Raw genomic sequence first — 44,290 nt, 5'->3', positions numbered from 1 at the left:
AGCTTCCAAAAGGGGGCGGGGGGGCCCCAGGCCCGCCAGCGACACCCTCACCCGGCAACGATGTACTGCTGCAGTTGATCCAGCTCCCGCCGCTGCGCATCGATCACCGACTTCACCAGGTCGCCGATGGAGATCACCCCCAGCACCTGCGCGCCCTCCACGACCGGCAGATGGCGGATGCGATAATCGGTCACCAACTGCAGGCAATGCTCCACCTGCTCGCCCGGCGACACCGTCACCACCTGCGACGTCATGATCTCTGCCACCGCCGTATCGCGCGAAGAGCGATCACGCAACACGATCTTGCGCGCGTAATCACGCTCGGACAGGATTCCCACCAGCCGCGGGCCGTCCATCACCAGCACCGCACCGATGCCCTTTTCCGCCATCAACCGGATCGCATCGATCACCGCCGCATCCGGCGCGACCGCATGTACTTCAGGAGACTTGCCGTCCAACAGTTGCCGTACCGTGGTCATCTGCCTGCCCTCCCAGGGTGGGTTGCGGGACCGAGTCTGCCACGGACGATGCTAGCCAGGCGTCAACCAGGTACAACGGCCGCTGCTTGGACTCCTCGTACAGCCGCCCCAGGTACTCGCCGATCAGGCCAAGCGCGATCAGCTGCACGCCGCCCAGGAACAGGATCACCGCCATCATCGTCGGCCAGCCCGCCACCCGGTCGCCATACAGCGCCGCCTTCACGATCACCCACAGGCCGAACACGAAAGCGACGGCCGCGGTTGCCAGCCCGAGGTAGGTCGCCGCCCGCAACGGCACGGTCGAGAACCCGGTGATGCCTTCGAGGGCGAAATTCCACAGCCGCCACAGGCTGAACTTGCTGCTGCCGGCCACACGCGCGTGGCGGTGGTAGGGCACGGCGATCCGCTTGAATCCCACCCAGCTGAAAAGTCCCTTCATGAAGCGGTGGCGCTCGCGCATCCCGCGCAGGGCGTTCAGCGCGCGCGGTGACAGCAGGCGGAAGTCCCCGGTATCGGCCGGAATCGGTGTCCGCGACAGGCGGCCCATCACTCGATAGAACATCGCTGCCGTGGCCCGCTTGATCCAGGCCTCGCCATCGCGGGCCATGCGCGTGCCGTAGACGTTGTCATGCCCTTCGCGCCAGCGCGCGACGAATTGCGGCACCAGCTCCGGCGGGTCCTGGCCGTCGGCATCGAGGATCATCGCCGCACCCTCGTGCACCAGATCCAGGCCGGCGGTCAGCGCCGCTTCCTTGCCGAAGTTGCGCGACAGCTTCAGCGCCGATACGCGTGCATCGGCCTGGGCCAGCCCGGCGATCACGTCCCAGGTGCGGTCATGGCTGCCGTCGTCCACATAGAGGATGTGACCGTCGATGTCGGGCATGCCGTCGAGCACCGCGCACAGCCGTGGATGCAGCAGCGGCAGTGCCAGGGCCTCGTTGTAGGCGGCGATGACGAAGGTAAGCCGTTCGCGGGTCATGGCCGGATTGTACGTTGCCGGCACGTGCCCGGCCCGTCGCCTGCCAATTGCAGCGCCGGGCTCAGTCCTCCGACAGATAGGACGCACCACCCAGCTGGCGCGCCTGGCGTTGGATCCACGCGGCCCGCCGCTGCACATACGGCCCAGGCTTTGCCGCGTTGTAGCGACGCGGTGCCGGCAACACCGCGGCCAGGCGCGCGCTCTCGGCCGGACTCAGCCGGGCCGCGTCCTTGCCCCAGAATTTCTGCGCTGCCGCTTGCGCGCCATACACACCATCACCGAATTCGGCAATGTTGGCGTACATCTCCAGGATCCGCTCCTTTGGCCACAGCGCCTCGATCAGCACCGTGTACCAGACTTCCAGGCCCTTGCGGATCCAGCTGCGGCCCTGCCACAGGAACAGGTTCTTGGCCACCTGCTGGCTGATCGTGCTGGCGCCGCGCAGGCGCCCGCCCCTGGCGTTGTGGTCGCGCGCCTTTTCGATGGCCTGCAGGTCGAAGCCGTTGTGGTCGGGGAAGCGCTGGTCCTCGGCCGCCACCAGCGAGATCGGCAGGCTCGGTGCCATCTGGTCGAGGTCGCGCCACTGGTAATGCAGCCGATAGGACCAGTCGGCCTCGCCCAGCGCCTCGCCATAGCGCCACAGCATCACCATGGACACCGGCGGGTCGATGAACCGCAGCACCAGCACCTGCAGACAGCTGAAGGCGGCCAGCAGCACCGGCAGCCACAGCAGCCGCTTCCAGCGCCAGCGCCGCCGGCGCGGCGCGGCGACCACGGCCTCTACCTTGTGCTGCTCTCCCGCTGCCCCCATTACTGGTGCATCCTTCTTCTGTTTGGTTGTCGGCGCATTATCCGGCAACCGCCCCCGTTTACGCGCGATGTGAGCCGATGACCGCCAACCCCGATTCCCTGATCCGTTTCCTGCTCCCCGACGCCGGCGTGCGTGGCGTGCATGTGCACCTGCAGGCCACCTGGCAGGAAATCCTGTCCCATGCCGCCTACCCGGACGCCGCTGCCGAACTGCTTGGCGAGGCCTGCGTCGCCTCGGCGCTGTTCACCGGCCACACCAAGATCGACGGGCGCCTGTCGGTGCAGCTGCGCAGCAGCACCGCGCTGCGCACCCTGTTCGCCGAATGCACCGCCGCCGGCACCCTGCGCGGTATCGCCCAGCTCAGCGAGGGTGGCGACGCACCGCGTGACCTGTCCCGCCTCGGTGATGACGCAATCCTCGCCATCACCATCGAGAACCCCGGCCTGGACCCGCGCGAGCCGCAGCGCTACCAGAGCCTGGTCGCGCTGACTGCGCCGGAACTGGACGAGGCCTTCGAGGACTACTTCCGCCAGTCGGAGCAGCTGCCGACCCGCCTGCTGCTGGCGGCCGACCGCAACGGTGCCGCCGGCCTGCTGCTGCAGAAGCTGCCGGGCGACGAAGGCGACGAGGATGGCTGGGCCCGCGCCAGCGCCCTGTTCGAAACCCTGGGCAAGGCCGAACTGCTGGCGACCCCGGCCGAGCAGCTGCTGCACCGCCTGTTCCACGAGGAGCGGCCGGAACTGCTGGGCGACAAGCCGCTGTCCTTCGCCTGCTCCTGCTCGCGCGAGCGGGTGGCTGGCATGCTGCAGTCATTGGGCGAGGACGAAGCCCGCGCGGCCGCCGAAGCCACCGGCGCCGTCGAGGTGCGTTGCGAATTCTGCGGGCGTGAGTATCACTTTCCATTGACGGAGTTCGGCATACTGTTCCACGGCGCCCAGGGGGCTGTAGCGGCGCCTGAACGACTTCAGTAAACGGCAGTCTTGTACCTGGGGAGGATCAAGGCTTGTTAAGAATTCATAAACACCCTAGGATCGAGTTCCCGTCCCCACGGGAACTTCCGTTGTCCGTCCCTGTCTGAACTGGTCCGATGCGTACCTTCCTGCGTCTACCGCTGGCCCTGCTGATCGCCCTTGGCGCGATCACGGGCGTGCATGCGCAGAGCAAGGACACCCGCACCGTGTTGCCGGTATGGAACAAGGGCAGCGGCAAGGTCGAGGCGCTGCTGTACCTGGAGCCGACCGGCGAACAGGCAGCCGGCGCCCGCTGGCATTTCGGCCGCAATTCGCTGGACGCGGCCTTTGGCCTGTCCTCCGGCGATTCGCTGGGCCTGCTCTGCAACAGCAGCAGCGGCACCAGCATCAGCGGCCTGGCCAGCCATTGCATGCTGGCCAGCCTGGGCGACGAGGATGATCTGAACAGCCGTCGTTTCAGTGGTACCGCCGCGTTGAACCGGGGCAACAGCCGCTTGGGCATCACCGCCGGCACCGGCCGTGAAACCCTGCCCGCCTGGTTGTCGGGCCCGAACAAGACGCCCTCGCTGCGCGCCGAGCAGAACGATCTGACCGTGTTCGCGCAGAAGAACATTGGCCGCGAAGGCTTCGTCTCCATCGCCGGTACCTACGCCAAGGCACGCCTGGTACCGCTGGCCGACGCTTCGCCGGCCATCGTCGATCGCTGGGACAGCAAGAGCCTGAGCATCGGTGCCGGTTACGGCAACTTCACCGGCAGCATCATCGGCCGCGTGGTTGACGTGCCGGGCAAGCCCGGCAAGTTCGAAGGCCTGGGCATCGGCCTGACCTGGCGTACCCCGTGGTCCGGCCAGCTGACCGTCGGCGCCGAGAACGTGATCAGCCGCGGCAAGAATCCGTTCTCCCCGCGCAACGAAAGCAACGACGACGGCACCGTGCCGTACGTGCGTTACGAACAGGATCTCTGATCCCCTCAGTCAGGTTCAGCAACGATATTCCCGAAGGCGCCGAGAGGCGCCTTTTTGCATCTGCGTGCCAGCCTCGCACTCGCATGACCGGTATCGACCGCAGAGCGTATCGACATATTGGGATACATATCAGTCGAAACTTTTTTCATCATTCTGCGTTAACAAACGAGGCAGATCAGCATGACCATACCAGCAACCCGTTGATTGGGCTGGAAAAAGCGTTTTTTTACCAAAATCACAGACTTCATTAACACAGCTTTAATTCTTGGCGAACGCCCGTTACTATCGGGTCAGCCTCGCGATTTGGGAGCGCTTTTTCGCTCCCCCGCCGGGCACTAACCCCAGCCAAGATTTCTTGGAGAGAGAGAGAGCCAATGAAACTCAAGTCCAGCCAGCTGCGTGACGCAGTTGTGATCGCGCTTGTCGCCGGTGCCACCACCGCGACGGCCCACGCCCAGGAAGCGACCAACCTCGACCGCATCGAGGTCACCGGTTCGCGCATCCGTCAGGTCGATACCGAAACCGCCCAGCCGGTGTTGAGCCTGAGCCGCGCCACCATCGAAAAGAGCGGCTTCAAGACGGTTGCTGACGTGCTGCAGAACATTTCTGCCGCCGGCAGCCCGGCCATCAGCCGTTCCGAACCGCTGTCCTCTGGTGAAATGGTCGGCGGCTACTACATCGACCTGCGCAACCTGGGTGCACAGCGCACCCTGATCCTGGTCGACGGCAAGCGCCTCGGCGCCAGCGTCAGCGGTTATCAGGACGTGTCGCAGATCCCGTCGGCGATCGTCGAGCGCATCGACGTGCTGAAGGACGGTGCTTCCTCGGTGTACGGTTCCGATGCCATGGCCGGCGTGATCAACATCATCACCCGCAAGAATTTCGAAGGCCTGGAAGTCAACGCCTACACCGGGCAGTACAGTGAAGGCGACGGCCAAAAGCAGAGCGCCGATTTCGTTGCCGGCTTCACCGGCGATCGCGGCTCGATCACCATCGGTGCCGAGTACTCCAACGAAAAGGCGGTGTGGGCAAAGGACCGCTGGTTCTCCGAATCGTCGCGCACCAATCGCCATCCGACCGCCGGCTGGACCTCGGTCAGCCAGTGGGGCTCGGTGTTCGACCCGACCGATCCGGACGCACCGTCGCTCACCCTCAATCGCGGCGGCAATCCTTACAACGCGGCGGACTTCCACGAAACCGACCTGACCCCGATCACCGGTGACGTAAGCAACTCCAACCAGCAGATGCAGCTGCTGACCCCGACAAAGCGTCGCAGCGTGTTCGCCAACCTGCAGTACGACCTTACCGACAATGTCCGTTTCAGCGGTGACCTGCTGTACACCCGCCGCGAATCGGAAGCGCAGGTGGCCGGTTACCCGCTGCAGTCCGAAGCCTACGCCAACCTCGGTTCCATCTGGTCGGCCAACAGCTACTACAACCCGTTCGGCCAGGATATGGCGTATGTCCGCCGTGGCTGGGAAGTGCCGCGCGTTTCCAACAACAAGCTGACGACGTTCCGCTTCAGCGGCGCGCTGCAGGGCTCGTTCCAGTTCAATGACAAGTACTTCGACTGGGAAGCCGGCTACCTCTACCAGAACTCCGAAAACAACCAGAGCCAGACCGGCAACTACAACGTCCTGGCTGCCAACGCCGCCACCGGGGCCTCGTTCTACAACCCGGCAACCGGCCGCGTGGAGTGCGGAACCGCAGCGGGCCTGGCTGCGGGCACCAACCCGGCCTACGGCCCCGGCGCCGGTGGCTGCATCCCGTGGAACCCGGCCATTCCGTTCGGCCGCACCGGTGATGGCGGCTTGACCGGCAATCCGGACCTGCAGCAGTTCCTGTTCCCGACGACGCACAACGTCGGCGAAACCACGATGACGTCCTACTACGCCAACATTGCGGGTAGCATCCTGACCCTGCCGGCAGGCGACCTGGGCTTCGCACTGGGTTACGAGTACCGCGAGGAGAAGGGCAACTTCAATCCGGACGCGCTGTCGCAGTCGGGTTACTCCACCGACCTGGCGGCTGGCCCGACCGGTGGCAAGTACGACGTCAATGAAGTGTACCTGGAGCTGAACGTACCGATCCTGGCCGACCTGCCCGGTGCCAAGGAACTGAGCCTGAGCGCAGCCACCCGCTTCTCCGACTTCAGCACCTTCGGCAACACGACCAACAGCAAGTTCGGCCTGAAGTGGCGCCCGATCGATCAGCTGCTGGTTCGTGCGACCTACTCCGAAGGCTTCCGCGCGCCGACCATCGCCGACCTGTACGGCGGCAGCTCGCAGTCCTTCGAGTACTTCACCGATCCGTGCGATACCTCGTTCGGTCTGGCCGCAACCGATGCCGCGACGGCCCAGCGATGCGCTGCCGCCCTGGGTGCCCTGGCCCCGAACTTCCGCCAGCTGAAGCAGGGTTACGTCCCGGCTGAAGGCCCGGATGAGCAGAGCCCGGTGCCGTTCACCTCCGGCTCCAATCCGAACCTGACTCCGGAAACGTCCAAGTCCAAGACCGTTGGCCTGGTCTGGAGCCCGACCTTCGCCCCGGGCCTGAACCTGAGCCTGGACTGGTTCAACATCAAGATCGAGAACACGATCGTTTCCGATACCCCGACGGATCAGCTGAACGACTGCTACGTTCTGGGCATTGCTGAGCGCTGCAGCACCTTCACCCGTGACGCCACGCTCGGCTACGTCAACAACCTGACCTACGGCAGCCGCAATGCCGGCTTCATCGAAACCGAAGGCTTCGACTTCGATGCAAGCTACCGCTATGCGACCGACACCTGGGGCAGCTTCAACTTCAACCTGCAGAACACCTACGTCACCAAGAACGTTCTGAAGACGGCCAATGATGACTCCCCGGTGCAGATCTACAATGGCTTCGGCAGCAACTTCCGCCTGCGTTCGAACCTGACCGTTGGCTGGGAATTCGGCGACTTCGGCATCACCTGGGGCACCCGCTACTTCTCCAGCGTGAAGGAGCGTTGCTACTACGCCACCGAGTGCTCGCTGCCTGACTACGGCTCGCCGGATCCGGCTCGCAACCAGGCGCAGAACAAGCGCGGCGCCACCACCTTCCACGACGTCCAGTTCTCCTGGAACGCGCCGTGGAATGCGACCATCGCGGTCGGTGCACGCAATGTGTTCGACCACTACGGCCCGCAGATGTACTCGGCGCCGAACTCGCAGTACTCCTACTACGGCGGCTACGACATCGGTCGCCTGATCTACATGCAGTACAAGCAGAAGTTCTGATCGGGAACCTGATCAGCTGATGCAGCAACGGCCCCGAAAGGGGCCGTTGTTCTTTGTGCGCCATGGACGGGCGCTGGCCAGCGCACAACAAAAAAGGCCGCAGCATCGCTGCGGCCTTCCTTCGAGATCATGTCCGGGCGCTCATCCGTTCGGAATCAGCGTCTCGATCAGATGCTCGACGTACGCTTCGAAATCCTCGCGCGCCTGCTTGGGCTGCTGCAGCTGCAGCGACAACTGCAGGAAGCCGACATAAGCGGCGTACGCAAGGCGTGCGCGATGACGCGCATCGGTCGAGCTGAGGCCGGCCTGGCGGAACGAGGCGACCAGATAGTCGAGGCGACGCTGCGAGACCCGGTCGATCACCGGCCGCACCATCGGATGATCCAGTGCCTTCAGCAGCTCGCTGTAGATGATGTGCGGCTGCACTTCATGCGCCACCATCTGGAACAGCTGGCGCAGGCGCACGCGCGGATCCGGTACGTCTTCCAGGCTGCCGAACACCTGTTCCTGTTCGAACAGTTCCCAGCGTTCCAGCGCCGCCTGCAGCAATGCATCGCGTGAAGGGAAATGCCAGTAGAAACTGCCCTTGGTAACGCCGAGCCGCCGTGCCAGCGGTTCTACCGCGACGGCGCCGACACCTTGTTCAGCAATCAGATCGAGGGCCGCCTGGGCCCAGTCTTCGGCACTCAGGCGGCTGTTGCGGCCGGCGCGCGGTTCGCCGGCGGAAGCGTCAGGTTGATTCATGGACTGATTTAACCATACGCCGGGGTTCGTTGCAGTACGCGGTTGCGGTCGAAACCGTCGCAGGCCCGTCGGAAGGGTCCCTCCACGCGCGTTCTGCAACGCACCATACCGTGCAGTATTGACTTCCCCTCGAAGCTCTCCATACTAGCAAGTATGGTTATGTCCCCCACTCCCGCTGCGTTCCATGACCTGCGCCTGGACGCCGCCCATGGCGCCCGCCTGGCGGTGACCGCCAGCGAGCATGGCCGGCGCGGCCGGGTCCTGTTCGCCCATGGCTTCGGCCAAACCCGCCACGCCTGGAATGCCACTGCCCGCGCACTGAACGCGGCCGGCCTGCAGACGCTGGCCTACGACGCCCGCGGCCATGGCGATTCCGACTGGAATGCCGCCGACCTGCCCTACCACGGCGAACAGTTCGCCGATGACCTGATCGTGCTGGCCGGCGAACAGCCGCGCCCGCCGGTGCTGGTCGCAGCCTCGATGGGCGGCCTGTTTGGCCTGCTGGCCGAATCGCGCTGGCCGGGCCTGTTCTCGGCGATGGTGCTGGTGGACATCACCCCGCGCTGGGATACCGCCGGTGTTGAACGCATCCTGGCCTTCATGACCGCCCATCCCGACGGCTTCGCCTCGCTCACCCAGGCCGCCGACGTGATCTCGGCCTACATGCCGCACCGCCCGCGCAAATCCGAGCAGTCGCTGCGCGCCCTGCTGCGCGAGGACGGCCATGGCCGCTGGCGCTGGCACTGGGATCCGCGACTGGTGGCCGAACTGGCCCGCGACAGCGAGCAGCACCAGGATGCACTGGTCGAGGCCGCGCGGCAGGTGAAGTGCCCGCTGCTGCTGGTCAGCGGCGGCCGCAGCGACCTGGTCACGCCGCAGACCGTGGCCGAATTCCTGGCGTTGGCGCCGCACGCGCGCCATGTACAGCTGCCGCAGGCCACGCACATGGTCGCCGGCGATGACAACGACGCCTTTACCGCTACTGTGTTGGACTATCTGGACGTGTTGCCCGCAGCAGACGCTGCGGCTTCGTCCGCCACAAACGAGCACGTCACCGGAGCACGCTCATGAGCATCGTTCTTCCCTTCCTCGCCCTGCTGCTGGCAGGCGCGTTCGTCGCCTACCACCGCATGCGGCTGGTTACCTGGACGCTGATCAGCGTGGCCCTGCTGGCCGCCTGCTGGTTCATTCCCTACGTCAACCAGACCGCCACGATCGTCGCGGCCGCCGTGCTTGCCGTCATCGCCGTGCCGCTGCTGCTGCCGTTCATCCGCAAGCCGCTGCTGACCGGCCCGATGATGAAGGTGTTCCGCAAGGTGCTGCCGCCGCTGTCGCAGACCGAGCGCATCGCGCTGGAAACCGGCTCGGTCGGCTTCGAGGGCGAACTGTTCACCGGTGATCCGGACTGGAACATCCTGCTCAACTATCCCAAGCCGCAGCTGACCGCCGAAGAACAGGCCTTCCTCGATGGCCCGGTGGAAGAGCTGTGCACCATGGTCAACGACTGGGAAATCACCCACGTCCATGCCGACCTGCCGCCAGAGCTGTGGGCCTTCATCAAGAAGAACAAGTTCTTCGGCATGATCATCCCGAAGGAATACGGCGGCCTGGGCTTCTCCGCACTGGCCCACCACAAGGTGATCCAGAAGCTGGCCTCGGTGTCTTCGGTGGTCAGCTCCACCGTCGGCGTGCCGAACTCGCTGGGCCCGGGTGAACTGCTGGTGCATTACGGCACCCAGGAACAGAAGGACCAGTATCTGCCGCGCCTGGCCGATGGTCGCGAGGTGCCCTGCTTCGGCCTGACCGGTCCGTTCGCCGGTTCCGACGCCACCTCCATTCCGGACTACGGCATCGTCTGCAAGGGCGAGTGGAACGGCGAGCAGGTGCTCGGCGTCAAGCTGACCTTCGACAAGCGCTACATCACCCTGGCTCCGGTCGCTTCGCTGATCGGCCTGGCCTTCCGCATGTACGACCCGGATGGTCTGATGGGCGACACCCGCGACATCGGCATCACCCTGGGCCTGCTGCCGCGCGACACCGCCGGCGTCGAGATCGGCCGTCGCCATTTCCCGTTGAACTCGACGTTCCAGAACGGCCCGATCCGCGGCAAGGACGTGTTCATTCCGCTGACCCAGCTGATCGGCGGCGCAGCCATGGCCGGCAAGGGCTGGAACATGCTCAACGAGTGCCTGGCCGTGGGCCGCTCGATCACCCTGCCGTCCACCGCCAGCGGCGGTGCCAAGGCCGGTGCCGCCGTGACCGGCGCCTATGCGCGCATCCGCAAGCAGTTCGGCCTGTCGGTCGGCCGCTTCGAAGGCGTGGAAGAAGCGCTGGCCCGCATCGGCGGCAAGGCCTACAAGATCAGCGCGCTGTCACAGGCTACCGCCGCGGCGGTCGATCGTGGTGACGTGCCGTCGGTGCCGTCGGCGATCGCCAAGTACCACTGCACCACCATGAGCCGCGAAGTGATCTCGGACATGATGGACGTGATCGGCGGCAAGGGCATCATCCTGGGGCCGCGCAACTTCGCCGGCCGCAGCTGGCAGGCCGCGCCGATCGCGATCACCGTGGAAGGCGCCAACATCATGACCCGCAGCCTGCTGATCTTCGGCCAGGGTGCGATCCTCTGCCACCCGTGGGTGCTCAAGGAAATGAAGGCCGCGCAGGATCCGGATACCCGTGCCGGCCTGCAGGAGTTCGACCGCAGCCTGTTCGGCCACATCCGCTTCGGCATCTCCAATGCCGTGCGTTCGTTCTGGTTCGGCCTGACCGGCGCGCGCTTCGGCGCCGCCCCGGGCGACGCCTACACCCGCCGCTACTTCCGCAAGCTGGACCGTTACTCGGCCAACCTGGCGCTGATGGCCGACATCTCGATGATGACCCTGGGCGGCAAGCTGAAGTTCAAGGAATCGCTGTCCGGCCGCCTGGGCGACGTGCTGAGCCATGTCTACATGACCAGCGCCATGCTCAAGCGCTACCACGACGAAGGTGCACCGCAGGCCGACCAGCCGCTGCTGGCCTGGGCCTTCCATGACAGCGTGCACAAGATCGAAGAGTCGCTGTCGGCCGCGCTGCGCAACTTCCCGATCCGTCCGATCGGCTGGCTGATGTGGGCGCTCATCTTCCCGTTGGGCCGTCGTGCCGAGGCTCCGGGTGATCGCCTGAGCCGCCGCGTCGCCGCCCTGCTGATGGCGCCGAATGAAGCCCGCGACCGTCTCGCCAATGGCGTGTTCCTGACCCCGTGCGAGAACAACCCCGGTGGCCGCATCAACAGTTACCTGAGCAAGGCGATCATGGCCGAGCCGGTGGAGCGCAAGTTCCTCAAGGCGCTGAAGAGCAAGGGCATCGAGGCGCTGGACTTCAAGGCGCAGCTGGACGAAGCCGTGGCCGAGGGCGTGATCACCCAGGACGAGCGCAGCCTGCTGGAAGAGCTGCGCACGCTGACCCTGGACACCATCACCGTGGACGACTTCGACACCCACGAACTGCGCGCGGCCAGCTACTACGACCGCCAGCACAAGGATCCGCATTCGCAGGCGGCCTGATCGCCCGCGACACGCGTTGCCTTCGACGGCGGGCCTCGGCCCGCCGTCGCGTTATCCGCCGACCGGAATACCCCTCATGTCCACGCCCCTGCTCTCGCTTTACCAACGCCTGCAGCGCTGGCCCGCTGGCGCCTGGCTGTTCTCGCGCGCGGTGTGCCTCAAGGCCCCCTACTTCGCCAGCATCGCGCCACGCATCACCCGCCTGGAACACGGCCACTGCGAAGGCACGCTGGCCGACCGCCGCAGGGTACGCAACCACATCGGCACGGTGCACGCGATCGCGATGTGCAACCTGGCCGAACTGACCGCCGGGTTGATGGTCGACGCATCGCTGCCGAAGGGCATGCGCTGGATCCCGAAGGGGATGCAGGTGCAGTACCTGGCCAAGGCGCGTGGCACGCTGCAGGCGGTGGCGCTGCCGGCACAGCCGATTGTGGTCGCGGCCGAGGGCTATGCGCTGCCGGTGACGGTCAGCGTGCGCGACCGTGCAGGGACGGAGGTGTTCAGCGCGGTCATCGACATGTGGATGTCGCCGGCGAAGTAGTGTTCCGGCGAACGGCGCAGCCCCTCGTGGATGGACGCGGGATGCGGTTTATCGGTTGGGCCGGAGGGGCGGGGCCGGGCGGGGACGCCGCAAGTACGTCCCTGTAGGCTTAGCCGCGCCATCCATGGCGCGGATACCCCGCCCGGCCCCACCCCTCCGGCCTCGGACAGATCTTTGCGGCGTCCACCCACGCAAGAGAAAAAAGAAGAGCAGAAGCAGAAGCGGCCCAATGGCCGCTTTTCTCATGCGCACAGAACCCAACGAGCGCAGCGACCCGCTGTTGCTCTTGATCTTCTTTTTTCTTCTCCGTGGGCTGGCCGCGCACGGAACCTGTCTGAGGCCGGGCGGGTTGGGTTCGCGGGGGTGTCCGCGGCATGGATGCCGCGGCCAAGCCTACACGGACGTACTTGCGGCGTCCCCCGCGAACCCAACCCGCCCGGCCACCCCCATGACAAGCTCTACGCGACCACCCCACGAGGGGCTGCGCCGTTGGCTGGAATCACACCATCGCGCGAAGAACCAACGCCAGGATCGCAGGCACCGCCTGGATCATGAAAATGCGGCGGCTCACGCTGTAGGCGCCATAGCACCCGGCCACCACCACGCAGGCCAGCGAGAACGTCACCAGCACCGGCTGATTGATCACCAGCCCCACCACGATGCCCGCCGCCAGGAAGCCGTTGTACAGGCCCTGGTTGGCCGCCAGCACGCGCGTGATCTCTGCCTTCTCCGGCGTGTTGCGGAAGGTCTTCAGGCCCAGCGGGCGGGTCCACAGGAACATCTCAAGCGCCAGGAAATAGACGTGCAGCAGTGCGACCAGCAAGGTCAGGGCGAGTGCGATCCAGTACATGGGCGGTTCCTTGGACAGGGATGGGGGTCGGAGCCCGGGAAATCATCGGTCGCGCGGCAGCTTCTTTTCTTCGCGCAGCACGCCAAACGCAGCCAGGGTCATGCACGCGGCCACCAGCATGCCGCCGATGAACACTACGTGCGAGCCGAACAATGACAGGCCCTTGTGCACCCAGGCAAAGCTCAGGTCCGCACCGCGGTAGACCACGGTGTCGATCGCTGCGCCGGCCTTGTAGCGCCACTGCCGGTCCACGCGCGTGTAGATTGTCTCGCGCGCCGGCTTGGCCAGTGCGAATTCGCTGGCCCGGGTCATCACCTGCACTACCGCGACCATCAGCGGCATCGGCGAGGCCGCCAGCACCGAAAAGCCGATCAGGATCGCGAAACCGGGAATCAGCAGCGCCGGGGCGATTCCGTGCCGGGACAGCAACCAGCGGGTCAGGCCCAGCTGCATCAACAGCGCCAGCGCATTCACTGCCAAGTCGATGCGCGAGAAAAACGCGGTGCTGGCTGCGGGGTCAGTGAACGCCGCACGCACGATCGCAGCCTGCTCGTTGTAGAGCAGCGTCCCCACGCCCACCCCGAACACCACCATGATCGCCAGCCAGCGCAGCAGCGGCTCGCGCACGATCAACTTCAGGCCGTCCAGCACACTGCCGCCCATCGGCTGCTCGCCGGACACCAGCTGCTGCTCGCGTTCGCGCAGCACCGCCCAGTGCCGCAGCCGCCAGATGCACAACAGGCACACGACCAGGAAAGCTGCGGAGACCAGCATCAGGTTGGCGATGCCCACGCTCTGCACCAGCGCACTGGTGATGATCGGACCAAGGAAGGCACCGACGGTGCCCGCCGCGCCAATGTATCCATAGAAGGCCCGGGCCTGCACATTGGAGAACACATCGGCCATGAAGCTCCAGAACACCGCCACCGCGAACAGGTTGAAGACGGTGATCCAGAAGAAGAAGGCCATGCCGCGGCCAGGCACGCCGCTGTCGAACATCATGTAGAAGCCCAGCAGGGTCACGATGAAGAACCCATACACCGCCGGCAGGAACACCCGTCGCGGGAAGCGGCTGACCAGCCAGCCGTACACCGGCTGCAGCACCAGCATGATCACGAACACGCAGGAGAACAGGAACTGCAGCACGAAGTCCTTCAACGCAATGCCGTGGCTGGCGAACCAGGCGATCAGCACGGGGGGGAACACCGTTTCCAGGTCTGCCGAGGCGGCCATGGCCTCACGCACCGGGCGCAGCACGTAGTAGCCGCTGAGCAGGCAGAAGAAGTACAGGAACGACCACCACAGCGCCGGCGACTCGCGCAGTGCCGACGCCAGGCCCTGCAGCGGCCCCTTCTTCCGTACCGCACTCACGCGGTGTCCCTCGCCTGAAGACGGCGGTTGGACAGCGGCATGGCAGGCTCCGGGGCGATGAAACGCGTACGTTAGCCAATGCACCGCAACATCGCCAGCGCGACGCGCCTTCCTGCGGGCGGATCGGCGCCGCTGATCGGCCCCGGATGACACGTTCCGATACATGCTTTCAGCACCTCAAATTCCAAATTTTTCAACGAGATGCGCATTCATCTTCGCTTTGTTTGTGCACAAGGGAAAAGCGGCGCTAGAATCGCCATCAGCAGTCGCGCACGGGTCCAACCGATGAAAAAGAACAGCCTGCGTCGCCCGATCCGTTCGGCGGCCACCGGTTTGCTGGGCATGCTGATGCCCGTTGCCTTGTCCACCACCGCGCAGACACCGCCGGCATTGCCGCCGATGCCGACCAACATCGAATCCGCTGCCGGTCCCACTGTCGCCCACACCCAGCCGGCGGCCTACCGCACCGGCTTGGTGCCGCGCGTGCAGGCCCCGGCGCCCGGCTTCAACGTCGCCAACATCGAATCGATGGCGCAGCAGCTCACCTATGGCGAACGCGTGCCGGGCATGGCCGTGGCGATCGTGCAGGGCGGTCGTATCCTCAGCGCGCGCGGCTATGGCGTCACCGACGTCAACAATCCGCTGCCGGTCGATGCGCACACCGTGTTCCGCCTGGCCTCGCTGTCCAAGGCCTTCGCCGGCACCATGGCCGGCCTGCTGGTCAACGACGGCACGCTGCGCTGGGACAGCAAGGTCACCGACTACGTGCCGGGCTTCCGCCTGAACTCGCCGGAAGCCACTGATCGCCTGACCGTGGCCGACGTGCTCAGCCATCGCGTCGGCCTGCCGTACAACGCCTACGACCGCGACATCGAGGGCAACGCCGAGTACTACGCGCTGACCCAGAAACTGGCCAACACCAGCCTGAAGTGCCTGCCGGGCGACTGCTATGCCTACCAGAACGTGGCCTTCAGCCTGATCGGCGATGTCGTCTACGCGGCCTCCGGCAGTTTCTACGAGCAGTCGGTCGAGCGCCGCATCTTCAAGCCGCTGGGCATGAACGATGCCAGCCTCGGCCTGGCCGGCATCCAGGCCAGCTCGCGCTGGGCGCGTCCTCACGTGCGCAGCCGCAACGGCTGGGTCTCGCTGACGCCGAAGCCGACCTACTACCGGGTCGCCCCAGCGGCCGGCGTCAATGCCAGCGCCAGCGACATGGCGCAGTGGCTGCTCGCCCACACCGGCCACCGCCCCGACGTGCTGCCGGCACCGCTGCTGGCCACCCTGCATTCGAGCCTGATCAGCACCCCCGGCGAGATGCGTTCGGGCTGGCGCCGCGAGCGCCTGCACTCGGCCGGCTACGCCCTGGGCTGGCGCACCTTCGACTACGCCGGCCACGACGTGGTGTTCCATGCCGGTGCCGTGCAGGGCTATCGCGGCCTGGTCGCGCTGGTGCCGGAACGCGATCTGGGCATCGCCATCATGTGGAATGGAGAAAGCAGCCTGCCCAGCGGCCTCCTGCCGACCGTGCTCGACTCCGCGCTCGGCCTGCCGGCGCAGCGCTGGCTGGACGTGGACACCGACTTCGGCAGCGACAACCTGATGGCCGAGGGCGCCAGCCCGGCGCAGCAGGACAAGCGCAAGGGCAAGGGCGCCTCGGGCAATCGTGCGGTGGCGTCGCCGCGTTGATCAGGCGGGCTCGATCGTGTGTGCGAAGGGCGGCCTGCGGGTCGCCCTTTTTGTTGGCTCGACTCTACAGATGCAAAGAGCAGTTCCGCGGCGCTAATGCGCGAAGTAGTGCATGCCGCCGTCCACCGGAATCACCGCACCGGTGATGTAGCCGGCCAGCGGCGAGGATAGGAACGCCACCAGTGGCGCCACTTCCTCGGGTTCACCGAAGCGTCCGATCGGGATGTTGCTGGCGATGAACGCACGCCGGCTTTCCTCGGTGGGATGCAGGCGTTCCAGGATCTGCGCGCTGTTGATGCGCCCCGGTGCAATCGCATTCACCGTAATGCCCTGCCCGGCCACCTCCGACGACAGCCCCTTGCTCCACAGATGCAGCGCCGCCTTCGCCGCAGTGGCCGCGTTCACCGCACGCGGTTCCATCGAACCGCTGAAGTTGATCACCCGCCCCCATGCCTGCGCCTGCATGCCAGGCAACAGCGCCTGGGTCATCCGCCGCGCGGCGGAAAAGTTCAGGGCGATCGCTTCCTCCCAGACATCATCATCGGCATCGACGGTGGTCGGTCGGGAGCCCCCTGCGGCGTTGACCAGGATGTCGACGCGTTGCAATGCGTCCCGGGATGCCTGCGCGATGTACCGGACGTCACCGGCCACGGTGACATCGCCGGCCACGATGACCGGTGCCACGCCGCCTTCGGCTTCGATCCGCGCCGCCAGCGCCTGCAGGGGTGCCCGCTGCCGTGACGTGATGGCAACGCGCACGCCCTGGGCCGCCAGCTGCCTGGCGACGGCGGCACCGATGCCGCTGGCCGCGCCCGTCACCAAGGCGGTACGGCCTGCAAGATTCAAGTCCATGGTGTTCTCCTGTCCGCATGGCCGGCCAATCCAGCCCTTGCACGACATGCTGTTTGATCACCCCTGATTGATAAACTCCGCGCAGGTTTCAGCATTCAACACCCGGGGTGTCAGATGAACCTGCTGGAAAGCATGCGGGTCTACGTGCTGATCGTGGACAAGGGCAGCCTCAGTGCGGCAGCTGCGGCGATGGACATCTCCGCGACGATGGCCGGCAAGCATCTGCGTGCATTGGAAGCACGGCTGGGCATGCAGCTGTTGAGCCGAACCACCCGGCGCCAGCACACGACCCCGTTCGGCCAGGATTACTACACGCGCTGCCGGGAGATCCTGCGCCTGGTGGACGAAACCGATGCGCAGGCGCAGCACCAGCACCTGGCACCGGCGGGCACGCTGCGCATCAGTGCACCAGTGATCTTCGGTACGCATGCACTGGTACCGGCACTGGCCGAGTACATGGCGCGCCATCCGGATGTCCGGGTCGAAGCGACGCTGACCGATCGCGTGGTCGACCTTGCCGAAGAGGGCTTCGAAGCGGCGCTGCGGATCGGCACGCTGGCCGACAGCAGCGTGCTGGTGGCACGAGCCCTGGCCCCTTATCGCCTGATGATGTGCGCCTCGCCCGCGTATCTGGCCAGGCATGGCACGCCACACAGCGTGCATGCACTTGCCGGCCATCAATGCCTGTCGTTCGAACCGAGTGCACTTGCGCAGTGGCTGCAGGACGACGCTGGCGAGCTCGACCACGTGCCCGACGGCCGACTGCAGATCAACAATGGCGAAGCGCTGCGTTCGGCGGCGCTGCATGGCCTGGGCATCGTCCTGCAGTCGACGCTGCTGCTGGCAGCCGATGTCGAGGCTGGACGACTTGTGCAGCTGCTGCCAGGGCACGGCCAGGCCGGTCGGCCGATGCACGTGGTCCATGCGCACGACCGTTACCACTCCACCCGCCTGCGCAGCTTCCTCGACTTCCTGGTGGAACGATTCCCGCCGGTAGTCACCCCACCAGGCGATCGAAGCCGCCCATAAAAAAACCCCCTCCCCGCTGGGCAGCCAGGGAAGGGGGTTTCAGGATGCGGCTATCGGGAAGTACTTAGATCAGCGGCGCCGGGGTTGCCGGCAGAGCGACCGGAGCGGCCTTCTTCTTGCGGGCGGCCGGCTTGCGCTTGGCAACCTTCTTCGCTGCCTTCTTCGGGGCAGCCTTCTTGGTAGCCTTCTTCGCGGTCTTCTTTACTGCCTTCTTGGCGGTCTTCTTGACGGCCTTCTTGGCAGTCGCCTTCTTTGCGACCTTCTTGGCCGGCTTGCGGGCCGTAGCCTTCTTGGCAGTCTTCTTGGCCGCCTTCTTCGCGGTCTTCTTGACGGCCTTCTTGGCAGTGGACTTCTTGGCGACCTTCTTCGCCGCCTTCTTCACTGCCTTCTTCGCAGTGGTCTTCTTGGCGACCTTCTTCGCAGCCTTCTTCACTGCCTTCTTGGCAGTCGCCTTCTTCGCGACCTTCTTCACTGCCTTCTTGGCAGCGGCCTTCTTCGCGACCTTCTTCACCGCTTTCTTGGCGGCGGGCTTCTTCTTCGCAGCTTTCTTGGTTGCCATGGGATGGCTCCTCGTCAGTGATAGGGAGTTGAAACGCCCAGTTGGATCAAACCCGCGGATGCTGCGTGCGGGGACCGCCGGCGCGTCAGGCGCGCCGTTACGGATGCGGCGATGCCCGCCTCGATCGGCGGAGCGGACATCGGAACGGGAGGTGCCTTGCATTTCTCCGGGGGAAGCGGGGCCGTGTCCACCGTCATCAGGGTCGCGGTGGTCTTGAAGGGGCTGCTTCGCATCGGACGATTGATTCTGCGCACTCGGTTGGGCAGGCAAGGTCTGCTGAGGCGAAACCTAATCACGGTTTTTTTTACTGTCAACAACCCCCGCGAAAAATTTTCACATCCGCGCCTTTCCGAGCGCCGTCGGCGCCACTGCTCTACGCGGCCCGCGATGGCGGTTGAAGCGTCGCGCAAGCGTGCTGCATGCACCGGCATCGATGCATACGTTGAACAAAAAACACTTGAAATAAGCACTCCGCGCATTTAGACACAGACTCGCAACGGCATCGCGCGTGCGACGTCGATGGTCACCGGCGCCGCCACCGACGCCAGCACAACAGCGCCGCAACAGGGGGCGAAAAGTTTTCACATCCGAGTGCGTCGGCGCGGGGCTGAAACGCGGATTTGCGCAAAACTGCGCACGCCCATCGGCACCGTTCGCCTGTCGGCTGATGCCACGCCGAGGGTGCGCAGCGAACCCCGCGTCATGAGTCCGGTGCAGTCGCCAAAACAAAAACGGCCACCCGAAGGTGGCCGTTCCAGAATCCGGAAACGACGACTCAGTGGTCTTCGTTCTCCAGGGCTTCGGCGTACGCGTCCGGGTCCAGCAGCTCGTTGACCTCATCGGCGTTGGTCAGTTCGACCACGAACATCCAGCCTTCGCCGTAGGCATCTTCGTTGATGGTTTCCGGCTTGTCGGACAGGGCCGAGTTGACCTCGACGACCTTGCCGCTGATCGGGCTGTAGACGTCCGAGGCGGCCTTCACCGACTCGACGACGGCGATCTGCTCGCCGGCCTTGGCGTCGGCGCCGACTTCCGGCAGTTCGACGTAGACCAGGTCACCCAGCAGGCCCTGGGCGTGGTCGGAAATACCGACGGTGACGCGGCCATTGCCTTCGACACGGGCCCACTCATGGGACTTGAGGAACTTGAGGTCGCCGGGGATCTCGCTCATGGGACTGCTCCAGAGATATGCAGGGGTGGAAAAAACGGGGCTAGTGTAACCAACCGGCCACCACTGCTGTCAGTGACGACCGGCACGTACGGATCAGGCGTCGGCGAGCACGCCGGGCTGCGCCTGGCCTTCCCGAACGAACGGGAACTTGACCACCCGCACCGGCACCTGACGGCCGCGGATGTCGACGGTGACCTCGCCGAGTTCACCAGCCGGCACGCGGGCGAAGGCGATGCCCTTGGCCAGCGTCGGCGAGAAGGTGCCGGACAGGATCTCGCCCTGGCCGCTGGCCGTGGTGACCGTCTGGCCGTGGCGCAGCACGCCCTTTTCGTCCATCACCAGGCCGATCATCTGGCGCGCGGTGCCGGCGCTCTTCTGCGCCTCCAGCACGTCGCGGCCGATGAAGTTGCGGCCTTCGTCCAGCGACACGGTCCAGGCCAGCGCCGCTTCGTACGGGCTGATCTCTTCGTCCATGTCCTGGCCGTACAGGTTCATGCCAGCTTCCAGGCGCAGGGTGTCGCGCGCGCCAAGGCCGGCCGGCTTCACGCCCGCCGCCAGCAGGCGGTTCCAGAAGGCGACCACGGCGTCCTGCGGAAGCAGGATCTCGAAACCATCTTCACCGGTGTAGCCGGTGCGGGCGACGAACAGCTCGACACCGTCATCGGACTGCACCTGCAGGGCGGCGAAGCGGCCCAGCCTGGTCAACGCTGCGCGGTCGGCCTCGCGGGCCAGGCCGATCACGATGTCGCGCGCCTGCGGGCCCTGCACGGCGAGGATGGCCAGGTCCGGGCGCTGCTCGACGGCGACGCCAAACGGCGCAGCCTGCTCGCGCAGCCAGGCCAGGTCCTTCTCGCGGGTAGAGGCATTGACCACCATGCGGAAGAAGTCGTCGCCCAGGTAGTAGACGATCAGGTCGTCGATGACGCCGCCGCGCGGATTCAGCATGCACGAGTACAGTGCCTTGCCGGTCACCTTCAGCTTGTCGACCGAGTTGGCCAGCAGGCGGCGCAGGAACGGCTTGACCTGGTCACCGCGCAGGTCGACCACCGTCATGTGGCTGACGTCGAACACGCCGGACTCACGCCGCACCAGATGGTGCTCGTCCAGCTGCGAGCCGTAGTGGATGGGCATGTCCCAACCCCCGAAATCGACCATCTTGGCGCCAAGGGCGCGGTGGGTATCGTTGAGCAGCGTCTTCTGGGTCATGACCGGGTCCGGCAGCAGAGGAAACAGGAAACCCCATTATCCCAGATCGGTCGCCCGCAGGCGTGCCGCAGCGCAGCGGTTCATGCAAGCGGAAGTGCAACCCGCCCCACCCTTTCCTCTGCCGGCGGCGAGGCAATGCCCGCAAAGCGCCGCAGCCGCCCGCTACAGGCGCACCCGCCCACGCAGGATGTCGAGGAACATCACCCAGTCACCCATGAACGAGTACAGCGGATGGCGGAACGTCGCCGGTCTGTTCTTCTCGAAGAAAAAATGGCCGACCCAGGCGAACCCGTAGCCGCAGAACAGGGCGCCGAGCAGGAACAGCGGCTGGCCGCGCAGCAACGCAGTGGCGACCAGCAGCAGGACCCCGCAACTGCCGATGAAGTGCAGCCGCCGCGATACCGGGTGGCGGTGTTCGCTGAGATAGAACGGATAGAACTCGCGGAAGCTGGCGAAGCGGGACATGAGCAGGCTCGGGGAACCAGGGTCGCCCACATCATGCGCCATCGCTGACCTTGTAGAGCCGAGCCATGCTCGGCTTGCGCGCGCCAGCGCGGTCGGAGGGAGAGCAGCCGAGCATGGCTCGGCTCTACACCGATGAGGTGCGCGGCCCGAACATGATCACCGCCATGCCGGCCAGGCACAGCGCTGCGCCCAGCAGGTCCCAGCGGCTGGGACGAATGCCATCGACCAGCCACAGCCAGAACAGCGCGGTGCCGATGTAGACGCCACCGTAGGCGGCATAGACCCGTCCACTGGCCGTCGGGTGCAGGGTCAGCAGCCAGGCGAACAGGGCCAGGCTGGCCGCCGCCGGCAGCAGCAGCCAGACGCTGCCTCCCTTGCGCAGCCACAACCATGGCAGGTAGCAGCCAACGATCTCGGCCAGCGCGGTCAGCAGGAACAGGCCAAGCGTTTTCACGCCTTCTCTGCTGCCTTGGCCTGCTGCCACAGTGCTTCCTGCGCATCCAGGTCCAGTTCGGCCAACGCCTCACCCTGTGCGTCGGCCTGCGCTTCCATCGCGCGGAAGCGACGCTCGAACTTGTGGTTGGCACCGCGCAGTGCAGCGCCCAGATCGATATCGGCATGACGCGCCAGGTTCGCGCAGACGAACAGCAGGTCGCCCAGTTCTTCCTGCAGGCGCGCCTTGTTGCCCGCGACATCGCCGCGTTCGAACTCCTCGCGCAGCTCCTGCAGCTCCTCGGCGGCCTTGTCCAGCACCGGCAGCGGACCCGGCCAGTCGAAACCGACCTTGGCCGCGCGCGACTGCAGCTTCACCGCCCGCTGCCATTCCGGCAGGCCGCGCGAGATACCGGCCAGTGCGGAGGTGTCCTGCTCGCCCTTGGCGGCACGCTCGGCGCGCTTGATCGCCTCCCAGTTGCGCGTCACCCCGTCGGCATCGTCCACGCTGACATCGGCGAACACGTGCGGGTGACGGCGCTGCATCTTGTCGCTGATCGCACGGGCGACCTCGGCGAAGGCAAACGCGCCCTGCTCCTCGGCCATGCGTGCGTGGAACACCACCTGCAGCAGCAGGTCGCCAAGCTCGTCGCAGAGATCGTCCAGGTCGCCGCGGTCGATCGCATCGGCGACCTCGTAGGCTTCTTCGATGGTGTAGGGGGCGATGGTCGCGAAGTTCTGCTCCAGATCCCACGGGCAGCCGCCCTGCGGGTCGCGCAGCCGCGCCATGATCGCCAGCAGGCGCTCCAGTTCGCTGCTTGCGGCGCTGCCGGTGGTGGGGGTGTCGTGCGCGCTCATGCGGCCTCCAGGATCAGTCGGACAACCAGTCGCGCCATGGCAGGCTGGTATCACCAAGGGCAATGAAATCGCCGTTCAACAGGGTCTCGCGGCGGTTGTAGCGGAACGGCTTGCCGGTCGCCGCCGACAGCACCGCGCCGCCGGCGGCATGCAGCACGCACTGGCCGGCGGCCGTATCCCATTCGGAGGTCGGGCCCAGCCGCGGATAGACATCCAGGCCGCCTTCGGCGATCCGGCAGAATTTCAGCGACGAGCCCTGCGCGATGGTCTCGATGCGGCCCATGCGAGCCAGCAGCGCCTCGGTTTCCGGCGAACGGTGCGAGCGGCTGGCGGCAACGCGCAGCGGAGCCGTGGCCGGCGTGCGGGTGCGCAGCACGGTGTCATGCAGGCCCTGCCGCCGATAGGCCAGTTCGCCGCGCATGGCATGCCAGACAATGCCGGTGACCGGCGCCAGCACCACGCCGAATGCCGGCGCGCCCTGGTAGATCAAGGCGATGTTGACGCTGAATTCGCCGTTGCGCTTGACGAACTCGCGGGTACCGTCGAGCGGATCCACCAGCCAGTAAGCGCCCCAATGGCGGCGCTGCTCCCAGCCCACCTGCGCCGATTCCTCGGACAGGATCGGCAGGTCCGGTGTCAGCTGCCGCAGGCCCAGCTCAATGACCTGGTTGGCCGCCAGGTCGGCCGCGGTGACCGGGCTGTTGTCGTCCTTGATCTGGACCTCGAAGCCATCGGCATACACCTGCATGATGGCTTGGCCGGCCTGCTGGGCGATGGCGATGGCGGTCTCGCGCAGGTCCGTCGTCAGCTTGATCATCGCGTTCCCTGCAGCCACTGGCGGGCAATGAACAGCGCCGCCAGCGAGCGTCCCTCGGAGAAGTCCTCGCGCAACATCAGCTGGTCCAGTTCGGCCAGCTTCCACGGCACCACTTCCAGTTCTTCCGGCTCGTCGCCGGCCAGTTTTTCCGGGTACAGGTCGCGCGCCACCACCAGCCACGACTGGTGGCTCATGTAGGTCGGGGCCAGTGTCATCGCGCGCAGCACGTCGACCCGGCGCGCACCATAACCGGCCTCTTCCTTCAGTTCGCGGTCGGCAGCCTGCTCGGGGGTCTCGCCGGCGTCGATCCTGCCCTTCACCAGCCCCAGTTCGTAACGATGCATGCCGGCGGCGTATTCACGCACCAGCAGCACGGTTTCATCGTCGAGCATCGGCACCACCACCACCGCACCGTGACCACGGCTGACCAGGCGCTCGAAACGGCGACGTTCACCGTTGGAGAACTCCAGGTCCAGATGCTGGCGCTGGAAGGGGCCGTTCTCCTCATCGGTGATCCGATGGATGATCGGCAAGCGACGGCCGGCACGGTCATCGTTCATGCGGAATCTCCGCGGCGACCGGCGGCTGCGCCGGGGCCGATAGAATGTGCAGGCAGCAACATGTTCATGAGCCCGAAATGCTAGCAGACCCGACCCCCTCCCCGCTGGCCCGCCACTGGCGGCAGCGCGACCTGCAGGTGCTGTGGCACCCGTGCACGCAGATGCGTGAGCATCCGGACACCCTGCCGCTGGTGCCGATCGCCCGTGGCGAAGGCGCGTGGCTGATCGACCACGACGGCCACCGCTATCTGGACGCCGTCAGCAGCTGGTGGACCAACCTGTTTGGTCATGCCGAACCGCGCATCGGCGGTGCCATTGCCACCCAGGCCACGCAGCTGGAACAGGTGATGCTGGCCGGCTTCAGCCATGAGCCGGCCATCACCCTGGCCGAACGCCTGTTGGCATTGGCACCACGCCAGCCCGGCCGCGAGCCGCTGGCCAAGGTGTTCTACGCCGACAACGGCTCGGCCGGCGTGGAAGTGGCGCTGAAGATGGCCTTCCAGTATTTCCAGAACCGTGGGGAGCCGCGGCGCACGCGTTTCATTGCACTGGAAAACGGGTACCACGGCGAGACCCTGGGCGCGCTGACGCTGGGTGACATCCCGCTGTATCGCCGCGTCTATGCGCCGCTGCTGGCCGAAGCGCTGTTCGCGCCGTCGCCCGATGCCTACCTGGCCGAACCCGGCCAGAGCGCGGCCGACCGCGCGCGGCAGGCTGCCGACGGCCTGGCCACGCTGTTCGACCAGCATCCGGGCGAGATCTGCGCGGTGATCCTGGAACCGCGCCTGCAGTGTGCCGGCGGCATGCGCATGCATGATCCGGTCTATCTGCAGCGCGTGCGCGAACTGTGCGATGCCCATGGCGCGTTCATGATCGCCGACGAGATCGCCACCGGCTTCGGCCGCACCGGCACCCTGTTCGCCTGCGAGCAGGCAGGGGTGATGCCGGACCTGATGTGCCTTTCCAAGGGCCTGACCGGCGGCTTCCTGCCGCTGGCCGCCGTGCTGGCCACGCAGGCGCTGTACGACGCCTTCCTCGACGACTCGCGCGAGCGCGCCTTCCTGCATTCGCACAGCTACACCGGCAATCCGCTGGCCTGCGCGGCGGCACTGGCGACGCTGGACATCTTCCGCGACGACGATGTGATCGCCCGCAACCGGGGCATCGCCTCGGTGATGGGCACGCTGGCGGCGCCATTTTCCGACCATCCGCACGTGGCCGACGTGCGCCAGGCCGGCATGGTGGTGGCGTTCGAGCTGTCGCGCGACGGCAACAGGCGCACGCCGTTCGATCCGGGCCTGCGGCTGGGCCTGCACGCTTACAAGGCCGCCCTCAAGCGCGGCGTGGTGCTGCGCCCGCTGGGCGACGTGCTGTACTGGATGCCACCCTATTGCGTGGATGACGAACAACTGGAGCTGCTGGCACACACCACGCTGGCGGCCATCGACGAGGCGATTGCATGCGCGTGACCCGCTGCCCCATCGACCTGGCGCTGCACAGCGGCCAGACCGTGACCCTGCCGGAAGAGACGGCCAACCACCTGGTGCGGGTGATGCGCCTGCGCGAAGGCGATACGTGCGTGCTGTTCAACGGCGATGGCAACGACTACAGCGCGACACTGACCGTGGCCGGCAAGCGCGAAGTGCAGGTGCGCATCGATGCTGTGCAGGCCATCGATAATGAATCACCGCTGGCGATCACCCTGCTGCAGGGCATCGCCCGTGGCGAGAAGATGGACCTGATCCTGCAGAAGGCCACCGAACTGGGCGTGGCGGCGATCATTCCGGTCAACGCCGAGCGCACCGAGGTGAAGCTCGATGCCGCGCGCGCCGAGAAGCGCGTGGCGCACTGGAACAACGTGGTGACGTCGGCCTGCGGCCAGTCCGGGCGTGCGCGCATTCCGCAGGTGGGGCCTCCGCTGTCGCTGGCGCAGGCCGCGGCGGCACTGCCGGCCTATACGCTGCGACTGACCCTGGACCCGCGGGGCGCACATCGCCTGTCGACGCTGACGGCCGCTCCGGCAGGGGGCGTCGTGCTTGCGATCGGCCCGGAAGGGGGCTGGTCGCCGCGCGACCGCGACCAGCTGGCAGCGGCAGGGTTCCAGGGACTGCAGCTGGGCCCGCGGATCCTGCGCACGGAAACGGCCGGGTTGGCCGCGGTCGCGGCGTTGCAGGCGCGGTTGGGCGACCTGGGATAAGACAGGTTCGTCGTAGTGCCGGCCGCTGGCCGGCAACCTCATGATCCCGTGGATGCCGGCCAGCGGCCGGCATCCACGGGATCATGAGGTTGCCGGCCAGCGGTCGGCACTACCGGTGTGGTGGATCAGGCGGCGAGCGAATCCAGCGCCGCTTCCAACGCGTCCAGGTTCGGCAGCAGCGCACTCTGCTCACCCAGCAGCACGCGCATGTGCACGGTCTGCGGCAGGGTTTCTTCGGAGGCGTCGGCCAGCAGGCCATCGCGTGGCACCGAGATCAGCTGCGGGAAGTTCTGCGTCAGCAGCGCGTAGTACGGGCGCTGCGCGTTGCCGCTGAGGGACTTCAGCACCACCACCTTGTTGTGGCCGGCCACGGTCTCTTCGCCCAGCCCCGAAAGGCGTGCGAACGACACCAGCGGCACCTGCCAGCCGTGCCAGCCGATCTCGCCAACCAGCCAGCGCGGCGCATCGGAGACCGGCTGCACCGGCACGCGCGACATCATTTCGGCCACGGTGGCATTGGGCAGCAGCACGCGCTCGTTGCCGGCCTGGATCAGGACGCCGCGGATTTCGTCATTGCTGGCGTAGCTCATGGTGCGTCTCCGTTGTCGTCCTGCTCACCCCAGCGCGCGGCAATTGCCTGCGCCAGTTCCTGCGGTTCACCGGCCACCATGCCGGCAGCCACCACGGCGGTGGCCGCCGCCGGGTCATAGCAGCCCTCGCCCACCTGCCCGGCCACCCACGCACCGGCGGCAGCCAGGTCCAGCGCCGGGCCTACGTGGGCCAGGTCGGCACCGCTGAGCAGCACCAGTGCGGTGTGTTCGGCCGGCAGCGAAGCGAGCGAAATACCATTGGCATCGCTCTGGAAATGCAGGCCATCGCTGGCCGCGCGCACGCCGATATCATCGGCCAGCACGTGCACCTCGCCCGGCACCGCGTGCTGGCCGGCCTCGGCCAGCTGCACCGGCAACGGCGAAACGCGGGACATCTGCTTGACCAGGTTGCCGTAGCGGCCACCATCCAGACGCATGTGCACCAGGACCGGCACGCTCAACGACGCGGGCAGTGCGCCGAGCAGGCGACGCAACGCATCCGGGCCACCGATGCCGGCCAGCACCAGCAGCGATGCGGCACGCGCACCGGCCGGGGCGGCGGCATCCAGATCGACCAGGCTCAAATGATCGGTATCGAACGAGGGCTGCGGCGCGACCACCGGCGCCACGGCTTCTGCCGATACGGGTGCTTCGATCGATTCCTCGACCAGCGACCAGGCGGTGTGATCGAAGGAGACCGGCGGTGTCGCGGGCGCCGCCGGTTCGGCCAGTGCCTGCGGCGCCGAAGGCGGATCCAGAGGCTCGGGCACGACCGGCTGCAGCGCCGCCAGGGCCTGCTCCAGCGCGATCGGTTCGTGCAGGTCTGCCGGTGGCGAATACAGGCCGTCGGCCGGAACGTCATCGGCCCAGCTCAGCGCCTGTTCCAGGTGTGGCTGCAGGGCTTCTTCCTGCGGCGCCGGCGCGGGCGCCGGATGACCAGGCTCCAGCTGCAGGCTGGGCTCTTCTTCGGCGCCCGGCGGCAACACCTGCTGGTGGCCGTGCAGCTTGGCGGCCAGGTGGCGCCCCCAACGTTGCGCCTCCCAGCCGTCGCGGCGGGCGGCCAGCTCAGCCTCATCGAACACCAGGGTCAGCCCCGGTGCCGAGAGCGCGGCTTCCAACCGTTCCAGTGCGTCCTCGATGGCAGCTTCCAGTGCGATCACCACGAACTGCGGATCCGCGGCCTGCAGGACCTGCGGCTCCAGGCCGTTCGGATCATCTTCCAGGACCAGCTGTACATCGGCATGCGCCAGTGCCTCGCGCAGGCGTTCACGCGCCGCACCGGGGCGGGCCAGCAGGGCGACGGCCGGGGCCGGATGGGTTTCACTCACGGACACGGGCGATCCCCAGCAGGTCGTACACGTTACGCATCAGGTCCAGTTCCTGGTACGGCTTGCCCAGATAACGCTGGACACCGATCTCGAAGGCACGCTGGCGGTGCTTGTCGCCGCTGCGCGAGGTGATCATCACGATCGGCACATCCCTGTAGCGCGGATCGGCACGCATCACAGTGGCCAGCTCGTAGCCGTCCATGCGCGGCATCTCGATGTCCAGCAACATCAGGTCCGGCACGCGCTCTTCCAAGCGCTCCAGTGCTTCCACGCCATCGCGGGCGACACTGACTTCGAAGTTGTGGCGCTCGAGGATGCGGCCGGTCACCTTGCGCATGGTCAGCGAGTCATCGACCACCATCACCAGCGGCACCTGGCGTTCGTCGCGCGGCGCATTGGCCAGCACCGGTGCCGTCGGGTTGGCCAGGAAGCGGCGCACCAGCGGCGCGACGTCCAGGATCACCACCACGCGGCCATCGCCGGTGATGGTGGCACCGTAGATGCCCGGTACCGATGCGATCTGCAAGCCGACCGGCTTGACCACGATTTCGCGGTTGCCCAGCACCTGGTCGATCGCCACGGCTGCACGCAGGTCACCGGCACGGACCAGCAACAGCGGCACCTGGTCCTGGCCATCGGCACGCGCCGGGGCCTGCCCGACCAGGCTGCCGAGGTCATACAACGGATAGTCTTCGCCGCTGTAGCGGTAGCTGCTGTCGGCGGCCTCGAAACGTTCGCGCGACAGGCGGCCGATACCGCTGACCGAGGCCACCGGCACGGCGAAGGTGGTCTCGCCGATCTGCACGAACACCGCCTGGGTGACGGCCAGCGTCTGCGGCAGGCGCAGGGTGAAGCGCACGCCCTGGCCGCGCACCGACTGGATGTCGACCGAGCCGCCCAGCTGGCGCACTTCGTTGCGCACCACGTCCATACCCACGCCACGACCGGCCAGCTGGCTGACCTGGTCGGCGGTGGAGAAACCGGAGGCGAAAATCAGGTTGTCCAGTTCCTGATCGTTCGGCTGCGCGTCGGCGGCCAGCAGGCCACGGTCGATGGCGCGGCGGCGGATCGCTTCGCGATCGAGGCCGGCACCGTCATCGGCCACTTCCAGCACGATTTCCGAGCCTTCACGGTGCAGGCGGATGGCAACTTCGCCCTCTTCCGGCTTGCCGGCGGCGCGGCGCTGTTCCGGCGCTTCCAGACCATGGGCCACCGAGTTGCGCAGCATGTGTTCGAGCGGCGCGACCATGCGGTCGAGAACATTGCGGTCCAGTTCGCCGTGGGTGCCTTCCAGGGTCAGGTGCACCTGCTTGCCGGTATCCATGCCGGACTGGCGGACCACGCGGCGCAGGCGCGGCACCAGGCCATCGAACGGCACCATGCGCGCGCGCATCAGGCCGTCCTGCAGCTCGGAGCTGACACGCGACTGCTGTTGCAGCAGCGAATCGTACTGGCGCGACAGATCGTCCAGCACCCCTTGCAGGCCGCCAAGGTCGGCCGCCGATTCGTTCAGCGCGCGGCTGAGCTGTTGCAGCGTGGAGAAGCGGTCCAGCTCCAGCGGATCGAACTTCTGGTCTGCCTGGTCCTGCTCACGCTGGTAGCGGGCGACGATCTGCGCTTCGGTTTCCAGGTCGAGCCGGCGCAGCTGGTCGCGCAGTCGCGCGTTGGTGCGCTCCAGCTCGCCCATCGCACCACGGAACGCGCCGAGCTGCTGCTCAAGGCGCGAGCGGTAGATCGCCACTTCACCGGCATGGTTGACCAGGCGGTCGAGCAGATCCGCGCGCACGCGCACCTGTTCCTGCTGCGGGCGTGCCAGCGGATCTTCATCGACCACGCCTTCGGCCGGCAGCGGTGCCGACAGCGGCGCGTCGAGCAGTGCCGGCGCCGGACTGGCGACCGCTGTCGAAACAGTTTCCGCGACGCTCGCCACGTTGGCTGCAGCTACGGCAGCCGCCGCTGCCGCAGCGAGATCGGTGGTCGTACGCACCTCGAACGCATCGACCAGGTCCTGCGCCGGTTCCACCACTCGATGATCACCGGTGCGGGTGAGCAGCTGGTGCAGGCGATCGAATCCGCGCTCCAGCAACTGCACATCGCGGCGTTCGATCTCGGTGCGACCAGCGGCGACGGCTTCCAGCAACGATTCGATGCTGTGGCCAAGATCGCCGATGGCGTTGATGCCGGCCATGCGTGCGCCACCCTTCAGGGTATGCAGGTCACGCTGCAGGCCGGCCAGCACCTCGCGGTCCTGCGGCGCATCGCGCAGCTCGCTGATCAGGCCATCGCAGTGGTCGAGCAGGTCCTTGCCTTCCTCGACGAAGATGTCGACCAGCTCGCGATCGTAGACGCTGAAGTCGAGCGTATCGGCGTTGTCTTCCGGCACCGGGATGTCAAGGACGTCGGGTGCCACGGTTTCAGCCACGTCGGCGTCAGGCGCGCCAACGGCCGGGGCATCTGACACGGCATCGGCAGCTTCGGCGTGGACTTCCACCTGGCCCGGCGCGTCTTCCAGTTCGAAGAACCGCACCGGTTCGGCGGTGGCCGGCGCTGCGGCCTCCGCGATCTCCTCATTCACCGTCGCCGGGGACGGCTGATCGGCGCTCTCTCCTTCACCGATCGCCGCCTCCCCGCCGACGTCCGCATCCTCGGCAAAGGCTTCCGCCTCGCCCGGCGCGAGTTCGCTGGCCTGCAGGCCGAGCACGGACCATTGCCCGTCGTCGGCCAGGGGCTGCTCTTCGTCGATCACGTGCAGGCCGGCCTCGAGCGCGGCGTCCAGCGAGACCGGTTCTGCAAACCCCGGCGCAGCCATTTCATCCTGCAGGCTCGACAGCTCGCTGTCGAGTGGCAGTGCAGCAGGCGTATCGAATGCCTCAGCGTCCGCGACGTGCACGTGATCGAACGAGGACGCATTCAGGTCAGATGCGACGGCTTCGACAGCATCAGGAATCTCTTCGGCATCGCGGTCGTCGACCGGCAGCGCACTGGCATCCAGGTACGGCGACAGATCGTCCACGACGGTCAAACCGGCATCGTCGGCCAACAGCGGCGCGCTTTCGGCCTCCGCCTGGACACCGTCTACCTCAACGCCCGGAACGTCGTCGGCCACCTGGATCGATTCGACCACCGGTAGCGACGCCGCTCCCTCACCCGGTACCGACGGCCATCCGGCATCGAAGTAGCGCGAAAGATCGTCGCTGGCGGTCAGCTCACCGACCTCCAGCCCGCCCTCGCCCTCGATCGCGGCATCCTCGACCGGGGTTTCGGCGACATCGGCAACTGCCTGTGGTTCCTGCTCCGGCGCGACGGACGAAAGCGGGACCGCATCGGTTTCAGGCGCGACGGCTGCCGGGGCGTCCGCATCCCATTCCGCCGTCGGTTCGTCATCCAGCGCCAGCTCGGCTTCGTCGTCCTCCAGGCCCACCATCGGCCAGCGCGCTTCCGGCAACTCGCTGGCCAGCGCCTGCAGGCGCTGTGCCAGTACCTGTTGCGGTGCGATGCGCGGCTGTTCGGCCTGCAGCGCTTCCATGGTGGCGGTGATCGCCTGCGCGGTCGCATCCAGCGCGGCCACGCCTTCATCACCCGGCACCACTTCGGCGGCCAGTGCACGCTTGATGTAGGACTCGGCACCGCCGGTTACAGCCGTGATCTCGGGCACTTCGGTCATCGCGAAGGCGCCGTTCATGGTGTGCACTGCGCGCAGGAGTGCGTCGCTGACCGGCTGCGGTGCCTGCTGCGCCGAACGCAGCCAGTCCTGCAGGGTGGCCTGATGGACTTCCACCTCGGCCTCGAGAATCTCGCGCAGCACGCTGTCGATGTTGGCCGGCGTGCCGGTGGCTTCGGCCTTCTCGGCGGTATCGGCCAGCGCCGAAGCGGCAACCTCCGCGTCGAGAATGCGGCTGATCTCGTCTTCGCCCTCGGCTTCGGCCACCGGTGCAACCGATGCAGTGGCCCCGGGCAGGGGGACGTAGTAGGTCTCCTCGCCTGCACCGACACGATCGGCGATGGCCTGCATGGCCTGCAGGTCGACGCTGATGCGCTGGCCATGGCGCAGCGCCGCGTTCAGCTGCGGCAGCGCCGCATGCGCGTTGTCGACCATCGCCAGCACGGCGGGAGATGCGGCGCGGCTGCCATCCAGCACGCGGTTGAGCATGCCTTCGATCTTCCACGCGAACTCACCCAGGGTGCGTGCGCCGACCAGGCGGCCACTGCCCTTGAGGGTATGGAAGATGCGGCGGATCGGGCGAAGCCGGTCCATGTTGTCCGGCTGCATGCGCCATGCCGGCAGCAGCGTGCCGAGATTGGCCAGCTCGTCGTCGAACTCTTCCAGGAACACCTCGCGGATGTCCTCGTCGATGTTCTCGGCATCGTCGTCGAAACCCGCGTCGAAGCCCGCATTGGTGTCGGCGTCGGTCCCGGCAACGGCCGAATCCACCGCCTCCGGCACTGCCGCAGCGGCCATCGCCTGTGGATTGAAGCCGGCAGCGGCCGCACTCAACTCGGCGAAGAACTGGGCGTCGGCCTCGCTGAAATCGATCGGCGCGATGGTGTCGATATCGATCACCGACACGGCCGGCGCCGAGGTTTCCGCTGCCGGGATGGGCGCTTCGATCGACGGCGGCGTGATCAACGTTGCCGGCAGGTCATCCGGGGCCTCATCCACCTCGGCCAGCACTGCGGGCGATACATCGGCCAGCGGCGGGACGACGGCATCGACGATCTCCAGCGAAGGATGCAACGCGGCGTCATCGTCCAGCGACAGCGTTTCCATCGCATGCAGCGACAGCACGTCGTCAGCGTTGTCCAGCGCGTCGGCATCGAAGCGGAACACCACGTCGTCGGCCACGGCAGCCGCATCCTGTTCGGCCGCCACCGGGTCGAATACCGGTGCAGCATCGAAAGCGGTCGCGGAGGAATCCACCGCGTCCGTCCTCTCATCGATCACAGGCGCTGCGGTGTCCTCAAGCATCTGCGGCGCCTCGGACAGCGACCACTGCGGTGCACCGGGGGGGCCGCTGTCAGCCAGTTCGAAGCTGACCGGATCGAAACTGGCGAAGGTCGGGCTGCGCTCGTCATCGGCAGGCACGATGGCGTCGGCCTCCGGATGGAACGGCGCCAGCTCCCACTGCGGGACATCGGGCGCAGGTGCGCTGGACGCCGCGAAGACCAACGATGCCTCCGCATCGTCGTGCGTCGGCGACGGCGAAGCATCGATATCAGCCGTGCTGGCGGCCACGGCGGCCACGGTGCCCAGTGCGCCGAACATCAGGCGGTTGTCGGACACCATCGGCGCCGGCGAGGCCGGCGGCGGATCGAAGGTGAAGTCCGGCAGTGGCACCGGCACGTCGCCGGCAGCGGGCGCCGCAGGCTGCACCGGAACCTCGATGCGCTCCGGCTGCAGCGGCTCGGCCTGCAACGCAACCGGCTCACGTTCGACCGGCAGCAGTGCCGGCACTTCCGGCGCGACGGCATTGTGCTCCGGCAGCGGCCAGTAGCGCAGAGCCTCGAGGCTGCTGCGGGTGATTTCGAGGATGTCCTCGCGGCCCGGGCGGCGGTCGCGCAGGGCTTCCAGGTAGTACTCCAGGCTGGCCATGGCATCGGCCAGGGTGTCCAGCTGGCGGCCACTGGGCACGCGCTGGCGGCCGATCAGTTCGGCCTCGATGTACTGCTGCACGCCGCGCAGGTAATCGGCGGCGGTACCCAGGTCGAGCATGCGCAGCGCGCCGGACACATCGCCCAGCAGGCGTGGTACATCCTGCAGCTCGGCATGGTTCCAGCTGGTTTCGATGAAGGCGACGAAATGCTCGCGGGCAGCGGCGAAGTTGGCGATGGCTTCATGCGCCAGCACCTCCACCGTGCGCCGGTTCTCGACCGCGCTCGGATCGTCCTCGCCACTGCCGCCGGCGCCCAGATGGGCAACCTGGTCGTCCAGCGAGGCATCGACGTACAGCAGTGCACCGGCAATATCCAGCAGCAGGTTCTCGTCAATCTGCTGGCGACCTTCGACCACGCCACGCAGCGCATCGCGCTGCTGCACGACCACGCCGCGGGCCACGCCCAGGCCCATCATGCCCAGCGTATCGGCCACGGCGCCGAGCTCGTTGGCCTGGGTCTGCAGCTGTTCCGGCGCACCACCGGTGCGCAGGTGCAGGTCAAGCGCATCCTTGATGCGCAGCAGTTCTTCCTTCACCGCACTGCCGACCGTGTCGAGCAGCTCGCGGTTGCGTCCGCTCAGGCTGCCACGGGCATGGTCCAGCTCGGCCTCGGTGGCGGTGACGCTCTCCGGCGCAAAGGCCAGCAGCACACTGTCAGTGACGCCTTCTTCGCCGCGCGACGCACGGATCTCGTTGAGCAGAGGCATCAGCACGATCGGAATGTCGCGATGGCCGTTCTGCAGGCGTTCCAGATAGTCGGGCAGCAGCACGCTGCCACGCATCAGGGTTGCGCAGGCTTCATCACGGTCGGCCACGCGACCGGCGCCGATGGCATTGGCCAGCTGCTCCAGTTCTTCGGCCACCATCGCCGGGGCATACAGCTCGACCATGCGCAGGGTGCCCTGCACCTGGTGCAGGTAGCCGGCGCAGATGCGCATGCGGCTGGCATCGGTCGGGTCTTCGGCGTAGTACTCGACCTCGTTGCGCACCTGGCGCAGGGTCTCGTCCAGCTCGGGCTTGACCCAGCCCAGCGCTGCGTGGCTCATCGCATCGCGCAGACTGCTCATGGACGCGCTCCGTTCGCCGCCGCGCGGTGGCCGCGCGAGTTCTGGCGTGGGGAATGGAAATGCTTCATCGACTGGTTCCTTGCTCGCCGCCCTGCCCGCGTCACGCCGGCAGCTTGAAGTCGGCGACCGAACGGCGCAGGTCCGCCGCCAGCTGCGCGAGGTGGCCGATCGACTCGGCGGTCTGTCCGGCACCCTGCGAGGTCTGCCCGGTGATCTGCCGGATCACGCCCATGGTGCGGGTGATGTCCGAGGCGGCGGCCGACTGCTGCTGGGCGGCGATGGAGATGTTCTTGATGAGGGTGTTCAGCGCGTTTGACACGCGTTCGATCTCGGTCAGCGCGGTACCGGCGTCCTCGGCCAGGCGCGCACCAGACACCACTTCGGCCGTGGTCTGCTCCATCGAGGTGACCGCTTCATTGGTGTCGGCCTGAATGGCCTGGACCAGGTTTTCGATGCGTCGGGTCGCACCCGAGGTGCGTTCTGCCAGGCGCTGCACTTCGTCGGCCACGACCGCGAAACCGCGGCCCGCTTCACCGGCCGACGCGGCCTGCACCGCCGCGTTCAACGCCAGGATGTTGGTCTGCTCGGAGATGTCGTTGATCAGTTCCACGATCGAGCCGATTTCCTGCGACGACTCGCCCAGGCGCTTGATGCGCTTGGAGGTTTCCTGGATCTGGTCACGGATCTGGTCCATGCCCTGGATGGTCTCGCGCACCACGCCGGCACCTTCGGCAGCGATCACCACCGAGCGCTGTGCCACGTCGGCCGACTCGGCCGAGTTGCGCGACACCTGCTCGATGCTCGCCGCGATCTCCCCGATGCGGTCCGAAGCCGAGGTGATCTGGTTGGCCTGGTGCCCTGCGGCCTCTGCCAGCTGCATGGCGGTGGCCTGGGTTTCCTGGGTGGACATCGCGACCTTGGCCGAGGTGTCATTGATGGTGGTCACCAGGTGGCGCAGCTCGTCGACCGCGTAGTTGATCGCGTCGGCGATCGCGCCGGTCATGTCCTCGGTCACCGAGGCCTTCACCGTCAGGTCGCCCTCGCCGAGCGAGGAGATTTCGTCCAGCAGCCGCATGATCGCCTGCTGGTTGCGGCTGTTGAATTCCACCTGGGTCTGGTAGCGCAGTTCCTGCTCGCGCGAGCGGCTGCGCACGTTGGTGGAGACGAAGCCGATGATCGCGATCAGCGACAGCGCACCGGAGACCACGCCAATCCAGAAGTTCGGGAACAGGCGGGTGTCGGATACCGAGCCGAACGAGGAGAACGCGTCGAACAACTTGCGGCTGTCATCCAGCATGTGGGCCGAACCCTGGCCCAGCGCGGTGGCAGCGGACTGCGCCGCGAACAGCTGGCGCGAGCTGGCCAGGATCGCGTCGGCGTCCTGCTTCATCGCTTCCCACTTCTGCTGCGACTGTTCCAGCGCGGCCACGGCGGCGGCACCGCGCACGGCGGTGATGCCCAGTTCCTCGTTGCCGTTGCGCAGGCCGTCGAGCACCTGCGAGAACACGGTGATGTCACGTGCCAGCGCATCGCCGGAGGTCGCCGCGGCGCTGCCACCGGCACGCATTTCGGTCACGCGGCGGGCCATCGAACCGGCCACCACAACCTGCTGCAGCGCGCTGTACACCTGCGACGACGGCGCGCCGGAAGCGGACATCGCACGCACCAGCTCGTTCAGCTGGGCCTGCAGGCCCGGCACTGCGCCGGTGAAGTTGTTCGCGTTGCCGGCCAGCGCCAGCACGGCCGGCTCGCTGGCCACCAGCTGCCCGGCCTGCTTGCCCAGCGGCGCCCAGGTCTCGCCGAGGGTGGCGATGGCACCGGCTACGCCCGGCTCCTTGCCGTAGCGTCCCTGCAGGGTCGACACGTTCTGCTCGATCGCGTTGCGGGTGGCCTTGAAGGCGGTGAAGGCCTGGGCGTTGCCGCCGACCGCGTCACGTCCCTGGTTGGCCAGCTGCTGCGACAGCACCTGCAGGTCGGCGGCCTTGGAGCCGGCGTCGGCAAGGCGGCTGCCCTGCCAGGTGGCGACGCCGGTGTTGACGCCGAACAGGATCATCGATGCCAGCAGCAGGAACAGCCAGAGGTTGCTGCCGCCCAGCCGCAGCTTGCCGGTCTTGGTGGCGTCCGAAGCAGTACTCATCGTTCAACCTCGATCTTCAATGCAGGGGGCGATGCCCGGCCTCAGGCCGCGGCTTGCCGGAATTCAGGGGTGCGCGACAGCAGCGAGAGCGAGAACACGCCCCAGTCATGGCCGTCGGCATGGAAAGCACGATCGACGAAATGCCCGTAGCGGCCATCGGCCAACGTGCCCGCTTCGATCTGCTGGTCCAGCTCGAAGCTGCGCTGGCCGAACAGTTCATCGATGGTCAGTGCGACGTCGCCGCCGGCCTGGCGCATGATCAGCACGCGCTGGCCTTCCTGCTGCACGGTGCGCGTGCCTTCCAGGAAGTACTTCAGGTCGACCACCGGGAACAGGTTGCCGCGCAGGTTGCCCACGCCCAGCAGCCAGGGCTGCGCACAGGGCACCGGGGTCACCGGCGGCATCGGTACGATTTCCACCACTTCGCGGAAATCGGACACCAGCCGGCGCTGGCCGACGCGGAAACCCACGCCACGCCACAGGTCCTGGGCAAACTGCTTTCCGGGCAGCTGCACCGCATGGGCCAGGCTGCGCCGTTCATAGGCTTCAAGGATGTCGAAGGGCGAGCGCATCAGGCCACCAGTTCGTTGATCCGCGCGATCAGTTCATCCTCGCGCGGCGGCTTGACGATGTAATCGGCGGCGCCCTGGCGCAGGCCCCAGGCCTTGTCGGTTTCCATCGCCTTGGTGCTGACGATGATCACCGGGATGTGCTTGATCGCCGCATCACGGGCCATCGCACGGGTCGCCTGGAAGCCGCTCATGCCAGGCAGGACCACGTCCATCAGCACCAGCTGCGGCACCTGGTCGCGGACCAGCTGCAGGCCATCCTCGGCGTTGTCCGCTTCCAGCACTTCGTGGCCGGCACGGCGCAGCCACTGGGTGAACACCGCGCGGTCGGTCGGTGAATCCTCGATCAGGACGATACGAGCCATTGTGCCTTTCCCCCCTGGTCAGGCGTTGACGTATGTGCGGATGGCACCCAGCAGTTCTTCACGCGTGAAAGGCTTCGTCAGGTACTGCTCCGAGCCGACGATGCGTCCCCGCGCCTTGTCGAACAGGCCATCCTTGGACGACAGCATGATGACCGGGGTCGCCTTGAACAGCTGGTTGCCCTTGATCAGCGCGCAGGTCTGGTACCCGTCCAGGCGCGGCATCATGATGTCGACGAAGATGATCTGCGGTTGCTGGTCTGCGATCTTGGCAAGCGCTTCGAAGCCGTCGGTGGCGGTGACCACCTCGCAGCCTTCGCGCTTGAGCAGCGTTTCCGCAGTCCTGCGGATGGTCTTCGAATCATCGATGACCATCACCCGGAGTCCTGCGAGTTCCCCGCCCGCAGTCGTGTTTTCAGTCATTGCCTATCCCCAAGCGCACGGCCCGATCTCTGGCGGGGGCCGCTGCGAAAGCGTATCTATATCGCACTTTCCGCGCCCGCTTCAAGGCCGCCCCACGGCGCGGGGCATGGCCCCCTCCTGAACGTGACGGGTTTCGCAATGAGTGCGCGACCGCCGGGCGGACGCTGCGTTGCAGTATGGCAGGGAGGCGCGCGACCGGCGTTGCCGCTACCATCAACGCCTTGCCTGACAGGTGCGCCCATGCCGTTGAACGTCATCGTGGTGATGGACCCCATCGCCCACATCAAGATCGCCAAGGACACCACCTTCGCCATGCTGCTGGAAGCCCAGCGCCGCGGCCATGCCCTGCACTACGTGCGGCCGGGCGGACTGGCCTTGGAAGGTGGCGTGGCGGTGGCCCAGACCGCGCCGCTGCAGGTGCGCGACGACCCGGCCGGCTGGTATGAGCTGGGTGAGTTCAGCCGTACCGAGTTCGGGCCCGGCCAGATCGTGCTGATGCGCAAGGACCCGCCGGTCGACGCCGAGTACATCTACGACACCCAGGTACTGGACGTGGCCGCCGCTGCCGGTGCCTGTGTGGTCAACAACCCGCAGGGCCTGCGCGACTACAACGAGAAGCTGGCAGCCCTGCTGTTCCCGCAGTGCTGCCCGCCGACCCTGGTCAGCCGCGATGCCAAGGCGCTGAAGGCCTTCGCCCTCGAACACGGCCAGGCCGTGCTGAAGCCGCTGGACGGCATGGGCGGCCGCTCGATTTTCCGCAGCGGCCAGGGCGATCCGAACCTGAACGTGATCCTGGAGACACTGACCGACGGCGGCCGCAAGCTGGCGCTGGCCCAGAAGTTCATTCCCGACATCACCGCCGGCGACAAGCGCATCCTGCTGGTCGACGGCGAACCCGTCGATTACTGCCTGGCGCGCATTCCCCAAGGTGACGAGTTCCGCGGCAACCTGGCGGCCGGCGGCCGTGGCGAAGGGCGCCCGCTGAGCGAGCGTGACCGCTGGATCGCCGGCCAGGTTGGCCCGGAGATGAAGCGCCGTGGCATGCGCTTCGTCGGCCTGGACGTGATCGGCGATTACCTGACCGAGGTCAACGTGACCAGCCCGACCTGCGTGCGCGAGCTCGACGCGCAGTACGGCCTGAACATTGCCGGCACCCTGTTCGACGCGCTCGAGGCCGGCCTGCGCTGATGGCGTCCGCACCCGCCGTTCTGCCCCCGCCGCCACGCGAAGCGCAACGGCTGGGGGCCACCATCGCACTGTCGGTGCTGGTCCACGCCCTGCTGATCCTGGGCGTGGGCTTCGCCGTGAAAGGCGATGCTCCGCTGGTGCCGACGCTGGAAGTGATCTTCAGCCAGACGCGCACCGCACTGACGCCAAAGCAGGCTGATTTCCTTGCCGCCGCCAACCAGGAAGGCGGTGGCGAGCACGACCGCGCACAGCGTCCGCGCGACAACCAGGCCGGCATCGTGCCGCAGGCGCAATCCGGACTTAGCCCGGTTCCCCAGCAACAGCAATCGGCCGCGCCGGTTCCGCCGCCGCAGGCACGGGTGGTCAGCAGCCGCAACGGACAGGACTCGGTGGCACAGGCGCAGGCCCAGCCAACCCCGGAACGCCCCGAGCCGGACGCGCCGTTGAGTGCACGCGAGCAGCGCGATGTGGAGATGGCGCGACTGGCTGCCGAAGTGCATCTGCGCTCGGCGCAGTATGCCAAGCGCCCGAATCGCAAGTTCGTGTCGGCCAGCACGCGTGAATATGCCTATGCCAATTACCTGCGTGCCTGGGTCGACCGTGCCGAGCGCGTCGGCAACCTGAATTACCCGGACGAGGCCCGGCAGCGACGGCTCGGCGGCCAGGTGGTGATCAGCGTGGGCGTGCGGCGCGATGGCAGCGTGAAGAGCAGCCGCATCCTGCGTTCAAGCGGGACGCCGCTGCTGGATGAAGCGGCGCTGCGGGTGGTGACGCTGGCGCAGCCATTCCCGCCGTTGCCGAAGACCGAGGACGAGATCGACATCCTGCAGGTGACCCGCACGTGGGTGTTCCTGCCCGGCGGCGAACTGCGCGACGACCGGTAGGGTTTTGGTGCCCGGGCCTGCGGCCCGGGGCCCGCTGAAGGGCTAGAGCAACAGCAGCGGTTGGTGTCCTGAAGCTTGGCGGGGCGGTGTCGGGCGGCGGGGACGCCGCAAGTACGTCCGTGTAGGCTTAGCCGCGGCATCCATGCCGCGGATACCCCGCCGCCCGACACCGCCCCGCCTCTGACAGATCACGGCGCACCATTGCTGTTGGTAGCTGTCGACCTTGGTCGACACACATCCACGCCATGCATGGATGCGAGCGAAGCGACCCGCTTTTGATTTTGATTTTCTTTGATTTTCCGTGGCGGACGCACACGGAAACTGTCCGCGCCCGGGCGGATGGGCTGCGCAGGGGCGTGAGCCGCATGGGCCCGAGACATGCCTCGGGCGGGTTGGGCAGGACGCCCAACCCCGGTCTTGCCGTGTGCGCAGGACAGCGCACACGAGCAAGTGGCGACCGAGCTTACGTGGGTGAGGGCGCTTTGCTTGCGAAGCACTGCTTCGCAAGCGCCCGAACGCACAGCCGCCAGCGGCTGGGCCGGGCCCCGGAGGGGTACTTGCAGCGCCCCCTGCGCAGCCCACCCGCCCGGCCAACCCCACGAATACGCGATCAGCGCCCCGCCACGAGGGGCTCAGCCGTTGGCCTTCGCCTTCGCCTCGCGCGCGGCTTGCTGCTCGACCAGGGTCAGTGCTACGTTGTCGCGCAGGTACGCCGGCTCGACCTTCTCCGGTGCGGTCGCCTCGCCACGCGCGAACGCCGGCACGGCCAGTGCCAGCACGTCCGACGCCCGCGGCAATGCCGCAGCATCGAAACCGCGCAGGCCACTGCCCAACTGTGCCACCAGCGCGCCGTCGGCCGCGCCGAAACCGGTACCCACACCGTAGACGGACAGCCCTTCAGGCAGCGCCACCGCGGCAGGCGCGCATACGCGCTCGGCATCGCGCGCAACCGGCAGGCCGTCCACGCGTTCGAAGCGCGCGACGTAGAGTTCGCCCATCCGGGCATCGATTGCCGACAGGATCTGCGTTTCTTCCACCGGTGCCCGCAGCGCCAGCACCTGCAGCGTCGAAACCGGCAGCAGCGGGCGGTCCAACGCCAACGCGATGCCTTGGGCGATGGCGATCGCCAGGCGCACACCGGTGAACGCCCCCGGGCCGCGACTGAGCGCGATGCCGTCGAGCTGGCGACGGCTGATGCCGGCTTCGGCCAGCAGCGCCTCGGCCCATGGCAGGCTCAGGTCGGCATGCCGGCGCGGGGCGATCTCGAAGCGTTCCAGCACCTGCCCATCGACATGCAGGGCAACGGAGCAGGCTTCGGTGGCGGTTTCAAAGGCGAGCAGTTTCATCAGATCAGGTCAGAACAGGGGGAACGTGGCACCGGGAGCCGGCTCCGGGCCCGGCGCAACAGCGGCCGGGTCAGCCGGATCATCAGACACGGGCACCCATTGTGGCGTAAAGAAGGCCTGCACATCGGCCAGGCTGCGGGTGCGGCGGAAGGGTGGTAGTGAATCCAGGAAGACCCGGCCATAGCCACGGTTGAGCAGGCGCGGATCGCACAGGACCAGCACGCCACGGTCGCTTTCGCTGCGGATCAGGCGACCGACACCCTGCTTCAGTGCGATCACCGCCTGCGGCAACTGTTCGTCGCGGAACGGATTGCCGCCCTGGCTGCGGATCGCCTCCAGGCGTGCCTCGTACACCGGATCGTCCGGTGCCGCGAACGGCAGCTTGTCGATCATCACCACGCTCAGCGCTTCGCCGACCACGTCCACGCCCTCGCGGAAACTGGCCGAGCCCAGCAGCACGCCATTGCCCGATTCACGGAAGCGCTGCAGCAGCGTCGCGCGCGGTGCCTCACCCTGCACGAACAACGGCCATGGCCCGTCGCGCAGTGCTTCGGCCGCCTCGCGCAATGCACGGTGCGAGGCGAACAACAGGAATGCCCTGCCCTGCGATGCCTGCAGCACCGGCCGAAGGGTCTGGATCAGCGCGGTTCCGAAGCCCCGTGCAGCCGGATCAGGCAGGCCTTCCGGGAGGTAGCACAACGCCTGCTCGGGCCAGTTGAACGGACTCGGCTGGACCAGGGTATGCGGATCGTCCAGGCCCAGGCGCGCGGCGATGTGGTCGAATCCATTGCCCACGGTCAGCGTGGCCGAGGTGAAGATCCATGCCGCGCGGCTGCGCTCGCGATGCTCGCGCAGCGGGCCGGACACATCCATCGGCGTGCGCTGGCAGCGGAAACCCCGTGGCGTGAGCTCGTACCAGAGCACATCGGTGGCACTGGCGTGATCCGCCGGATCGGCATCGAAATCGAGGGTGGGTTCATCATCGCCCAGCCAGCGCTGCAACCGCGACACCGCCTCGCGCGCCCGCGCATGGCAGGCGTCCAGACCCGCCGCCGATTCGCGCAGCGGCTGAAGTGCCTGCTCCAGCGCCACCAGGCCGGCCATCAGCGTATCGAAACCGTCGCGGACCTGTGGCATGGCCAGCGCACGCCACTGCGTACCCCGCGGCGGGAGCCCCTCCATCGCCGAACGCAACGCCAGCAACGCCTGTTGCAACTGGTCGACCGGCTCCTGCAGCGCCGATTGTGCGCCCCCTACGCCGCGCGCTTCAGCCAGGCAGTCGCGACCCAGTTCCTGCCATGGGCGCATGCCGAAACCTTCGCCGAAGAACTGCGCTGCCAGTTCGGGCAGCTGGTGTGCCTCGTCGATGACAAAGGCCTGCGCCCCCGGCAGCAACTCGCCGAAGCCGTCCTGTTTCAGTGCCAGATCGGCCAGCAGCAGGTGGTGGTTGACCACCACCACGTCGGCGGCCTGCGCACGCTGCCGTGCGCGCACCACGAAGCAGTCGTCCCAGAATGGGCAATCGGTGCCCAGGCAATTGTCGACAGTGGAGGTGACCATCGGCAGCAGCGGCGAGTCATCGGCCAGGCCCTCCAGTTCGGCGATGTCACCGAACTCCGAGCGCCCGGACCACGCCAGGATGCGCTGGAACTGCGCGGCCTGTTCGGGACTGGAAAACCGCGGCTCGCCCCGCGCCTGCTGCAGTCGGTAGCGGCACAGGTAGTTCGCGCGCCCCTTCAGCAGCGCGCTGCGCAGGCCGACGCCCAGCGCCTGGCGCACGCGCGGCAGATCGCGGTGGTAGAGCTGGTCCTGCAGCGCGCGGGTACCGGTGGAGATGATGGTGCGCAGCCCGGACAGCAGCACCGGCACCAGATAGGCGAAGGTCTTGCCGGTGCCGGTACCGGCCTCGGCCAGCAGCAGGTCCCGCTGCTGCAGCGCATCGGCAATGGCTGCGGTCAGGTGCAGCTGTGCCGGACGCGGGACGAAGGCATCCAGGTGCGAGGCGAGCGCGCCGCCTTCGCTGAGGGCTTCGCGGCTGGCATGGACAAGGTCGGACATCAGAGGGAAAGGATACCCGGCCGGGCGCTGCCCGGCACCCGCTTCAAGCCAGAGCGCAGGCAAAAGCAACAGCAACAGCGTGGTTCATGGCTCTGGGTTGCTGCGTGTTTGGCGGGGCAGGAGGGGCAGGCAGGACACACCGTAAACCCGTCCATGGGGGCTCGATGGCGCCATCCATGGCGCCAACGGTCCTGCCTGCCCCTCCCGCCCCGCCTTCGACAGTTTCCCGGTGACGGATGGACGTGCTTCGTGGCGTCGCGCTTGCTCGACTGATTCAGAAGCGGTGGGTCGAACGGAAACAAGAAGGGGTCGGATCCGTTTTCCTGCGGAAAACGGATC

37 protein-coding genes are annotated in these 44,290 nt (G+C 67.0%); 13 read left to right on the top strand and 24 right to left on the bottom strand.

The window, feature by feature from the left end:
* Positions 1-47: 47 nt before the first annotated feature.
* The 3 genes from ACM0PY_RS17940 to mtgA form a co-directional block, all read right to left on the bottom strand.
* Positions 48-479: a CBS domain-containing protein gene (locus tag ACM0PY_RS17940; protein WP_005418405.1), complete on the bottom strand. Its 432-nt coding sequence runs from the start codon at positions 477-479 to the stop codon at positions 48-50.
* Positions 439-1,458 (bottom strand): glycosyltransferase family 2 protein, encoded by a 1,020-nt coding sequence (locus ACM0PY_RS17935; protein WP_005418406.1) that lies wholly within the window; start codon positions 1,456-1,458, stop codon positions 439-441. Before ACM0PY_RS17935 ends, ACM0PY_RS17940 begins: the two co-directional genes overlap by 41 nt.
* Positions 1,459-1,519: 61 nt before the next feature.
* Entirely contained in the window at positions 1,520-2,269 is a 750-nt protein-coding gene (gene mtgA / locus ACM0PY_RS17930) for a monofunctional biosynthetic peptidoglycan transglycosylase (protein ID WP_005418407.1), read from the bottom strand.
* A gap of 77 nt (positions 2,270-2,346) precedes the next feature.
* Here mtgA and hslO point away from each other — a divergent pair, with 77 nt between their 5' ends.
* The 3 genes from hslO (at position 2,347) to ACM0PY_RS17915 (ending at position 7,462) form a co-directional block, all read left to right on the top strand.
* A complete protein-coding gene (hslO, locus tag ACM0PY_RS17925) occupies positions 2,347-3,240 on the top strand; it encodes an Hsp33 family molecular chaperone HslO (protein WP_049412229.1) in 894 nt (297 codons plus the stop codon).
* 116 nt (positions 3,241-3,356) lie between these two features.
* Positions 3,357-4,205 (top strand): XOO1806 family protein, encoded by an 849-nt coding sequence (locus ACM0PY_RS17920; RefSeq protein WP_061478882.1) that lies wholly within the window; start codon positions 3,357-3,359, stop codon positions 4,203-4,205.
* A 374-nt stretch (positions 4,206-4,579) separates the two neighbouring features.
* Positions 4,580-7,462 (top strand): TonB-dependent receptor domain-containing protein, encoded by a 2,883-nt coding sequence (locus ACM0PY_RS17915; RefSeq protein ID WP_111129172.1) that lies wholly within the window; start codon positions 4,580-4,582, stop codon positions 7,460-7,462.
* 141 nt (positions 7,463-7,603) lie between these two features.
* On the opposite strand, the gene ACM0PY_RS17910 is transcribed toward ACM0PY_RS17915, so the two are convergent.
* Positions 7,604-8,206 carry a TetR/AcrR family transcriptional regulator gene (locus tag ACM0PY_RS17910; RefSeq protein WP_005418411.1) on the bottom strand — a complete coding sequence of 201 codons (603 nt, stop codon included), beginning with the start codon at positions 8,204-8,206 and terminating at the stop codon, positions 7,604-7,606.
* Between the two features lie 153 nt (positions 8,207-8,359).
* Here ACM0PY_RS17910 and ACM0PY_RS17905 point away from each other — a divergent pair, with 153 nt between their 5' ends.
* The 3 genes from ACM0PY_RS17905 to ACM0PY_RS17895 all read left to right on the top strand — a co-directional run bounded on the left by ACM0PY_RS17905 (position 8,360) and on the right by ACM0PY_RS17895 (position 12,295).
* Positions 8,360-9,277 (top strand): alpha/beta fold hydrolase, encoded by a 918-nt coding sequence (locus tag ACM0PY_RS17905; protein ID WP_180884185.1) that lies wholly within the window; start codon positions 8,360-8,362, stop codon positions 9,275-9,277.
* Positions 9,274-11,751 carry an acyl-CoA dehydrogenase gene (locus tag ACM0PY_RS17900; protein ID WP_111200766.1) on the top strand — a complete coding sequence of 826 codons (2,478 nt, stop codon included), beginning with the start codon at positions 9,274-9,276 and terminating at the stop codon, positions 11,749-11,751. Before ACM0PY_RS17905 ends, ACM0PY_RS17900 begins: the two co-directional genes overlap by 4 nt.
* 76 nt (positions 11,752-11,827) lie before the next feature.
* Entirely contained in the window at positions 11,828-12,295 is a 468-nt protein-coding gene (locus ACM0PY_RS17895; RefSeq protein ID WP_134970306.1) for a hotdog fold domain-containing protein, read from the top strand.
* Positions 12,296-12,794: 499 nt separating this feature from the next.
* Here the strand turns inward: ACM0PY_RS17895 and ACM0PY_RS17890 are convergent, their stop codons facing one another.
* Together ACM0PY_RS17890 and ACM0PY_RS17885 are read right to left on the bottom strand one after the other, a co-directional pair.
* Entirely contained in the window at positions 12,795-13,145 is a 351-nt protein-coding gene (locus ACM0PY_RS17890) for a DUF1304 domain-containing protein (protein ID WP_180884183.1), read from the bottom strand.
* A 42-nt stretch (positions 13,146-13,187) separates the two neighbouring features.
* On the bottom strand, positions 13,188-14,516 hold the full coding sequence (locus ACM0PY_RS17885) for an NTP/NDP exchange transporter (protein ID WP_180884181.1): 1,329 nt from the start codon (positions 14,514-14,516) through the stop codon (positions 13,188-13,190).
* A 285-nt stretch (positions 14,517-14,801) separates the two neighbouring features.
* Between ACM0PY_RS17885 and ACM0PY_RS17880 the strand changes: the two genes are divergently transcribed.
* Positions 14,802-16,202: a serine hydrolase domain-containing protein gene (locus tag ACM0PY_RS17880; protein ID WP_005418422.1), complete on the top strand. Its 1,401-nt coding sequence runs from the start codon at positions 14,802-14,804 to the stop codon at positions 16,200-16,202.
* Positions 16,203-16,295: 93 nt separating this feature from the next.
* Here the strand turns inward: ACM0PY_RS17880 and ACM0PY_RS17875 are convergent, their stop codons facing one another.
* Entirely contained in the window at positions 16,296-17,054 is a 759-nt protein-coding gene (locus tag ACM0PY_RS17875; protein WP_072168558.1) for an SDR family NAD(P)-dependent oxidoreductase, read from the bottom strand.
* Between the two features lie 114 nt (positions 17,055-17,168).
* On the opposite strand from ACM0PY_RS17875, the gene ACM0PY_RS17870 reads away from it, so the two are divergent.
* Positions 17,169-18,083 carry a LysR family transcriptional regulator gene (locus tag ACM0PY_RS17870; protein ID WP_180884180.1) on the top strand — a complete coding sequence of 305 codons (915 nt, stop codon included), beginning with the start codon at positions 17,169-17,171 and terminating at the stop codon, positions 18,081-18,083.
* A gap of 64 nt (positions 18,084-18,147) precedes the next feature.
* On the opposite strand, the gene ACM0PY_RS17865 is transcribed toward ACM0PY_RS17870, so the two are convergent.
* The gene (locus ACM0PY_RS17865; RefSeq protein WP_088496833.1) at positions 18,148-18,642 is read right to left on the bottom strand and encodes a histone; all 495 of its coding nucleotides are present in this window, start codon (positions 18,640-18,642) and stop codon (positions 18,148-18,150) included.
* A gap of 111 nt (positions 18,643-18,753) precedes the next feature.
* On the opposite strand from ACM0PY_RS17865, the gene ACM0PY_RS17860 reads away from it, so the two are divergent.
* On the top strand, positions 18,754-19,125 hold the full coding sequence (locus tag ACM0PY_RS17860) for a hypothetical protein (protein ID WP_134968390.1): 372 nt from the start codon (positions 18,754-18,756) through the stop codon (positions 19,123-19,125).
* 292 nt (positions 19,126-19,417) lie between these two features.
* Here the strand turns inward: ACM0PY_RS17860 and gcvH are convergent, their stop codons facing one another.
* The 7 genes from gcvH to nudE form a co-directional block, all read right to left on the bottom strand.
* Entirely contained in the window at positions 19,418-19,813 is a 396-nt protein-coding gene (gcvH, locus tag ACM0PY_RS17855) for a glycine cleavage system protein GcvH (protein WP_005418426.1), read from the bottom strand.
* 93 nt (positions 19,814-19,906) lie between these two features.
* Positions 19,907-21,019, bottom strand: a complete 1,113-nt coding sequence (gene gcvT / locus ACM0PY_RS17850) for a glycine cleavage system aminomethyltransferase GcvT (RefSeq protein ID WP_134970317.1) — start codon at positions 21,017-21,019, stop codon at positions 19,907-19,909.
* Positions 21,020-21,181: 162 nt separating this feature from the next.
* Complete coding sequence (locus tag ACM0PY_RS17845; RefSeq protein ID WP_049415586.1) at positions 21,182-21,484, bottom strand: Mpo1-like protein; 303 nt, start codon at positions 21,482-21,484, stop codon at positions 21,182-21,184.
* A 124-nt stretch (positions 21,485-21,608) separates the two neighbouring features.
* Complete coding sequence (locus ACM0PY_RS17840) at positions 21,609-21,938, bottom strand: YnfA family protein (RefSeq protein WP_072168556.1); 330 nt, start codon at positions 21,936-21,938, stop codon at positions 21,609-21,611.
* Entirely contained in the window at positions 21,935-22,774 is an 840-nt protein-coding gene (gene mazG, locus ACM0PY_RS17835; RefSeq protein WP_111129455.1) for a nucleoside triphosphate pyrophosphohydrolase, read from the bottom strand. The genes ACM0PY_RS17840 and mazG overlap by 4 nt, the downstream gene beginning before the upstream one ends.
* Before the next feature lie 13 nt (positions 22,775-22,787).
* A complete protein-coding gene (cysQ, locus tag ACM0PY_RS17830; protein WP_053499520.1) occupies positions 22,788-23,591 on the bottom strand; it encodes a 3'(2'),5'-bisphosphate nucleotidase CysQ in 804 nt (267 codons plus the stop codon).
* Positions 23,588-24,151, bottom strand: coding sequence for an ADP compounds hydrolase NudE (gene nudE, locus ACM0PY_RS17825; RefSeq protein ID WP_005418435.1), 564 nt, complete (start codon positions 24,149-24,151; stop codon positions 23,588-23,590). The genes cysQ and nudE overlap by 4 nt, the downstream gene beginning before the upstream one ends.
* A gap of 77 nt (positions 24,152-24,228) precedes the next feature.
* Here nudE and bioA point away from each other — a divergent pair, with 77 nt between their 5' ends.
* Together bioA and ACM0PY_RS17815 are read left to right on the top strand one after the other, a co-directional pair.
* Positions 24,229-25,620 carry an adenosylmethionine--8-amino-7-oxononanoate transaminase gene (gene bioA / locus ACM0PY_RS17820; RefSeq protein WP_219633225.1) on the top strand — a complete coding sequence of 464 codons (1,392 nt, stop codon included), beginning with the start codon at positions 24,229-24,231 and terminating at the stop codon, positions 25,618-25,620.
* Positions 25,611-26,348 carry a 16S rRNA (uracil(1498)-N(3))-methyltransferase gene (locus ACM0PY_RS17815; RefSeq protein WP_180884142.1) on the top strand — a complete coding sequence of 246 codons (738 nt, stop codon included), beginning with the start codon at positions 25,611-25,613 and terminating at the stop codon, positions 26,346-26,348. Before bioA ends, ACM0PY_RS17815 begins: the two co-directional genes overlap by 10 nt.
* 125 nt (positions 26,349-26,473) lie before the next feature.
* Here the strand turns inward: ACM0PY_RS17815 and ACM0PY_RS17810 are convergent, their stop codons facing one another.
* From ACM0PY_RS17810 to pilG, 7 genes are all read right to left on the bottom strand, one after another.
* Entirely contained in the window at positions 26,474-26,938 is a 465-nt protein-coding gene (locus ACM0PY_RS17810) for a chemotaxis protein CheW (protein ID WP_005418442.1), read from the bottom strand.
* Positions 26,935-28,272, bottom strand: a complete 1,338-nt coding sequence (locus ACM0PY_RS17805) for a chemotaxis protein CheB (protein WP_180884140.1) — start codon at positions 28,270-28,272, stop codon at positions 26,935-26,937. The genes ACM0PY_RS17810 and ACM0PY_RS17805 overlap by 4 nt, the downstream gene beginning before the upstream one ends.
* Positions 28,259-34,984, bottom strand: a complete 6,726-nt coding sequence (locus tag ACM0PY_RS17800; RefSeq protein WP_180884138.1) for an Hpt domain-containing protein — start codon at positions 34,982-34,984, stop codon at positions 28,259-28,261. The genes ACM0PY_RS17805 and ACM0PY_RS17800 overlap by 14 nt, the downstream gene beginning before the upstream one ends.
* A 100-nt stretch (positions 34,985-35,084) precedes the next feature.
* Positions 35,085-37,121, bottom strand: a complete 2,037-nt coding sequence (locus ACM0PY_RS17795) for a methyl-accepting chemotaxis protein (protein ID WP_049415562.1) — start codon at positions 37,119-37,121, stop codon at positions 35,085-35,087.
* Between the two features lie 41 nt (positions 37,122-37,162).
* On the bottom strand, positions 37,163-37,693 hold the full coding sequence (locus ACM0PY_RS17790; protein WP_065178184.1) for a chemotaxis protein CheW: 531 nt from the start codon (positions 37,691-37,693) through the stop codon (positions 37,163-37,165).
* A complete protein-coding gene (locus tag ACM0PY_RS17785; RefSeq protein WP_005410717.1) occupies positions 37,693-38,055 on the bottom strand; it encodes a response regulator in 363 nt (120 codons plus the stop codon). Before ACM0PY_RS17785 ends, ACM0PY_RS17790 begins: the two co-directional genes overlap by 1 nt.
* Positions 38,056-38,073: 18 nt before the next feature.
* Entirely contained in the window at positions 38,074-38,475 is a 402-nt protein-coding gene (gene pilG / locus ACM0PY_RS17780; RefSeq protein WP_005418455.1) for a twitching motility response regulator PilG, read from the bottom strand.
* A 240-nt stretch (positions 38,476-38,715) separates the two neighbouring features.
* Between pilG and gshB the strand changes: the two genes are divergently transcribed.
* Together gshB and ACM0PY_RS17770 are read left to right on the top strand one after the other, a co-directional pair.
* Positions 38,716-39,663 (top strand): glutathione synthase, encoded by a 948-nt coding sequence (gene gshB, locus ACM0PY_RS17775; RefSeq protein ID WP_061478899.1) that lies wholly within the window; start codon positions 38,716-38,718, stop codon positions 39,661-39,663.
* On the top strand, positions 39,663-40,547 hold the full coding sequence (locus ACM0PY_RS17770) for an energy transducer TonB (protein ID WP_414609452.1): 885 nt from the start codon (positions 39,663-39,665) through the stop codon (positions 40,545-40,547). Before gshB ends, ACM0PY_RS17770 begins: the two co-directional genes overlap by 1 nt.
* Before the next feature lie 632 nt (positions 40,548-41,179).
* Here ACM0PY_RS17770 and tsaB read toward each other — a convergent pair.
* Together tsaB and yoaA are read right to left on the bottom strand one after the other, a co-directional pair.
* Positions 41,180-41,893, bottom strand: a complete 714-nt coding sequence (gene tsaB, locus ACM0PY_RS17765) for a tRNA (adenosine(37)-N6)-threonylcarbamoyltransferase complex dimerization subunit type 1 TsaB (protein WP_180884133.1) — start codon at positions 41,891-41,893, stop codon at positions 41,180-41,182.
* A 9-nt stretch (positions 41,894-41,902) separates the two neighbouring features.
* Positions 41,903-43,951, bottom strand: a complete 2,049-nt coding sequence (gene yoaA, locus ACM0PY_RS17760; protein WP_134972606.1) for a DNA repair helicase YoaA — start codon at positions 43,949-43,951, stop codon at positions 41,903-41,905.
* Positions 43,952-44,290 lie beyond the last annotated feature (339 nt).

It is taken from the genome of Stenotrophomonas sp. BR163 (assembly GCF_047520985.2).
Taxonomy (GTDB): domain Bacteria; phylum Pseudomonadota; class Gammaproteobacteria; order Xanthomonadales; family Xanthomonadaceae; genus Stenotrophomonas; species Stenotrophomonas sepilia.
Note: the sequence above shows the minus strand (reverse complement) of the source record. Positions and strands in the feature narration are given on the sequence as shown.

Bases quoted from the DNA above. Each gene is read 5' to 3' on its own strand.
- ACM0PY_RS17940 (WP_005418405.1), bottom strand. From the start codon at position 479: ATGACCACGGTACGGCAACTGTTGGACGGCAAGTCTCCTGAAGTACAT.
- gshB (WP_061478899.1), top strand. From the start codon at position 38,716: ATGCCGTTGAACGTCATCGTGGTGATGGACCCCATCGCCCACATCAAG.
- ACM0PY_RS17790 (WP_065178184.1), bottom strand. From the start codon at position 37,693: ATGCGCTCGCCCTTCGACATCCTTGAAGCCTATGAACGGCGCAGCCTG.
- ACM0PY_RS17870 (WP_180884180.1), top strand. From the start codon at position 17,169: ATGAACCTGCTGGAAAGCATGCGGGTCTACGTGCTGATCGTGGACAAG.
- ACM0PY_RS17920 (WP_061478882.1), top strand. From the start codon at position 3,357: ATGCGTACCTTCCTGCGTCTACCGCTGGCCCTGCTGATCGCCCTTGGC.
- ACM0PY_RS17800 (WP_180884138.1), bottom strand. From the start codon at position 34,984: ATGAGCAGTCTGCGCGATGCGATGAGCCACGCAGCGCTGGGCTGGGTC.
- ACM0PY_RS17875 (WP_072168558.1), bottom strand. From the start codon at position 17,054: ATGGACTTGAATCTTGCAGGCCGTACCGCCTTGGTGACGGGCGCGGCC.
- hslO (WP_049412229.1), top strand. From the start codon at position 2,347: ATGACCGCCAACCCCGATTCCCTGATCCGTTTCCTGCTCCCCGACGCC.
- ACM0PY_RS17880 (WP_005418422.1), top strand. From the start codon at position 14,802: ATGAAAAAGAACAGCCTGCGTCGCCCGATCCGTTCGGCGGCCACCGGT.
- tsaB (WP_180884133.1), bottom strand. From the start codon at position 41,893: ATGAAACTGCTCGCCTTTGAAACCGCCACCGAAGCCTGCTCCGTTGCC.
- ACM0PY_RS17910 (WP_005418411.1), bottom strand. From the start codon at position 8,206: ATGAATCAACCTGACGCTTCCGCCGGCGAACCGCGCGCCGGCCGCAAC.
- ACM0PY_RS17810 (WP_005418442.1), bottom strand. From the start codon at position 26,938: ATGAGCTACGCCAGCAATGACGAAATCCGCGGCGTCCTGATCCAGGCC.
- yoaA (WP_134972606.1), bottom strand. From the start codon at position 43,951: ATGTCCGACCTTGTCCATGCCAGCCGCGAAGCCCTCAGCGAAGGCGGC.
- nudE (WP_005418435.1), bottom strand. From the start codon at position 24,151: ATGAACGATGACCGTGCCGGCCGTCGCTTGCCGATCATCCATCGGATC.
- mazG (WP_111129455.1), bottom strand. From the start codon at position 22,774: ATGAGCGCGCACGACACCCCCACCACCGGCAGCGCCGCAAGCAGCGAA.
- ACM0PY_RS17845 (WP_049415586.1), bottom strand. From the start codon at position 21,484: ATGTCCCGCTTCGCCAGCTTCCGCGAGTTCTATCCGTTCTATCTCAGC.
- cysQ (WP_053499520.1), bottom strand. From the start codon at position 23,591: ATGATCAAGCTGACGACGGACCTGCGCGAGACCGCCATCGCCATCGCC.
- ACM0PY_RS17865 (WP_088496833.1), bottom strand. From the start codon at position 18,642: ATGGCAACCAAGAAAGCTGCGAAGAAGAAGCCCGCCGCCAAGAAAGCG.
- ACM0PY_RS17795 (WP_049415562.1), bottom strand. From the start codon at position 37,121: ATGAGTACTGCTTCGGACGCCACCAAGACCGGCAAGCTGCGGCTGGGC.
- ACM0PY_RS17935 (WP_005418406.1), bottom strand. From the start codon at position 1,458: ATGACCCGCGAACGGCTTACCTTCGTCATCGCCGCCTACAACGAGGCC.
- gcvT (WP_134970317.1), bottom strand. From the start codon at position 21,019: ATGACCCAGAAGACGCTGCTCAACGATACCCACCGCGCCCTTGGCGCC.
- ACM0PY_RS17890 (WP_180884183.1), bottom strand. From the start codon at position 13,145: ATGTACTGGATCGCACTCGCCCTGACCTTGCTGGTCGCACTGCTGCAC.
- ACM0PY_RS17770 (WP_414609452.1), top strand. From the start codon at position 39,663: ATGGCGTCCGCACCCGCCGTTCTGCCCCCGCCGCCACGCGAAGCGCAA.
- ACM0PY_RS17905 (WP_180884185.1), top strand. From the start codon at position 8,360: ATGGTTATGTCCCCCACTCCCGCTGCGTTCCATGACCTGCGCCTGGAC.
- mtgA (WP_005418407.1), bottom strand. From the start codon at position 2,269: ATGGGGGCAGCGGGAGAGCAGCACAAGGTAGAGGCCGTGGTCGCCGCG.
- bioA (WP_219633225.1), top strand. From the start codon at position 24,229: ATGCTAGCAGACCCGACCCCCTCCCCGCTGGCCCGCCACTGGCGGCAG.
- ACM0PY_RS17785 (WP_005410717.1), bottom strand. From the start codon at position 38,055: ATGGCTCGTATCGTCCTGATCGAGGATTCACCGACCGACCGCGCGGTG.
- ACM0PY_RS17915 (WP_111129172.1), top strand. From the start codon at position 4,580: ATGAAACTCAAGTCCAGCCAGCTGCGTGACGCAGTTGTGATCGCGCTT.
- pilG (WP_005418455.1), bottom strand. From the start codon at position 38,475: ATGACTGAAAACACGACTGCGGGCGGGGAACTCGCAGGACTCCGGGTG.
- ACM0PY_RS17860 (WP_134968390.1), top strand. From the start codon at position 18,754: ATGCCCGCCTCGATCGGCGGAGCGGACATCGGAACGGGAGGTGCCTTG.
- ACM0PY_RS17815 (WP_180884142.1), top strand. From the start codon at position 25,611: ATGCGCGTGACCCGCTGCCCCATCGACCTGGCGCTGCACAGCGGCCAG.
- gcvH (WP_005418426.1), bottom strand. From the start codon at position 19,813: ATGAGCGAGATCCCCGGCGACCTCAAGTTCCTCAAGTCCCATGAGTGG.
- ACM0PY_RS17895 (WP_134970306.1), top strand. From the start codon at position 11,828: ATGTCCACGCCCCTGCTCTCGCTTTACCAACGCCTGCAGCGCTGGCCC.
- ACM0PY_RS17900 (WP_111200766.1), top strand. From the start codon at position 9,274: ATGAGCATCGTTCTTCCCTTCCTCGCCCTGCTGCTGGCAGGCGCGTTC.